The sequence below is a fragment of the Chthoniobacter flavus Ellin428 genome, from assembly GCF_000173075.1.
GTDB classification, from domain to species: Bacteria; Verrucomicrobiota; Verrucomicrobiia; order Chthoniobacterales; family Chthoniobacteraceae; genus Chthoniobacter; species Chthoniobacter flavus.
This window is the reverse complement of record NZ_ABVL01000009.1, coordinates 94,978-152,648: the sequence shown is the minus strand read 5'-3', so window position 1 is coordinate 152,648 and position 57,671 is coordinate 94,978. Positions and strand designations below refer to the sequence as shown.

Below are 57,671 nucleotides of genomic sequence, written 5' to 3'. Positions count from 1 at the left end.
GGTATCGCGCATGGCGTGGATCGCATAGTAGCCATCCGCGGGCGTGCCGATGGCGAGCGACTTGACGATCGTCTCCGGCTTCGGCACGGGCTTAACGATGTCGGTGCCGCGCTTCATGGCGTGGGAGATGGGGGCGCAACCGGTGGCCTGAGCGCCATGCACGGAGAACGGCGTGGAGTCCACGATGCCGACTTTGATCAGCTCGTTGTAAGACTTGTGGATCTTGGTGAGCAGCGAACCGCTGGCCATCGGCACCACGGTGTGGCGCGGGATGCGCCAGTCGAGCTGGTCGCAAATCTCAAAGCCCATCGTCTTCGAGCCTTCGGCGTAATAGGGACGCAGGTTCACGTTCACGAAACCCCAGCCGTATTTGCCGGCGATTTCGGAGCAGAGGCGGTTGACTTGATCGTAAGCGCCGTGAATGCCGATGACATTCGTGCCGTAGACCAGCGAGCCGAGCACCTTGCCCTGCTCGAGATCGGCGGGGATGAGCACGTAGCTCTTCAGACCGGCGCTGGCGGCGTTGGCGGCCACGCTGTTCGCGAGGTTGCCGGTCGAGGCGCAGGCTACGGTGGTAAAGCCGAGTTCCTTGGCGCGATTGAGGGCCACGGAGACGACGCGATCCTTAAAGGAAAGGGTGGGGTAGTTGACGGTGTCGTTCTTGATCCAGAGGGTGCGGACACCGAGCTTTTTCGCCAGGCGATCGGCGCGGACGAGCGGGGTGAAGCCGACCTGCGTGCCGATGGTCGGCTCGCCGTCGATGGGCAGCAGCTCCCGGTAACGCCACATGCGGCGCTTGCGCGAACGCAGGATGTCACGGCTGATGGCGGCTTTGATGGCGTCGTAGTCGTAAGCGGCCTCGAGCGGGCCGAAATCGAAGTCGCACACGTGAATGGCCTGCTTGGGATAAAGGCGGCCGCACTCGCGGACATTTTAAATTGGAGAAGAAGGGCGATGGTTTGTCCATAAGCTGCTGTCCTTCACCAAGGATCAAGTGGCGATGAGACGAAGACTCCGGCGAGGGATTGAAGTGCTGGAATCTGATCTCATCTTTTCCGTTGGCCCTTTAGCGTCGATACGGCATCGCTGCTGGCAGGCTTTCGGCTGGATTTGGCACCTGGTCCCCGCAGCTTGCGCCGCGAGCGGTTGCCGTGACTTCATAGGGCCAGTCCCTCTGTCACTCTTGATGAAAGTGGCGGGAACCTAGGGGCCGCAATGGCGACCGTCAACGGAAATCTGAGTGTCCGGTGACGTATGACGTTGAGCAGGGGATAGGCGAATGATGAATGCAGAATGCCAAATTCGTCATTCATCATTCGTCATTCTTCCACTGGGTACGCGCCCTTGGCACTAGTTGTTGACTCACCCGGCGTTCGCTCCTATTTACCCCTCGCTCCGTTCCACGGGAGCGCTATTCCGCAAACATGAAGATATTTTAACGCTGCCTTCACCGGGTTCTCAAGCTTGGCGGACAGCTTTGCCCTATGAAATCCCGGTTTCGTGGAAAGACCGCGAGAGATTTGTAGACGCTATACCAGAAATGACGACCATCAACCAACCCGTGCGCCCAGCCAGTGGGGGCGGATCGGATCGAGCCGCGACCTCGGCGGGCGCCGCGCGTGTCCCGGCCATCCTGTTCCCGCAAGCTGCCAGCGTCCCGGCGATCCCGAACGCGGAGCCCGAGTTTTTCCGTGACCTGAATCTCGACCAGATCGTCGACGCGATCACCAAGGGCCGCGAGTCCTACGATCTCAAGCCGTTCTTCTACGCGCCGCTGGCGAACCTCGATCAGATCGCCTTCCGCCACGAGATCATGCACGACCTCGAGAACGAGGCGCTCTTTGCGGCGCTGAAGGCGTTCTCCGACGGGATGGCGGCGATGCGGTTCGCTTTGGATCGCGAAGAGGAGTTCAACTACCAGTATCAAAAGGAACGCGCCCAGCTCGGCGCTGCCGTCTACTACTGCGACGCGGTGGCCAACCTGCGGCGCGATCTCGATGCGACCGGCGCCCGCTCGCGCGGTCTGCTCGCCACTCGCGATTTTCTCGCTCAATACGTCGAGACCCCTGGCTTCAAGACGCTCTCCCAGCAGGCCCATGCGGCGAAGGACGCGCTGGATGCGGTGCGCTATTGCGTGCTGATCAACGACTCGAACATCACCGTGCGCAATTACGACGGCGAGGCCGACTACAGCGCCGAGGTGGAGGATACGTTCAATATCTTCAAGCAGGGCGATGTGAAGGACTATCGCGTGAGCTTCAACGAGACCGTGGGCATCAACCACGTCGAGGCGATGATCCTCGATTTCGTCGCCAAGCTGAATCCGCAGCCCTTCGCGGCGCTGGATGACTTCTACGCGAAGCACCAAGGCTTCAGCGACCGCACCGTGCTGGAGTTCGATCGCGGCATCCAGTTCTACCTCGCTTACGCGGAATACATGGCGAGCTTCCGCACCGCCGGCCTCAGCTTCTGCTTTCCGCAAATGTCGGATAGCTCGAAGACCGTGCTCAGCCGCAGTGGCTTCGACCTCTCACTGGCCAGCAAGCTCATCGCCACGAACACGGCGCCGATCTGCAACGACTTCGAGCTCAACGGCGGCGAGCGCATGCTGGTCATCAGCGGCCCGAACCAGGGCGGTAAGACGACCTTCGCGCGCGCCTTCGGGCAGTTGCACTATTTTGGCGCGCTCGGGTTTCCCGTGCAGGGTGCTGAGGCGAAGCTCTTCCTTGCCGATCGTTTCTTCACCCACTTCGATACCGAGGAAGATCTCAAGAATCTCCAGGGAAAGTTGAAGGACGATCTCATTCGCATGCACCGGATCTTCGACCACGCCACGTCGAAGAGCCTCGTGATCATGAACGAGATCTTTGCTTCCACGAGTTTGGAGGACGCTACCTTCCTCGGTAGAAAGGTCCTCACGCGCTTCACCGAGCTCGATACGCTCAGCGTGTGCGTCACCTTCATCGACGAGCTTTCGAGACTGAATGACAAGATCGTGAGCATGATGGCCAGCATCGTGCCGGATAATCCGTCGCAACGGACCTTCCGCATCATCCGCCGGCCGGCCGATGGCCTCTCCTACGCCATCGCCCTCGCGCAAAAACATCATCTCACCTACGAGAACTTGAAAGGACGACTCACTCGATGAAAACGCATTTGCTTTACCGCGGCCGGGATTTTGATTGGGACCAGGCGCTGCCGCCGAATCACGAAGCCCTCGTCCAGGATCTCGAACTCGAAACGCTGTTCCAGGCAATGGGTGGCTCGGACGAATACCTCCTCGAGGTGGCGCGCCGTGTCATCCTGCTGGGCGTCGGCGACGACCTCGAGACGATTCAGTACCGCCAGGCGGTGCTCAAGGATTGCCTGCAGAACGCGGCCATCATTCGCCAGATCTACGAGCTCGGCGTCGAGGCCGTGGAGCGCAAGCGCAAGCAGTGGTTTGGCGTGATGGGCAAGTCGCCGATGGGCATTCTTTCCGGCTCCGTCGATCTGCTCGGGTCGCTCGTCGATTTGCTCGGCAAGCTGCGGCTCATCGGCCGCGAGCACGCGCGCAAGTTCCAGGCGGAAGGTTTTGTGAACTTGTTCAAGATGGTCGAGGCGGAACTGCCCGATGCTTACTTCGACAAGATCAAGGTCTACCTCCGCGAGTTGCGTTTCCCCGAGGGCATCCTCGTGAGCGCGGAACTCGGTGATGGCGCGGAAAGCGCGCGGCACACCCTGCGCCGCGGGGAGAAGGCCAAGGCGGGATTCCTGCAGCGCGTCTTCAAGGATGCCCCGCAGTCGTTCACCTTCAAGATCAACGAGAAGGACGACGCCGCCGGCAAGGCCATCTCGTCGTTGCGCGATCGCGGCCTCAATCCGGTTTCCAATGCGCTCGCGCAATCCGCCGAGCACATCATGAGCTTCTTCGCCTCGCTGCGTGGGGAGCTTGGCTTTTACCTCGGCGCGGCCGCGCTGCAGCAGAAGCTCACGCAGTATGGCGTGTCGACCTGCTTCCCGGTGCCGGCGCCCGCGGGCAGTAACAAGCACACCTGCACGGACCTGAAAGACCTCTCGCTGATCCTGACTGTCGGCAAGCAGGTGACCGGCAACGACATCCAGGCTGACGGCAAGACGTTGTTCATGATCACCGGCGCCAACCAGGGCGGTAAATCCACCTTCCTGCGCGCCACGGGCATTGCCCAGATGATGATGCAGAGCGGCATGTTCGTCACTGCCGATGCGTTCTCCGCCGCGATCTGCAGCCGCGTCTACACCCACTTCACCCGCGAGGAAGATGTGACGATGAAGAGCGGTAAGTTCGACGAGGAACTGCGCCGGATGGGCCTGATCATCGATGCATTTGTCCCGAACTCGCTCATCCTCTTCAACGAATCCTTCTCCTCGACCAACGAGCGCGAAGGCTCGGAGATCGCGGGGCAGATCGTCCACGCGTTGCTCGAGACGAAGGTGAAGATTTTCTTCGTCACGCATCTCTACGAATTCGCCCATACCTTCTATAAGGAGAACATGGATCACGCCCTGTTCCTGCGCGCCGAGCGTCAGGAAGACGGCAAGCGCACCTTCAAGCTGAAGCCCGGCGAGCCGCTGGAAACCAGCTTCGGCGCGGACCTTTACAAGGAGATCTTCGCCGGCGCGGCGTAATCGGGAGACACGAATCAACTCAGGAAACAACGAAGGGCGGACAGTGATGTCCGCCCTTTGTTGCTTAGAGCTACTCCCAGCAAGACTCCACTTGCTTGAGCACACTCCGAAACGGCACTGCCGCCCACCGGCCAAATTCCGGGCGCTTGGTCAATTTCGCGCGCGTTGTTGCCGGGCTGGTGAGGCCGCAGAGGTAGCGCGTGAGAGAGCGGGGGCTGGCCAGCGGGGCATGCTCCTCGAAGATGAGCGAGCGAATGTTCTCCTCGTCCTCTTCGCTGAAAGATGGGATTGGCGAAGCGGGAAGCGCGGTGTGGCTGGCTGGCTCTCCGGTCCGGCAGAAATGACAATGGCCGCAGTTCTCATCGGCCATTTCTTCGCCGAAGTGCGCGAGCAGGCGGCGGGTGATGCAACCCGAGGCACTGGCGAATTCCAATAGGCCAGTCATGCGCTGAAGATCGCGCTCCTCACGGCGGGCAAAGAGTTGGGCCAGTCGCGCGGCGACTTCCGCGGGAGAGGCGGTCACGCCGGCCTCGCAAAGCCGGAAACCGTGGCGAATGTTTGCCGGCTTTTGCGAAATGGCGCCGGTCTCTTCCAGCCAGGACAACGCCTTGACGATCCGCTCGCGCGATTCGCCGAGCTTTTGCACGGAGGCTTCGAGTTCCAATGTCAGATACTTTCGCCCGCGCCGGCCGGAGGCAAAAAGCTGGGTGAGGAATCGCCGGCGTTCATCGGTGTGCCCCTCGAGGACGGCGCTTTCCGCCCGGAGAAATTGCACCTGGGTGCTTTCGTAGAAGACACGCGTGGGTTGCAGCAGGCCCTCGAGTTCCAGGTAGGTAATCACCGTTTCGACGACGAGCGGGCGGATATCGGTCTCGTGGCTGATGTCGTAGCGGCTGATGTGAAACTCTTCACCGGAGCCGAGCATCCGCTGTACGAGCGCTTCGACGGCGGAGGATTCCGGGGTGTCACCGAGGGTGAAGTTCTCCAGCGGCACCGCGTCGTCGGCGCAGGCCAGCAACTCGCATAGCGCGGGCTGGCCGTCGCGCCCGGCCCGTCCGATTTCCTGCTGATAGTTTTCGAGCGTTTTCGGCAGGTTGAAATGAATGACGCTGCGGATATCCGCTTTGTCGATGCCCATGCCGAAGGCGATGGTCGCGACGATCACTTCGCACTCGCCGCGCATGAAAGCCTCCTGCGCCGCCGTGCGCTCTTCGGCATCCATCCCGGCGTGATAGGCCCGCGCGCGGAGTCCAGCCGCGGAGAGATGTCCGGCGACGTCCTCGGCAGTCTTTTGGAAAGTGACGTAGACCACGGCCGGCCGCACCTTGGCGCTGGCCAACCGTTTGGTGAGCGTGGCCAGCCTCTCCTGCGCGGCGCAAGGCGTGAGGCGCAGGTGCAGATTGGGCCGGCGGAATGAGGTCTGGACGTGGCGTTCCCGCGCGATCCGAAAGGCGCGGCAAATGTCGGCTGCGACCTCCGGCGTGGCAGTGGCGGTAAGAGCGAGGACGGGGTGCAATCCGAGTTCCTCGACCACCCGGGCCAGTCGTAGATATTCCGGGCGAAAGTTGTGTCCCCATTCCGAGATGCAATGCGCCTCGTCGATGGCCATAAGCGAAATGCGCGTTCGCCGGAGCCGATCGAGAAAGGCCTCACCCGAGAGTCGCTCTGGTGCGACGTAGAGCAGCTTCAGGGTTCCGTTGCGGAGATCCGCATAGACCTGCTGCGTCTCCGTGGCGGAGAGACTGGAGTCGAGTCGTGCGGCAGCGATGCCGCGGGCTCGCAGCGCGTCGACCTGATCTTTCATCAGCGCGATGAGGGGGGAAACCACCAGCGCAGTGCCCTCCAGCAACACCGCCGGCAATTGATAGCAGAGCGATTTCCCAGCACCGGTCGGGAAGAGAGCCAGTGCCGATTCCCCCGCGAGCAAGGCGCGGACAACCGCCTCCTGCCCTTCCCGAAATCCTTCATGGCCAAAACGCGAACGGAGCTCAGCGAGTAAATCCATATTCAAATGAACATATTTAGCCTCGGCTCGTAGAACAACATTTTTTCGTAGGCGGCGAGAAAAACGTCTCCTCCCCGCGGTCATTCTGAGCGGAGCGCCCCGGTGGAAAGGCGGCGGGGCGCGCAGTCGAAGAACCCCGCCGCTTTACGAACGATGCTCGCTGGTTCTTCGGCTGGATCTGCCCCACTTACTCGATGATCACCGTCATACCCTTGGTGATCAGCTTGCTGATCCGCACGACGTCCCAATTGGCCACGCGCATGCAGCCGTGGCTTTGGGCGCGGCCGATGGTTTGCGGGTTGCTCGTGCCGTGGATGCCGATGCCCGGTTTGTTCAGGCCGATCCAGAGCACGCCCACCGGATTCCGCGGCCCGGCCGGGAGGTTGTAGAAATTCTCCGTGCGCTTGCCTTCCTCCAGCACGCCCTTGTCCCAACGGAAGGTCGGGGAGGTGGCGATGCCGAGGATTTTCCAACTGCCGGCCGGCGTTTCCTTCGCGCCGCCGCCCATGATGCCCGGGGTGATTGGCACGGTGGCGAGCAGGGCGTCGCCATCCATGACATCGAGCAGCTTCTCGTTGCGATGAATCTGGATGACGCGGTTTTTGTATTCCGGCTTTTCCGGCAGGAAGCCTTGCTTGGGCAGGTCTTCGATGACGAACGGTTCGACATTCGGCACGCGGATCTGGTCGCCCGGCTTGAGCGCCTCTAGGTTTACGCCCTTGTTGATCTTGGCGAGAAACTCCGGCGCGCAGTGGTAACGCTCGGTCGCGAAATCAAGCAGCGAAGCGTAGGGAAGATACTTGAGCTTGCACTGCTCCTCGGGCTTGGTCGGGCTCGGGCCGACGAATTTCAGGTCTTCGTCCTTGAAGGTATAGAAGGTGTAAACCGGGTAGACGGAGTCGATCGGGATATTGGCATCGAGCACGCCGGTCTCCGGCAGGCCGTGGGCGCGCTGGTAGCGCTTCAACGCCTTGCCGACGAATTCGCCGGGGCGGCCATCGATCTTGCCCGGACCGAAAAGCTGCTGGTCGAGGAAGATTTCGAGCTGGGTGGTGATGTCGCGGGTTGTGACCGGCACGGCCTTGGCAACTTCAGGTTCCTGGGCGAGGCAGGCGGTGGTGGTGGCCAGGAGGAGGGCAATGGAAAGGAATTTCATCAGCGCGGAGCGAAGGGAATTGGCGAAAGCGGTCTGCCAGCTAACATCGTCTTCCCTCGCACGCAAGTATCTGATGAAAAACCTTCGCATTGCCCAAGTTGCTCCCCTCTGGACACGCATCCCTCCGGCGACCTACGGCGGCATTGAATTGCTGATGAAGCTGCACATCGACGAGTTGGTGGCGCGCGGTCACGACGTGACGCTTTTTGCCTCGGGCGATTGTTTGACCGCGGCCAAGCTGCATCCAGTCTGCGAGTTGAATCTGACCGAGATGTGCGAGCGTGGGGAGGCTTACTGCTTTGAATACTACGCGAGCTCGGCGATGGCGGAAGTGCAACAGCGTGCGGCCGATTTCGACGTGATCCATTATCACCTGAGCACGGCGTGGCTGCCGCTGGCGGCGACAATTCCCACGCCGGGGTTGTTCACGACGCATACTTGCCCGCACGTCGATGATGAGTTCGTCTTTCGTCGCTGGCCGCAGGTGGCGGTGAATGGGATCAGCCGTTCCCAGATGCATGCCGCGGGTGTGCGGCTCGGGCGGCAATTTCCGGTGGTCTACAATGGCTGCGACTTCGGTGCTTACGAGCCGTGCTACGAGCCCGGGGAATATCTGGCTTTCCTCGGCCGAATGTCGCCGGAGAAGAATCCGCTGGACGCCATTCGCGTGGCGCAGGCAGTGGATATGCCGATCATCCTCGCCGGGCAGCCGCAGAACGCGAAGGAGCAGGCCTATTTTGCCGAGCAGATCCAGCCATTGGTCGATGGCGAAAAGGTGCGCTGGATTGGGCCGGTGAACCATCCCCAAAAGCATGAGCTGCTGCGTCACGCGGCCGCGTTCATTTTCCCGATTCAATGGGATGAGCCGTTCGGCCTGGTGATGATCGAGGCGATGGCCTGTGGCACGCCGGTGGTGGCGCATCGGCGCGGTTCCGTGGAGGAAGTGGTGGACGATGGCGTGACCGGGTTCCATTCCGGGGTGATCGATGGGCTGGCGGATCTGATTCCCAGCGCATTGAAGCTCGACCGCAGGCAGGTCCGCGCCCAGGCCGAGATGCGCTTCAGCTATCAGGCGATGGTGGATGGGTATCTGGAGCTCTATCGCAGCCTGCTGCGCTGAGCGACGGCCGCGAGACTCATTCTCGAGGCATCACCCTAAAAAACAGACAGGGTGGACCGGAGCCCACCCTGTCTGGAAAGAGGTTGTTGCTGGACTGCGAGCTTACGGCTCGACGATGTACATGTAGGTCTTGGTGTCGACTTCGCGAAACGCGCCCGTGGCCAGGATGCCATTGTCGAAGCGGGTATCGATGTCGGTCATGCGCACTTCATCCATATCGTGCGGGAATGTGATGACGACGGCTGCGGTGGTAATCGATCCGTTGGCGCCGTGATACTGCGTTTGCCACAGCCAGGAACCGCCAACGGAGTTCGTATCCGTCCAAGGGAAGCCGCGCAGGTAGACGTTCATCCCAGCCGGAACCTGGCCGGCCGAGGTGGATGCCGGGTATTTGTTGTTTTCGGCGGCATACATTTCAAACGCACCGGCGCAGGTGCGCAGATCGCTGGCGAACCTGGTATTTTGAGCCATATTTCGCGAGCGGATGAAGGCGGGGAGCGCGATGACCGCCAGGTCGACCAGAATGGCGACGACGATCATGATCTCGACCAGCGTAAACGCGGAGCGGGAGCGGGTGGATTTCTTCATAATGGATAATGCAGGAATAATAGATTTCTCTACGTAGCATTACCCGGGCCATCCAGCGCCGCAATTTTGCGTTATTTGCCTACTTTGCGGTGTGGTCGGCCTGAATATGCTCTTTCAGAAGGTCGAGACCGAAGTCGTGATCGAAGTCCCGCCACACGCTGTGGACGTGGTTGGCGTCGTTCTGAGTGTTATCGTATTCCAAAACAAAATGGCCGCCTTGCACTCTGTAATAATGGGGTTGACCGCGTTCGAGGCCACCCGCCCAGGCAAAGTGCAATTTGTCCAAGCCGGCCTTCTCGATCTTGGCCCAATCATCGGCCGCAACATCGGGCCGGCAGCGAAAGATATATTCTTTTATCAATTTCACCAAAGTGGCGGTTTGCTCCGGGGTCAGTTGACTCTGGGAAATGCCTTCCGGATTCGTGGGATCGATGCGCTTCGGGTCATTCAGGATGTCCTTGGGTGCGGCTACCTGAAGGACGGCCACCTTGCGCTGCTCGTCAGTGAGCGATTTGACCAAGGCGCGCCCGAGGTCTTCCTCAGCGGCCAGAATACGGGTGCCGGCGCGGGGGCCAGTCTTTACTTCCCCAGGGTTGCTGCCAAAGAAGGAAGGGGTCATCGCGGGATCGCCATCGCCCACTTCAGTGTAGTTCAGAGAGAGATGGTGCCCCTCGAAGCGCCAGCCCCACGGGTCTTTGCCGCCGGGCGTGCCGAAGATGGAAAAATAATAATTATCGGGATCGCGAACCGGGCCGGTTTTGCCCTTTTCCAGCTCCTTGAGGACCGCATCGAGGCTCATAATCGAGACTGCTTTCTCATATCCGCGAGAGCTAAGACCGCTGGCGAGCAACGCCTGAGCCAGGAGCCGCTGCTCCGGAGCCATGTCTTTAATAGGAAGACCCTTCCGTTCCCGGGGGATGTAGTGCCAGTTCTTCCGCTCATCGTTGGGGAAGTCGAAGGTCACCCGCGCCTTCTGTTCCGGGGTGAGTGAGGAGAGGAAATTGATCGCGGCCGCGGTCATTTCGGCGTCGGCATCGTGGGCGTGGAGAGGGGCGGCGAAGAGACCGCAAAGGGCGAGTGGGAGGAGGTGGCGGAGTTTCATGTGGGTGAGGGGTGTCTGGAAGATTCGATCTGATGGGAGTTTTGAGCGGTAATCAGTAATCAGTGTGGGGTCGGACGCGCTCTACTGATTACTGTTTACTGAATACTGATTACTTTTCCCGCCACTTCCAGTGTTCATCGAACCAGCCGGCGTTCACGACCTTACCCGGCCACAATTCATCCGGCGGGGTGTTGAGGTCGATGAGCGCCCAGTCGGGGAGCTTCGGTGTCTGGAGTGAATTCGAAACGCGCGCGCCCATGCGGAAGGTGAAGCCACTATTCACGACCACGTAACGCTTGGGATTCGCGGGATTCGGGAAGATGAAGATCGGGGCATGATCGCCCGCGCCGGCGCTGGCGCCCCCCATGGTCAGCTTGTCCTTCGTCCATTGCACCGGCAGTTGCGGCAGGAGCTTGGCGAGGACCTTGTTGCTGCCGGGATCGCCCCAGAGCACGAGGTTGGCATTGGCGATGTCTTCGGCGGTGATGGCGGTGTCATCCTTGATCCGCGCGTCGCCCCGGAAGACCCGGCGCCAACCGGCGATGGCGAGATCGAGTTCGTTCTTCGCCCAGGTGCCGACTTTGTCGTTGAGCGCCTTGCCCGTGGGCCGCACGAAGATGAACGAGTCCACGAAGGCGTCGTCGATCGGGCCTTGCAGGCCGTGCTGTTTTGCGAGACCGGAGGCGGCTGCATGCGGAGTGACCGTCCACTTGCCATTCGCCTTGAGGAAATGAGCTGTCCACCGCTCTTTGACCGCGGGTCCGACCAATTCCTGATCGTCGACTACCACCCGCGGCGGATGCGTCTTGTCGAGCGGCGCCGGCCCCGGCGGCAACTCGATGGTGAATGCGGAAACATTCCTGGTTTTGACCTGGAAAGTTCCTTCGTCCACCAAAGTGGCGTCGACCTCGGCCTTTTCCCAATGCTGATCGAGCCCGTCGATGGTTAGCCACTTGCAGTTGTTGTAGCGTAGCGAATAGGTCTCATACCGAATGTGCGTCGGCATCGGGTCGCGGCCCTTCGCGACGTAGGCGTTGATGCGCTTGGAGAGTTCCTTCTTCGTTTCCGGCTCATACTTGTGGCCGACGCCCGGGCCGATCAGCCATTCCATTTTGATGCCGGCATCGGCCATCGCCTTGTTCATGAGATCGCCGGACTGCTTCTGCGGATCGATCTCGCCGCTGTAGGCGATGAAGGGCAGGTTGCCGTAGTTGGCCGCGATCTTGTCGCAGTCGTAGAGGCTGAACATCTTCCGCTCCCACGGAGCGGGCGGTACTTTGCCGGGCGCATCGACCTTCGCGTAAATCTCCGTCTCGGCGAACCCGGCGCCGCACGAGCCCACGGCCCACCAGCCCGGATAATGCGCCGCCATATGCCAGCCGGTCGCGCCGCCCATGGAGAAGCCCATTTCCACGATGCGATTCGGGTCGATGGAATAGCGCCGCTGCACATCGGCCATGGCCTCAAAGCAATCCGTCTCACCGGCAAATTTGCTGGCGTTGCAATAGCGGCCGTAGAGGTGCAGCTCGAAGGCATTCGGCGTGGAGAAGTCGTGTTTCCCCTTGAGCCGGCCATTGATGAAATTCACCTCGCTGAGCGTGTCGCCTCGACCGTGGAACCACAGGTAAAGCGGACGCGGCGTCTTGTCGCCGGGCTTCCAGTCATCGGGCACGATGAGGCCGTAGGGCTGCGCCGAGCCGTCGATCTTCGAGATGTAGCCGAGCACCAGCGGGCCGGTGGCGGAAGACCACGAGGCCTTGTTCTCCAGCAATTCCTTCGCGCGTTCCTGGCCAAGCTTGAGCTCCGCCTTGGCTGCGCCGATTTCCCCCGCCTTGAAGAATTCGTGGTATTGCAACGCATAGCGCACCGCCTTGTGGAAGACCTCCACGTCGGCGAGTTCGGCGGTGCTGGCATTCCGCGTCACGAACCGCTTCTGCAAGCTCTCGATGTCCTTGCCCAGCGCATCGAGTCCGGACTTCAATTCCGTGGCATCGGCTATGGGTACTTCGATGCCGGGCGGCGGCGCCTGCTTCGAAGTCGGGGTGGATTGGGCAAAAAGGAGCGCGGGGGCGAGCGCGAGCGGGAGGAGGATCGGGAGGGTTTTCATTGGGGGAGAGATTTCTGGGCGAAGGCGGCCCGCTCTTAATCTTAATCGTAATCTTAATCGTAATCCCCTCGGCCGACGCGCCGCTGAAGAGTAAGATTATGATTGAGAGTAAGATTAAGAAGCGGCAGCCGCTTCAACGGTGGGTGACAGAGTCGTAAAGCAGCGGCAATTACTTAGCCGGCACCTTCCAGTGCTCGTCGAAGAAACCGGCGGCTTTGACTTCGCCGGGCCACTTCGCGTCGGGTGCGGTGTTCAGGTCGACGATCGCCCAATCGGGCAGCTTCGGCGTCTGATCGGCATTGTTCAGCAGCGCCTGCTCGCGGAAGGTCACGCCGCTGTTCAGCACCACATACTTCCGCGGGTTGAGCGGATTCGGGAAAATCATCACCGGCGCGGTATGTGCGGCATCGTAATTCTTGCCGCCGAAAGCGAGTTCCGTCCCCGACCATTTCACCGGCAGCGCGCCGATGATCTTCGCCAGCAGCTTGTTGCTCGACGGATCGCCCCACAACACGAGGTTCGAGTTCTTGATGTCCTCATCGGAAATCGCCGTGTCATCCTTCACCGGCGCATCGCCACGATACGTCTTGCGCCAGAAACCGATGGCGTGCTCGAACTCGCTCTTCGCCCACGCGCCGACCTTGTCATTCAGTGGCTGGCCCGTCGGCTTCACGAAGACAAACGAAGACATGAAAGCATGATCGATCGGACCACACACCTGGGGCGTTTTGACGAGATCGTTCGAATCATTCGTCCCGCGACCGATGAGGGGCCCTTTGACCCAGTGTCCATTGACCTTGTGCGCCGTCGGCCTGACGTAGATCACCGTTGCGTTCGGGATGTTGGGGTAATCCACCGGCACCTTCTCCCCATCGATGGTCAAGGTGCAGCCCGGCTTGACGATCCGCGAGCTGAGACTCAATTCCAAGGCGTTCACATTTTTCGTTTCCACGGTGATCGCCTTTTCCCCCGCGCTGGCCTTCACATCGGCTCGCTCCCATTCCTTGTCCATTCCCTCGATCGTGACCCAATCCATCGTTGGGTAGATGAGGGTATAAGTGGTGAAATGCACTTCCGCGGGGTAAGGGTGGATGCGGCTTGTTCACCGCGGCATCCACCAGACTCTCCACTTCCGGCTTCGCCTCGGCCTTGATCTTGTGCGGCACCTGCAGGCCGATGACGTGATACATCTCCACATCCCGGCGCGGTACCGGTGACGTGCGCTTCGGCCGCTTTCGACGAGCCGTCACCGGGCGCCACCACTTTGAGTTCGCCCATCTTCGGGTTCGGCGTGCCGGCTTCCTTTCGCGCCGAGTAAATCATCAGGTCCGCGGCTTCCTTCTGCCCGTCGATCTCGCCAGAGTAAGCGACCGTCGTCGTGTTGGCCAGGTTGCTCACATAATCCTTGGAATCGTACCACTTCCACAGCGTCTGCTCCCAGTCGGGCGGCAGCGGTTTGTCCGGCGTGGTGCCGAGCTTCATGAATTCCTTCGTATCGCCGAAGCCGGCGCCAGGGTTGATCGCCGCCCACTTGCCGGCGAAGTGCGTGCCAAATTGCCAGACGCTCGCGCCGCCCATGGAAAAGCCGCGCACGACCAGCTTGCTCCGGTCGATGTTGTAGTGCTCCTCCGCGTTTCGCAGCGCCTCGAAGAGATCGACCTCGCCGGCAAATTTGTTGGCGCAGCAATAGCGACCGTAGAGATGCAGCACGAACGCGCCGGGCGGCGTGTATTCGCCTTTGCTCGTCAGCCGTTGGTTGAGGAAATCCAGTTCGCTCAGCTTTTCGCCGCGGCCATGGCACCAGAAATCCAGGCGCCGCGCCTTGGTTAAGCCGGGCTGCGTAATATCTTTGCTGGGCACGAAATCATCCGGAACGACCATGCCGTAGGGCTGCACCGAGCCGTCGATCTTCGAAATGTAACCGCGCGGCACCAACCCCGTCGCGCCGTTCCACGAAGGCTTGCCGGCCTTCAGTTCGCTTAGCCGCTGATTGCCCATCTCGAGCAATTTCTTGGCGGTGGCCACCTGCTTGACATCGAAGAATTCGTCATACTTCAGCGCCCAATCGACCGCCTTGTGGAAGATGATCACGTCGGGCAAGAGCGCGAACATGTCGGGCTTCGAGGCGAGGTTGTGCTTGGCGACGGTGATGTCTTTGCCGAGTGCGATCACGCCGGCTTCCAGTTCCGCACGATCCCCGGCGGGAATCTGCACGCCGGGCGGGGGCACCGCGCGCACCGGCGCGGGTGCAGTGGGAGTTTGGGCGAAAGCCTGGGTGCCGAGAACGGCGGCAACAGCGAGAACGAGACGAAGCGGACGCGAGGTCAGGACGGTGGGGGTCATGGGAGTTGCGAGTTGTATCAGTCCCCAACCGCCGGGCACGCTTTTTCCTTAGCTCCGGCGGCAGCCGGAGATTCTTAATCTTAATCGTAATCTTAATCTTACTCCTCTGCCGCGCTGGGCCTTTGCCGTTTTAAAAACACCCTTCACGAGATCACGCGGAGGAGGGGATTAAGATTAAGATCAAAATTAAGATTAAGAGATAATCGGACCGCCTTTCCGATCAGTGGTTTCGGATAGGGCATCGACGAAACTTCGGGCGCGGCTATCTTGAAGGACAGACGACCCTCCCTTGGATAAACTCGCGAACATCAAAATCGGGACCTGCGCCTGGAGTTATGAAGACTGGCGCGGGGTGTTTTATCCCGAGCATTTGCCGGCGACGGAACGGCTGGAGTTTTATGCTCGGCATCTGCCGGCGGTGGAGGTGGACTCCACTTTCTATGCCGCGCCGGCGCCGCAGGTGGCTGCGCATTGGGCGGAGGAGACACCGCCGGACTTTGTCTTTGCGTGCAAATTGACGCGAGAGATCACGCACGAACGCAAGCTGCGCGATTGCGCGGAACCGCTGCGCGAGTTTGTCGAATCGCTCAAGCCACTCGATGAAAAGCTCTGGTGTGTGCTCGTGCAATTACCGCCGTTTTTTCAGCCGAAGCGCGATGAAGTGGCGTTGCGGGAGTTCGTGCGGCATCTGCCGGCGGAGGTGCGGTTCGCGATCGAGTTCCGCCATGCGGACTGGCATCACCCACGTATCGCGCATTTGCTTTCGGAGTACGGCGTAGCCTGGGCCTGGAACGATCTCACTTCGCTCGATCATCAGCAGGAAGGGGCTTTTGAATTCCTGCCGGATACGACGGACTTTCTTTATGTGCGCTTGATGGGGGACCTGGAGAGGAAATACGCGGCGAATGGCCAGCGGATTCATCATTACCGGGAGCTGATGTGGCCACGCGATGCGTCGCTGGAGAGTTGGGCCGTGCGCGTGCGACAAGCCGCCGCGGAGCATCGCCGGATCTTTGTGGCGGTGAGCAATCACTACGAAGGCTTCGCCCCACATAGCGCACGGCGTTTGGGTGCGCGATTGGGCTTCGATTTTCCGTCGCCGCAGTTGGAGTCGGCGTCTGAATCTGGACCGGGCGAACAGCAGATGGACCTGCTGTAGGTTTTAAAGACGCAGAGGGAGAAAAGGCGGAAGGATGAAGCGAAGTGCGCTGCGCGTTTTTTTTCAACGAGGCCTTCGTTGTCACCAGCAATACACATCTCTTCATCCTTTCCCTTTTACGGGATCTCGATCTCCCACCAGAGCGTCTGTTGATTGGGGGAAATCTCGATCTCCGTTTTGCCTGTCCCTCGCTTCACAGGGATCTCGGTTTGGCGCTGCCCGCGCGCGTCGAGAGACCACGCCTGAGCGCCTTTCTGGAAAGGCACGCCGATCTTGGCGGAGATCCCCTCGACGAGCGAAGGCTCGTGGCCCCAGTCGGCGCCTACGCTCGACTTCTGCGCATCCTTCCACTTCATGCCGGTGTTTTCGGCCAGACCCGTGGCCGTGATGAGAATGCGCTTCGCGTGTTCAAAATCCGGGCCGGCGATGACCGTGGCATTGATCGTCGCCCAGTTCTGCCGCGTGGGACCCGGGATGATTCGCACACTGCCGAGGTCGATCGTTTCGCCCTCTTTGAGCGAGCCGATCACGCCCGCTGAACGCGGACTCGCGAGGAGCATGCGGTGCGAAACGGTGTCCCAGGTGAACTGGCCGTTGTCACTGCGAATCACCGACGAATCTCCGGATGGCGGCGGCACGTTGACTTTGGTGGCCTGGCCGATGCGCATGCCGATGGCGCGCCGAAACGCTTCCTCTTTCGGAATGCCGTAGGTATTGGCATCGACCCACGATCCTCCTTTGCGGACCGATTCAAGCGCGTCGTTCCAGGTGGTGTCCGCGATGACGGGTTCGCCCGGGGGTTTGATATCGCCCCGCATAAAGAGCGCGAGCGCCGCGGGTAGCGTGGCCATCTTCGTCGGGTGCTGGTCGATATCGAAAAAGCCCATGATGTGCTCGGTGTTCCAATCGTTTTCGCGGTGGCTGTAGGCAAAAGCAAAGACCCCGTCCCAGTCCTGCAAGCCCGCGATGGCGCAGAGTTCGAGGAAAGCCTCACTCGAATAGGTGTTCGGTGCGGAGGCGTTATATTCGGTGACGATGAAAGGCTTGCCGGCCACGCGCCGTAGTGCGAGGCCCGGGAGTGTGCCTCCGTCGGGCGCGCCGGCCATCGAGACGTTTTGCACCGTCCAGTCGCCCGGGTCCCATGGTTTGTGGGGAAAATGCGGATGCTGCCAATAGCTGTGCGCATCGACGACATCGAGCTTCGCCTGCGCCAGCCATGGGCTGAAGCCGGTGGCCGAGCCGACGACCTGGCTGTGCGCATGCAACTCTTCGCGGACGAAATGGCGCATGCCCGTCCAATAGTTCACCTCGGTGTCGACGAGGAAAGCGTTCCAATCGCGTTGTGCGGTGAGGGTGCGCATGCCGATTTCTTTCTTGCGGAAGAAAGGAATGTTCCCGACCGATTCACCCGCTTGCAGCGCGATGACCCCGCCAGGACGCAGCGACGCGTCGGAAAACCAGTAGTCACCGACCGCGCTGCCGAGACTGGTGAAGGAGAAGCGGGCATTTTCCTCGGTATTCGCGACCGGTATGGAGAAATGGACGTCCTGCCACTCCGTGGTGAGCCGGACACTCTGGCTGCCAAGTGTCTTCCACGGTTCATGAGCCTGGCTCAGCCCGATGCTAATCCGCCGGGGAGCGTCCGCCTTGGCGCGCAAGTGCAGCGTGTAGGTCTTGCCGGCGGCCAGCTTTAGCCCCGCCTGTCCCAACTGCACATGCCAGCTTTCCTGGCCCGGTTGGGTTACGTGGACGTGCAGGGTTTCCCCCGCGGACCCTTCGCCGGGTTCGGAACTCAACTCCGACTTGGCCTCGCCGTGTTGCTCGAGATGCCAGGCGGTATGCGTGGGCTTGAGCATCTCCTGACCGAGCGGCTCCGCGCCTTTTCCCCATGCCCCGGCGAGCTTGGCCGGGGTGTCGTATTTCTTTTTCAACCAGTCGTTCCACTGCTTTCGCAACTCGGCGGCGAAAGGATCGGGCATGGCATCGAGCGTCCCGTTGTTCCATTCCATGATCAGCCCATTCTCATTGTTGATCTCGATGAAGGCGACGGCCGATTCATCGGTATAAGGCTTGTGGGTATAAGCATTGACGTGCGTGAGCAGCATGCGCGCGTACTCGCGCTGCTGCTCGATGAACGGTGGAAAAAAATTGTCCACGCCCTTGAAGAAGTTCGAAGCGCCTTCCCATTTCTTGAAGCCGGGATATTCGAGGCCGACGTGGAGATTCAGGTCGGCATAGATCCCGTTCTTTTTGAGCTGGGCAATGAAGTAATCGAGCCGGTCGAGCGAGTCCTCGTCGAAGGTCTTCTTGTCCTTCTTCAGCAATCCGGCCGGCGCAAAGCCCGTATCCATGTGGTGAAAGCGGACACAGTTGATGCCAAATTTTGCCATGCGAGCCGCCACGGGGTCGGCATCGTTGTGATTGGGGAAATTTCCGGCGAAGGCGAGGTTGACCCCAAAGAAACGGATGCGCTTCTTGCCGGCGAAAAGATGTCCATCGTGCGTGTAGACGAAGCCGTCTTTCCCGGCCGGCTTGTCCAGCCAGGAGCTGACGTTGGTGATGGAAGGGCTGGCATCGTCCCACGGCAGGACGAAAGGGAACAAATCGGCAGCGCGAACGACTGGCGCCGTAAGTAAGGCGGCCGCAACGGAGAGGACGGGGAGAGTTTGGCGAAGATTCATGATAAAGGGGGGAGAGTAAGGTGGCAGCGGATTCCTGCTGCTGACGGATAGCGGGTCAAGTGGGCAGGAGCCTGCTTCCACTATCATTCCGATGGGCCGCCGATCTTAGATCGTGTCCGGCGTCGGATGAGTCCACGGCGTGCGATACGGTCGCGCGAGTAGACGATTGGCTTCATCGTCGTTGGCGACTTTTCCGGCGGCGGCATCCCACGTGAGCGTGCGGCCCAGCTTGAGCGAGAGATTCGCAAGGAGGCAGGAGATGGTGGAGGTCACGCCTTGCTCGATGTCGGCCACCGGCTTCGAACGCTGCGCGATGGCGTTGAGAAAATCCTTCATGTGTCCGCGAATCGCGGGTGCGCAATGTTTCTCGAGATCCTTCTCCGTCTTGTCCTCCGGATATTGCTCCAGTTCGTAAGTCACATCGCGGTGCACGGCTTCGCCCTTTCCGCCGGTCGGCGTGAAGTCGTAGCCCATGACGCTCGCTTTGAGCGTTCCCTTGTCGCCGTAGAAAGTGGCTGCCCACGGATATTTCGGATCGGGCGCATCGCCCCACGAACGATGCGTCCAGACGACGCGCAGATCGTTGAAATCGAACGAAGCGGTCTGCGTGTCGGTGATGTTGGCCTTGCTTTCCTTGTCGATGAAGATGCCGCCGGTGGAGTTCACGCGAGTAGGCCAGCCGAGGTCGAGCATCCAGCGCGTCATGTCGAGCATGTGCACGCACATGTCGCCGACAATGCCGTTGCCGTATTCCATGAACGCCCGCCAGGTTCGGGGGTGAACGAGTGGATTGTAAGGGCGCATCGGAGCCGGTCCGGTCCACATTTCGTAGTCGAGATTTTCCGGTGGCGGGCAATCGGGCGGATTGCCCTTGGCGCGCATGTGATAGTAGCAGCAGATTTCCACCATGCCGATTTTGCCGAGCTTGCCTTGCTTGATGATCTGCTCGCGCGCCTCGATGAGGTGCGGGGTGGAACGGCGCTGGGTGCCGATCTGGACGACGCGTCCGTATTTGCGCGCCGCGGCCAGCATGGCCTGGCTCTCGACGACGTCGACGCTGGTCGGTTTCTGGCAATAGACATCGACGCCGGATTTCACCGCTTCGATCATCGGCAGCGCGTGCCAATGATCCGGCGTGGCGATGAGCACGACATCGAGATCTTTTTCCGCGAGCATCTTGCGGTAGTTGCCATAGGTGCGCGGTTTTTTCTTCGAGACCTGCCGTGTGGCGACCATGTCGGCGGCATCGGAGAGCATTGTTTTGTCCACATCGCAGAGCGAGACGACATCCACCGGGGCGACCTGGATGAGGCGGAAGAGATCGGTCTTGCCGTACCAGCCACAACCGATGAGGCCGACGCGTTTTTTCTGGTCGGCGAAATCGACGGCGAAACTGGGGAGGGAGGAAGCCGCGAAAAGCGCGGCGCTGCTGCGGAGGAACTGGCGGCGATTCATGGAAGTGATTTCGCAGAATCGGCGCGGGATGTCGACTCGATGGTCGATGTCATTTTTGAAATCCAAGGCGTGCGTTCCCTACCCATGGCGCCTACTGCGCGCTTGCTGAAAATGCCCGCGGATCGAGACCGTTCGCTTCGCCATCGGCAGCGTGGGCGATGGGGGTGTTGCCGTCCGACATGAAGTCCGCGAAATCCAACGGGGCGAATTGTTTGCCATCCCAATGGAGCTCCACTTTTTGCCACTCCATCTGCGCAGCATTAGCGGCGAGTAATTCCGGCGCGACGCGGATGCCTGGGTTGCCGAAGCGGGAATTTTTTTCCTGCTCGGCCAGTTTCTGGACATCGGCCAGCATGAGGTTTTCGCCATAGTATTGGCCCTGGCCCTGGTGACCGACGGTCTTGCCGTGAATGTCGTTGGTCTCGACCAGATGGCGATCGGCGGCCTTCAGGCGGGCGAAGTAAACGTTGTCGTCCGAATGCAGAGAGGCGAGGGGGCTCACGCGCAGGAGCGAGTTGTTGTACTTTTGCGGAAGGTTGTCGCAGAACAAATTGTGCGAGAGGTTGAGCGCCCGTTTTGGCGTGTATTGCAGGACGGTGAGGGCGCGGATGAAGTTGTTGTAGAAGACGCAATGACGCACGGTGAGATCCGGGCAGCGGAATGCGGTGAGGCCTTCGCCCATGCCGTTGATCATCACGTCATTTTCCAGCGTCAGGTTTTCCGTTTCCACGGCGATGACGAATGCTGGAACGTAGCCGGAGATTTCACGCCCATCGTGGAAGCAGCGCCGGATGGTGAGATGCGAGCCACCATTGATTTGAATGATGGGCGAGAGATCCGGCGCATAGCGGAAATGATGGAAATGCAGCCCGTCGATCGTGATGTAGTGCTTGTCTGCCATGCGGAATGCGGTGGAGCGGAAACGGTTGCTGCCATCCATCCAGACGGTTTCGCCCGGGGCGGAGCGGAAGGTGATCGGCGCGACTTCGCTGCCGGAGGAACGGATGACGACCGTTTCCTCGTAGGTGCCGGCGTGGATGAGCACGGTATCGCCGGCGCGCGCCAGTTCAGCGGCGTGGGCAACCGTCCGGAAAGCGTCCGCTTCCGAGAGGCCGCTGTGGTGGTCATCGCCCGTGGTGGCGACGTGGAAGGTGCGCGGCGCCGCGGGTTGCGCGGCGGTTTGGAAGGATTGGGGCGGGGGAGCCGCCGCCGCTGCCGCTGCGGAAGAACTGACGGCGTAAGAAGCGAAGACGAGCTCGCCTTCCGGCTTGGGCGAACTCACGCGGTAATAATACTTCGTGCCGGGGTGAAGATTTGTGAGGCTGACGGTGTGAAAGACAGTGGCTGACGAGGTGACCTTGTTCGGGCAAGTCGGATCCTCGCCCCACTCCAGCGTGCTCTCGGCGCGGCGCGTGGGTGTGGACCATTCGACCGTGGCCGTCGCGGCGCCGGTGTCGTGAAGCGTGAGGTCTTCGACGGGCAGGGGGCGATCGACGTGCAGGCGGAGGAACGGGCCGATGGCTGAAGCGTCCGGCGCGCGCCCGATCAATGGGGAGTCCGTGCGCAACGCAAAATCCGCCGGCTCAGCGCTCGCATCGCGATATTTTTCGGCCGCTGTGATGGAGCCCGGGTCCTGTGCTGTCGCCTTTTGCCAGGCGGAAAGGGAGGCGTAGCTTTTTCCCGCCGCGACGACCAGTGGCGAAGAGCCGCTCGCGGGCGGAAAGGCATTCGCATCCGACCAAAGCTCCGTCAAAGACGCGGCGTCGCATTGGAGCCGCGCTTCTTTTCCCGCTTCGAAGATATTGGCGGTGACTGTGGCCAGGGGGCAATTGGCGAGCCGTAGATCGGCGCCCCGGCAGTGGCGAATCAGGTTGTGCGTGAAGATCGCTTCCCTGGTCAAGGCGAGCGACACGCCATCCCCAGCCGAGCCGGTGACGATCATGTTTTCCATGCGCACCGCTTCGCCGCCCTGCGCCTCGATGGATGCCCGGGCAAAATTCCGAACGACGAAACCAGTTACGGTCACGTGCGAGCGTTCTTTCAAATCCACTCCCACGGGCAACTTCCCGCCGCCATCGAGAATGACGCAATCGTGTCCTCGCCGCGCGAAACGGATCGGCTTCTCCGCGGTGCCCGACTGCGCCGGCGCCAGCGTCTCGTGATATTCCCCCGCGGTGACATAGATCGTGTCGCCGGCTTGCGCCGTTTTGGCGGCATGAGCGAGCGTGCGCCACGCGGTCTTCAAGGCATTGCCCGCAGCGGCGTCGTCACCCGTGGGCGAGACGAAAAAGACATTCGCCGCGCCGCTGGCCGGCGCATCCGCTTGCAGACGGAAGTCGTGGTTCAGCGGATCGGCGTAGGTCTGCTGTGCTTGCGCGTTTTCGAAATCGCGCAGCAGCACGTTCGTCGTGTCGGGCTTTTGATAATAGTAAGCGATGGCGCCCACGGAGGCGTTGCGATGCTGCTCGGATCCCTCTGCGCTGCCTTTGATCATGATACCGGCGTTGATGGCCACGTTGTCCTCCATCGTCCCGAGAGGAGAGATGTCCTTGCGAGCGGGGCCGCCGTAAAAAGTGATGTCGCCCGCACTGGCGCCTGCGCCCCAGATCGCTTCGACGACATTGCGCCGGAAAGTCGTCTCCGACACGCCCCAACCGATGATGTTATTTCCCACCACCTGGAAACGCGAAATATTGGCGAAGGCGTGGCAATCCTCCACGAGGCAATGAATGGGCGCGAGGAGGTAAATGCCGCCGCTATTGAGAAAAGAACTGCAGCGTCGCACGGTCACGCGCTCGCCGTTCACCACCGCCAATCCCCAGCGATTGCGCGAGCCGGGCTCGGTCGGAAATTCACGCGACTGGTAGCCGGTGAAAGAGAGGCCATCGACGACCACGTCGTGGACCGTTTTCGTGCCGGTCGGGGCCACGAGGAGGATGCCAAAGCCATTCGTCACGGAAAGGGCGAGCGCGCGCCCATCCGGTGGCGCGGAGTCCGAGGTGTGGACATACACGCGGCCGGCGGCATCGTCCTGATAGTAAGTGGCATTGGTCCGCTCCACCTCCGCCGCGGAGGACAACGGTTCGTAGAGCCGGAGGGCACTGCGTTCGGCGATGCCTTCGACGCGTGGTTTGAAATCCGCGACATAGGTCCGCTTCATTCCTTCCACCAGCCGGAAGGCGGGGGCATCGACATCGCCGCGCAGCAGCACGGTGCCGGGACGCTGTGCGCGAATGGTGATCGGCGCCTCCGGTGTCCCGGAGATTTTGGCGGTCACGGTCTCGAAATAGGTGCCGGGGAGGACGGTCAGCGTGTCACCGGGTTGCAGGGTCGAGACGCCCTTGGAGACGGTTGCGAAGGCGGTTTTCTCCGACCGCCCATCGGCGGCGTCGTTACCGTTCCGGGCGGTGAAGTATTCGGCGGCTTGCAGACTGGCGCCCAGGGTGAAGAGCAAGAGAAGTGCTTTCATGGATTGTGGTGGGGTGGAACGCGGAGGCATCCTGCAAGCCTCCCGCACTGGGATTAACCCCCCGGGGCGTGGCCGCCAAAGGAACTCTTTCCGGCAAGCTGCCAGGGGCGCCACAAGCGCCCATCAGGGAGCTATTTGCCCTCTCTCTTTCGTCTTTCGCCTTTCTCAATCCCATGTATCGTCTCTGACCAGTCCGTCATGGCCCAGTACTCGACCTACCAATCCAACGCCGCGGAAATTCCGATCATGCGGAAGTGGCTGTTCCGTGCGCTGATCCTTTCGTTGCTCGTTCACGCGGTCCTGCTTGTTTTCTTTAACTTCAAGAAGCTGGAGAATTTCGGCTATACGACCGTGGACCGGCCGGCGATCACGCCGATCAAGATGGTGCGCGTGAATATTACCGAGCCCCCCGCGGCGGAATCGAAGACCGAGACCACGCCGAAGACGCCGGTGAAGCCGATCAAAATCGAAGAAACCAAGCCGTTTGCCGACGAGGTGGACCTCAAGCCGTCCGCGCCCGATGTCTCGCCGCTCGTGCCGGCCAAGCCGAAGAACCTGGACTTGAGTGGTTTTGAGACGCCGGCCAGTTCGGTGGCGGCGCTGGAGAAGCAGCTGAGCGCGAAACCGGGAGCGATCCTGGATCAGAGTCTTGCCGTGGGAAGACAACCGAAAATCAAACTGCCTGCCGGCCCGAAAGGCGGCGAAGGCGGGGTCGGGTCGGATGGGAGCATCCCGGGACGCGCGTCGCTGAACGATGCTCTGGGTAACGTGGGTGCGTTCAATAACAAGCCGATCGCCATGCAGGGCGGCGCGCTCTTCGAGTGGGGCAAGGCGGAACTGCTGCCCCAGGCGATCCAGAATCTGCAGAAGCTGGCCCAGCTCATCCGGCTGAATCCGAAAGCGACTTTCATCATCAGCGGCCACACGGATCATACTGGCACGCATGAGGGCAATCTCATCCTGAGCCAGCAGCGTGCGGACTCGGTGCGCGATTGGCTGGTGGCCAATCTCGGCATCGATCCGATGCGCATCACCACGGTCGGCAAGGCGGATGACGAAGCTTTCCCGAATCTCGGTCCCGACAAGAGCATTGAGGAACAGGCGCCGAATCGGCGCGTGGAAATCGTGATCAAGACGCGCGGGAAGTGATCTCTTCCCGGAAGGAAATCCGTGGAGTCGACATCGCGTCGCACTACGACGAACTGGACCGTTTCTATCGCGACATTTGGGGCGAGCACGTGCACCACGGTCTGTGGCTGCGCGGCGACGAAAGCCGCCCGCAGGCCCTGCGGCAACTGGCGGAGATGGTGGCTCGCGAAGCGGGAGTGACCCGGGATACGCGGGTGATCGATATCGGTTGCGGTTACGGCGCGACCTCGCAACTCATCGCGGATGAATTTGGCGCCGAGGTGACGGGCATCACGATTTCCGAGGCCCAGCACGCCATCGCTGAGGCCCGTGCCGCGGCGGCTCGGGAGGCCGCAGGGGCGACGAGCAATGGAAGTAAAACGAATCCCAGATACGTCTGCGGCGATTGGTTGACGAACACGCTACCCGCGGACTCCTTCGATGCCGGCATCGCTATCGAAAGCTCCGAGCACATGGACAAGCAGGGCTTTTTCGCCCAGGCGCGCCGGGTGCTCCGGCCCGGTGGCCGACTGGTGGTGAACTCGTGGCTCTCGCGCGAAAAGCCCACGGCCAATCAAGTCCGCTGGTTGATCGAGCCGATCGCCCGGGAAGGCCGCATGCCGCATCTCGGCACGGAAAGCGATTATCGACGCTGGGCGGCGGATGCGGGATTCACGGTGACGAAATTCCAGGACGTCACCAGGCAGATCGCCCGCACGTGGCCGATGATCGTGCGGACGTTCGTTTGGAATCTCCTGCGCAAGCCGGCTTACCTCCGTTTCGTCCTCGATCCGAGATCGAAAAACGCCGTCTTCGGCCTGACCATTGTGCGTCTCTGGATCGCCTTCCGCACCGGGGCGATGCGTTACGGAGTCTTCACGCTGACCAAGGATTGACCCTGGAGCGAAGGCCCGCGCGTGACAAGTGGCCGCCTCCTTCGCAAGATTCCCAGATGCTATTTTCGTCCCCGACCTGCTGGAACCTTTCGCGACATGAGTGAGGTCGTGCGCTCGGAGGAGCAGGAGCGGCCGCCGATCGGGGCTCTCATCAGTTGGTCGCTGATTCTTTTCATCGCGGCGTTTTTGCTCAACACGCGGCACAACACCTTCCCGTATTTTTACCATCCGGATGAAGCGGTAAAGGTCGAGCAGGTGCGCACCGGCAACTGGAACTTTCACCATCCGATGCTGCTCCTTTCCGCCACGAAAGCCGCAGTAACGCTCGGCAAGGTCCCGCTCGAGGAACAGCGGATCGTGGAGACGGGGCGGGCTGTTTCCGCCGCGTTTACCGCTCTGGCGATCGTGGCGCTTTCGTTGCTGGGCTATGCCTGGCGAGGTTGGGCAGCGGCGCTGGGTGTGGGAGCGACGCTGTTGCTGCATCACCAGTTTTTCGAATTGGCTCACTATTTGAAAGAAGACACGGCGCTGGTTTTCGGTATGGCGCTGACGTTTCTGCTGACATTCCTTTTTGCGCAGAAGCCGAACGCGGTACGCGCCGCAATGCTCGGTGCGGCGGTGGGCTGTGCGATCTCCGGCAAATATATTGGCCTGGCGGTGTTGGTCGTCGTCGTGCCGGTTTTCTGGCACCTGCCGAAGGAAGGGCGGGCCGCGCGGATCGCCGCGTTCTCCGCTGCGCTGCTCGCGATCCTGCTGCTCATCAATCTTCCGCTCATTCTCAATCCCGACGCCTTCGCGCACAGCTTCGATCGCGAAATGCAACTCGTCGTCCACGGCCAGCAGGGCGCGACTCGACGTATACCGCACTCGCTCTATCTCAATATCTTCCGCGATAACACCACGCCCGTGATGTGGGTGCTGCTGATCGTCTTTCTCGCGGAGCGCTGGCGCGCTCGCCGGGTCTTGCCGCGCGTCGAGTGGCTGCTCATCGCGTTCCCGTTCGCTTTCACGCTGGCGCTGTCTTTCTCGCCGAAAACCAACGATCGCTACTTCCTGCCGGCGACCGCGTTGTTTACGCTCTTCGCCGGCATCGGGGCGCTCGATGCCGCGCGTTTGTTGAGCCGCTGGCTGCCGCTGCGCTGGGCGACATGGGCCGTGATGGTCGTCCTGGTTGCGGCGCAACTGCCGAGTTGGTGGCGCTACGAGACCGCCTTCCAGCACGATGACAATCGCGAACTGATCGATTGGGTAAAGGAACACCTGCCTCCGACCGCGGTCATCGCCAAAGACAGCCGGATTCTGCTCCCGGACCCAAACAATTCGCGCGACGCCACGCGCTTCGAGCCGATGCCGCAGAAGATCCTCGCGAAGCGGTATGCGGCGGATCTCGGCACGATCGCTGACCTGCGTCGAATGGGCGTCACCCACGTGGCGATCTCAGAGACGGACTACGGCGGGTTTTTTCTCGATAGCGTGCACCCGCGGAAAAGCGATGTCGCCGATTTCGAGCGCCGCAAAGATTTCTACTCGGAGTTGCTGCGCAACGGCGACCTGCTCTTCCAGCGTGATCGGGGGACGGTGTTGTATTTGCATCCCGGCATTCGGCTCTATGCCATGCCGCCGGAGTAGGGGGAGAAGTGCCTAGTGCTCACTTCCGCTTCGCCTCGTCGAGGATCGATTTGAACAACTGGTTCTGCTCGTCCGGAAACCAGCAACGGAAGAGCAGCGTATCGCCGCGGCGCTGGCCGGCGACGAGCTCCGCGCGCCGTTCCTTGGCCGGGCCATCGATGGGATTGATGACGCTGAACGCGCGCGGGTAAAATTCCAGCACGCGCGGATCGGTCGCTGCGTGATTGCCGAAAAAGTGCGGCCTTAGCTCCTGGTAGGGCGCGGTGCAACTCCAGTATTCGAGCCGCGGGATTTCGGGGATGAGCAGGATATCCGGATGCGCGTCGGCCAGCTTCTTGAACGCCGCGCCTTCGAGTAGGCGGGAGTCGACCTTGCCATCGGGTGTATTGAAGTAGCGCACATTCGTGTCCACGTAGAAGAGCAGGCAGCCCAGGCGCTTCCTGGCGTAGATGATCTTCTGGTTCATCTCCTCCACTACGTCGAAGCCCATGTGGCTGTGCTGCCATTTCGATTTGCCGTCCCAACCCGGCACGATGCGCGAAGGGCGGATGCACACGCCGGTGCGCAAGCCGGCTTTGTGAAAACGCTCGAAGAGTTCCGGCGCCACCGCCTCCATCTCCGGGGCGAGCGTGGCGGTCATGCGCGGGTCGCCGACGAAATTGATGTTCGAGTATTCCTCGCCCTCCATGTCCCAGAAAATCATGCCTTGCGCGCCCATGCTCTTGAGGATGCCGATGGCGCGATCCGCGACTTCGAAGACCTTTTCGCGGAAATGCTTGATGCCATTCTTGCCGACGAAATCGTCCTTCGGCTCACCGAACCAGCCGCGCGGATTGGTCGGCGAACTGTGCGCACCGCTGGCCAGCGAGAACATCCCGATTGGCCGGCGATCCGGCCACTTGAGTTGGAATGGGTGAGCGGCGACGAATTTATCGATAATGTCGCCGGCGATTTCCTTGAGGGGCACACCCGGTTCGGTGAAGCGGATCGAAAAGTGGAAAGTCTTCGTGCCGCGCGGTTCGACGAAGACGGGCGGCTTGGGGCCCGTCCGTTCCTGCGATGTCACCCGGAGCAGCCACGTTTCCGCCGGTGGTGCGGCGCCCGGCGAAAAACCGGCGCGAATGGCGCTCGTCGGATCGTCGTTGCAGAAGGTCAGCACCCCGGTTTTGTAATCGGCGACCTGGGCGGTGATGTCGCCGTCGTTGTCGCTAATCATTTGGAACCGCTTCTCCCACGGCGTCCCGGCGGGTCGGCGGGGGAACTGCAACTCCATCAAATCGAGTTCGACGCCGCTCATGGGACCAGCGGTGTCGTTCTCGAGAGTGAGCTCGACATTCAGGCGGTTGCCCGCGAGTTGATAGCGGCAACGCACCGCGCCCCACGGCAGGGAATAGGAGTAGCGCTGGGCGACACGGTCGAAAGAGATGGTCGGGCTGGTCTTGTCGGCCGAAACCTCGCCGCCCTTGTCATCGGAAAAGAGCACGTTGCTTACGCGCGGCGCACCACTCTTGATGAACTGGACATCGCCGTAGCTGAGGCTGGCCAGTCCGTTGTCATCGAAGGTGCACGTCACCTTGGGCGCCGCCGTGGCAGCACAGCAGACGAAAAAAAGTGCGACGACCAACAGAGAGCGGAGCGAGGTCACGGCGAGAAGATGAATGAGGAAAGCCCAACTCAAAAGGAAATCCTCCTATAAGTCCCATAACTCCTATTCCTCCTATCTCTCGCTAAGAAACGCCCCCTCCCGTCCGTCTCTCAAGTATCACCCAATGATCATTGCACCGGCGAGGGGATGGGATCACGATTTGGCCCGCGACCTCGTTCAACCCCTGTTTGGCCTTATGAAAACACGCCTGGCTCTCGTCTGCGCTGTCTCCGTGCTGCTCGCTCCCTTTTTCGCCCGCGCGGAAAATGAAATCGGCTTTGTCGAAAAATTCGCCCTCGCGCCAGACCGCGAGGCCGTCCTCGACCAACTCGTTCCCGGCACCGAGGACTATTATTTCTACCACGCGTTGCAGGATCAAAACACCGGGCAGGCGGCCAAACTCACCGCCATTCTCGCGCAATGGGCGAAGCGTTACCCGCACTCCTCACGTCGCACCATCATCGAAAACCGCGCCGCGCTGCTCGCCTACGACGCCGACCCGAAGGCGACGCTCAAGTTCCTCACCGACCACCTCAACCTTCAGTTCAATCACGAGCAACAGGCGCGCGATCAAAAGCCCGACCTGCCCACCAAGCTCGACCAGACGCTCATCAGCCATGCCGCGTTCCAGCGGGAAGCGCTCGCGGACATCGATAACACCAGCAACGTGAATGATGAGGCGCTCGGGCAACTGATCGGCGACAAGGCGCCGCTTTCCGAATCGCAACGCCGCGATCTGCTCAAGCGCTTGAAGCGTCCCGATGTGCCCGGGTTGGTGGATGTGATCGAGACCGATTTGAAGAGCAAGGAAAGCCACGGCTTCGGCGAATTCGAAATCCATCGGGCCCTTCTGCCGGAACAACTCGACGAACTCGCCCGGCGCATTCCCGCGCTCTATAAAAACCAGGCTTTCGTTTCCGCACGCCTGCGCAAGCTGGCTCCCAGCGCCGATGCCGATGTGGAGTTCGATCCGGTCGAGCGCGAGGCCTATCTCGACCGCCTGTGGGCCTATGCGAAAAATCTCGGCGCGACTTTCAACTCGCTGAAGGCGCAGATTCTCCTCCGGCGGCTGCAACATGACCGCGCGCGGGGTATCTACGACAAAGCGCGCTTGCAGGAATATCTCAAGCTCCCGCGCCGCACGAACTATGCGAATGCCGAGTATCTGCGGAAGGCCGAGCTCGCTGGCCAGGCCGCGGACCTGAATGCCAATTTCAACGAAGCCATTGTTGGATTGCCGCCGATTCACTCGGACGAAAGTCTCGTGCGCGATTACCTGCTGCACATTCTCAAGGACGAGCCGAGTTGGGAGCCGTGGGCGGCATGGCTGCGTGACACCTGGCTGAAGCCCGTCTTCGCCGAGGCGAAGATCGTCAACGGTGTCGGCGACCCAGAGCAATGGGCCTCGCTACTTTCGCCAAATGCCTTCCAGGCGTTGAAGGAACGCGTGGACGTCGACTTTGCGCCGAATGATCCGCCCTCTCTCTTGCCGGCCGACGACGTCAGCCTTGATCTCTTCCTCAAGAATACGCCCAAGCTCATCGTGAAGATTTATGAGATCAATACGCTCTCCTACTTCCTCACCAATAAGCGCCAGCTCAATACCGACCTCGCCCTCGACGGTCTCGTGGCAAATCGCGAGACGACCCACGATTTCTCGGCGGATGAAGCAGGGCGCAATCCGTTTCGTCGCACGCTGCGGACCTTCAAGTTTCCCGAGCTGAAAGGGCAGCGCGGTGCCTGGGTCATCGAATTCATCGGGGGCGGAAAATCGAGCCGCGCGCTGGTCCGCAAGGGCCAGTGGTCGCTCCTCCAGCGAACCGGCCCGGCGGGCGACATGCTCACCGTGGTGGACGAAGCCCGGCAGCCGGTGAAAGACGCGGTGGTCTGGCTCGATGGGCGCAAATACACACCCGACGAAAAGACCGGCTACATCGTGGTGCCCTTCACCGCCCAGGAGGCTCCGAAGCCGATCGTGCTCGCCGATGCGGCCGGCTCTTTCGCCACGCTGACCAACTTCGAGCACGACGCCGAGCAGTACAAGCTCGATGCGCAGATTCACGTGGAACGGGAACAATTGCTCGCGCGCCGCGAAGCGACGATCGCCGTGCGTGCGGCGCTGCTGCTGGGCGACTCGCAGGTCTCGCTCGATCTGCTGCAAAATCCGAAGCTCACCATCGCCTCCACCACGCTCGACGGTGTGGAGACAACGAGCGAAGTGAAGATCGACAAGCTCGATCCGACGAAGGTTTTCACGCACACAATCAAAGTGCCGGAGCGACTGGCCGCGCTCTATATCACGCTCTCCGCGCAAGTCGAGCGGATGAGCGCCGGCGGCATCAAACGGGATCTTACCGCTTCGCAGAATTTCGACCTCAACGGCATCGATCGCACGAAGCTGGTCACCTATTCCCATCTGAGCCGTTTCGAAGGGGCGTACATCTACGAGTTGCTCGGCAAGAATGGCGAGCCGGTAGCGGATCGACAGGTGGTATTTGAATTCACGCATCGCGACTTCGGCAAGACGATCGAGATCCCGTTGCGGACGGATGAAAAGGGGCGCATTGCGTGCGGCGCGTTGGCGGATATCGAGGAGGTAGGGGTTACGATTCCTGATGGTGAATGGCAAAACGAGCCGCCGGTGAGCTGGCGGTTGACCCGCGCCGGACGTGTTTGGCCGAAGTCGATCCATGCCGCGGCGGGTGACGTCCTGGAGGTGCCATGGACGAGTGGAGATGCGCCGGCGCACGTCTCCCTTTTGGAACAGCGCGGGGAGACTTTCGTCGCCGATCGGGGCAATGCCATCACGCTGGTCAGCAATGCCGAAGCGGCCCCGGGTAAACCGGCGAAGGACAGCATCAGCGCCCTCGCGCTGAAAGGACTCGCTCCGGGCGATTACCTGCTGACGATTCCCGGCGAGTGCGAGATCACCATTCGCATTACCGACGGCAAGCCGGTGCAAAACTGGCTGCTTTCACCCAATCGCGAACTCGAAGTGCGCGACGCCGCGCCGTTGAACATCGCGCAAGTGCGGCGCGAGCCCGGCGCGCTGGTCGTGCAACTGGCCAATGCGGGGCGCTTCGCGCGCCTGCATGTGGTCGCGACCCGCTTTTTGCCAACGCGCGATTTGCTGGCCGGGCTCGGTAATTTCACTGTCTTCGACCCAGCCATGGCAACACCGGGGCGTTTGCCAAATCTGTTCGCGGCCGGCCGTGCCATCGGCGACGAATATCGCTACATTCTAGAGCGGCGTTACGCGAAGCTGTTCCCAGGCAACATGCTGCCCCGGCCCGGGCTGCTGCTGAATCCGTGGGAAGTGCGTTCGACGGATCTGCAAGCGCAGCATATGGAGGGAATGGAGCGGGCGGCAGCGACGGCCGGCGGACGCGGGGCCGTGGCCAGGAAAGCGCTGCCGCAGCAGGAGAGCAAGGAGGTAAAGGAGGCGGTCGCACAGGCGTTGAATCCGGATCTCGACTTTCTCGCGACGGCAGCTCCGGCACTCTACAATCTCGTGCCGGACGAAAGAGGTGTGGTGCGCATCGATCTCAAGGCGCTGGGGGACCGGCAGTATGTGCAGATCTATGCGGAGGATTTGCACAGCGCGGCGTGGCGTACCGTGGCGCTACCGGAGGTGCCGACCAAGTTTCAGGATTTGCGGTTGGTCCGAAACCTCGATCCGGCAAAACCTTTCGCGGAAAAGAAGGAGGCCACGGTGCTGATGACGGGACAGACGCTGACGCTGGCCGATGTGCGGACTGCGGAACTGGAGACCTACGATTCGTTGCCCGGCATCTTTTCGCTGCTCACCTCGTTGCACGAGGATGCGACGCTCGCGAAGTTTGTCTGGATCATGCAGTGGCCGAAACTGAGCGACGACGAAAAGCGCGCGAAGTATTCGGAATTTGCCTGCCACGAGTTGAATTTCTTCCTCTCACGAAAAGATCCGGCTTTTTTCCAAAAGGTCGTGCTGCCGTATCTGCGGAACAAAAAGGACCGCACCTTCATGGATGACTTTCTCGTCGGCAGCGATCTGCGTCCTTATCTCGAGCCGTGGGCTTTTTCGCAATTGAATGCGGCCGAACGCTGCCTGCTGGGTCAGCATCTGCCCGCCGAGGCGGCTGCGATGGTGCGGCATGAGCGCGAATTGTGGGAATTGCTGGCACCGAACCTGGATCAGGAAGACAAACTCTTTGAGACGGCATTGCGAGGACGCGCGCTTACCGCGGGTGAAACGGCGGCCTTGGAGCAGGCGAAACAAGTGGCTGCTGAGATGCTGTTGCCGCAAACGCCCGGTGCGGCGGGGAACCCGGAAGGGGCGGCGGCTTTAGCCGCACCGGCCGTGAGCGCCCCGGCGCCGGCCGCGGACGTCACAAGAGGCGGGAGCGGGTCTGGGAGGGTGACGATGGATGGAGCGAATACCTATTCTGGCTCGGTGACCGTCACTCAAGGGCAACTGGAACTCCGGGAACAGGCTGCGGACAAAGAAATGGCCGCTCCCGCCAAGAAAGCCAAGGACGTGGCTCTGGCGGCAAATGCAGTCGACGCCTTGCTGTTTCCGGTAGCACCGGAAGAATTGAAGCGTCAGCGCAGTGCAGTGAGGCAATTTTTCCGCGCGCTCGGGCCGACGAAAGAATGGGCGGAGAATAACTATTACCAACTCCCCATCGCCCAGCAGAACGCCGATCTCATCACGATCAATGCGTTCTGGCGCGACTATGCGGCGTGGGACGGCAAGTCGCCGTTTGTCTCGGCGAAGATCGTCGAGGCGGCGAAAAATTTTCCGGAGATGATGCTCGCTCTGGCGGTCACCGATCTGCCGTTCGCATCGCCGAAGCACAACACGCGGGCGGAGAATGGGCAGTTCACGCTCACCGCCGTTGGACCGCTCATCGCCTTTCACAAGGAGATCAAGCCTGCCGCGCCGGCGCCGGATCAGGCGCCATTGCTCGTCTCCCAGAATTTCTTCCGCCTCGATGATCGCTATCGCGAGGAGGGCAACGAGAAGTTCGACAAGTATGTGACCGATGAATTCCTCGCCGGGGTGGTCTACGGAGCGAATGTCGTGGTGACCAATCCCACCAGCGCGCGGCAAAAGCTCTCCGTGCTCCTGCAAATTCCGCGCGGTGCGTTGCCGGCGAATGGCAGTAAAGCGACCGATAGCCGACGGCTGGCGCTCGAGCCCTACAGCACGCAGACGGTGGAATACTATTTCTACTTTCCCGAGCCCGCCGCGCAGCCGCTACCGCACTATCCGGTGCACGTCGCGCACGAGGAGCAAATCGTCGGCGAGGCGAAGCCATTTGCCTTCAAGGTCGTGCAGCAGCTTTCCCAAGTGGACAAAACCTCGTGGGACTATGTCTCGCAGTATGGCTCGGAGGCGGATGTCTTTGCCTTCCTCGACAAGGCGAACATCGAGCGCATCGATCTCGAGCGCGTGGCCTGGCGCGCGCGCCAGAGCAAGGACTTCTTTGGGAAGCTCATCGCGCTCATGGAGAAGCGGCATGTCTACAGCGAGCCGATTTATCGGTATGCCGTGCTGCACAATGTCGCGGCGCCCCTCGCAGTCTGGCTCCGGGAGCGTGGTGATTTCATTCAGCAGTGCGGGTCGTATCTCGACTCCAAACTGTTAAAGATCGATCCGATCGAGCGGCGCACTTACGAGCACCTCGAGTATTCGCCGCTGGTCAACCAGCGGGCGCATCGCCTGGGCGCGGAGAATCGGATTCCGAATCCGGTGTTGCGCGCGCAATATCAGCACCTGCTCGATATCCTCGCGCACAAGCCCACGCTCGATGCCATGGATGAGATGAGCGTGGTCTACTACCTCTTCCTGCAGGATCGGGTCGAGGAAGCGCTCGCCCGTTTCCACGCCATCGTTCCCGAGAAGCTGCCCACGCGTTTGCAATACGATTATTTCCGCTGCTATGCGGCGTTTTACGAGGAGCAACCGGCGGTGGCGCGTGGTCTCGTGCAGCAGTACGTGGATTACCCGGTGGATCGTTGGCGCAAGGTTTTCGCCGAGGTCGGCGCGCAACTCGATGAGATCGAAGGCAAACAACCCATGCGTCCGGGTGACGACCAGCCGAACCGCGAAAAACAGCAGGGCGAGCTCGCCAGCAGCGAGCCGTCATTCGACTTCAAGGTCGAGAGCCGGCAGATCGCGCTCACGTGGAAGAATCTGCGCGAGGTGACGGTGCATTATTATCTGATGGATCCGGAGTTCCTGTTCAGCGCAAGTCCGTTTGTCACGGAAGATTCGGGCCGATTCTCGATCATCAAACCCACACGCACCGACACGCAGCCGCTGCCTGAAGGGAAAGATCAGCTCACCATTCCGCTGCCGCCGGAGTTTACGAAGGCCAACGTGCTCGTCGAGATTCTCGGCGCCGGACAACGTAAGGCACAGACGTATCACGCGAATACGCTGAAGCTGAAAATCGCGGAGAACTATGGCCGACTCGAAGCGCGCGACGAGGCGCAGGACAAGCCGGTGAGCAAAGCTTACGTCAAAGTCTACGCGCGGCTGAACAACGGCACCGTGCGATTCTTCAAGGATGGATATACCGATCTGCGCGGGAGGTTTGACTATGCGAGCTTGAATTCCGGTGATGAAGGGAAGGGATCCCCAATGCCGGATTTTCCGGCTGTGTCTTCCACCTCATCCACGACCGGTGGGCATGCGGCCCCCGGCGGGGAAGGGATGCATTACCAGATGATCAGCCCTGCGGAGCTGGGGCAGGTCGCGCGCTTTGCCATTCTCCTGATGAGCGATTCGCACGGGGCCGACGTGCGGGAAGCCGCGCCGCCGGCGCAGTAGGAGCGGGAAGGTGGCGAGCCCCAAAAATCCTGTCATCCTGAGACGAAGTGTCCCGGGGGCGAAGGTGGGGGACACGGAGTCGAAGGACCTCCAACATCCCGGGCGAAGGTGGTGAAAAAAAATGCCGTGGACACAGTGTCGCGCGCGAGGCTCCGCTCAAGAACCCACGGAAATTGGAGGTCCTTCGCTCCGCCCATGATTCCCCGCTTCGCTCAGGATGACGGGTTTTTTGGAACCGCTGGCGCTGGATTCGGAGCTCCAGCTCCGGGCTGTCTGGCAGATCCTACCGCGCCACGCCGCCCGACTGACGCCACAAATCCACCATCGCAAAAAGCGGATTATGCCCGAGGTAATCCACACACGGGATCTTCCGGCCCTTGGCTTTGCGGGCGAGCGTTTTCTGTTCACCACCGTCGGCGTCGTAGAATTCCCACACCGTGCCGCTACGATCGAATTCCGCGGCCGTGGCGTCGAGAGCTTTCTCCAAAAGAGCCCGAGCCGCGTCAGCGCGTCCGTAGCGCAGGCAACCGCGGGCCGCCCAATAGGTCATGCAATTCCACGCCGGGCCGCGCCACATGCGGCGTTCGTATTTCGAGTCGGAGCGAGCGACGGTGGCGATGGGGTGCGCGGTGAAGAATTCCTTGGAATTGAGCAGGTGCTCGTCGATCACGCGTTTCGCCTGCGCAGGAGTGGCGGCGCCGACCACCATGGGCCACATGCCTTCGAATGCGAGGTGACGTAACTCGGGATGATGCGCGCTCCAGCTATCGTAGAAGAAGCCGGTCTGGTCATCCCAGAGCAGGGTGGTGATCAGCTTCTGTAGTTTGGGGGCCTTGTCGGTCCAAGCCGGATCGGGCTTGCCCAGGGCGCCGCTCCAACGAGCAGCATGATCGTAGAGCATGTAGACGTGCGCGGTAGCGTCGACGCTTGCGGCGGGACCAGGAGGACGCTCATCGCAACGGATACCTTCGTCCATGCCGCTTTCCCAAGTCTTCTGGATAACGTCGAGATAGTAGAAGCCGCCATCCGACGCCATGCGCTTCGCCTCAAACCATCCGATCTGTTTGCGCAACGCCTCGTAGCATTCGGCGAGCAAAGTCTTGTCCGGTGACGCCTGCACACATGCTTCCGCGGACACCACCCACAGCGGCGGAAAACCTTTGTCCGGTTTCCACGTGGCTTTGCCGGCCTTGTCAAAACTAATCACGCCCGGAATGAAGCCGTCGGGTTGTTGCCCGGCGAGTTCGTTGCGCAGTTGATTGCGCGCGTGCTCGGGCAGCGCGCGGACGGTGTCGAGGCGCTGGTGGGTGAGATCGAAGTGGCCGAAAATTTTCCCGCCTTGATAACCCGGCCCGATGTCTTCGAAGGGAAAGCGAAAGTAATCCAGCGGGGGATGCACGCTTTGTCCGTGTAACTCCGCGAGATAAAGTAACATCGGCTTCCATGCCGGATTTCCCGGCAACGCCGCTTCACGGGCCAGCGCGTCGCGCAAGGGCGTGCCCTCGGGAGTAGCGGCTTTAGTCGTGAGATATCGACCGCCGATGAGTTGGGCCGCGGCGATGCTAGTAATTCCACGAAGGAAGCGTCGACGACCACAGTAAGTATACGCAGAAGATGGAATGCTCATGGGGAATGAGCCATTAGAGTAGCCTGATTATTTTCCCCTTGGCCGCTAAAAAGTTTTATCGGAAACGGCAACGATGGCTCGCCAGTTGCTCCGAATGATAAACGCGAATTGAAGAGATTGTAAGGAAACCCAACCCTCTTCGTTTTCGATATGTTATGACACCGACATTCGATTGTCCTCATTGTGGGAAGAGCGTCCCGGCTACCATTCAGCAAATGGGGCTGAAAATGCTCTGCCCGCATTGTCACGCAGAAGTCAGCATCCCGGCAGACGAGGTGGCGATGGCCGAGTCACCGTCTTCCTCAAGGTCATCCATGATGCCGCGATTTGAAACGGATGGCGTCGACGTCCTCGAGGAGCAGGGATTCTTCGATGCATGGCTCAGTCCGAATATGAGAGTCCGGGACAATGTCCTGCAGGGACTTTTCACCTTGCTCTGCGTGTTCGTCCTTAGCGTGTGGGGATTCTTTTTTGAGAACCACACGTTCGAAGGTTTCTTGCACGGAACCATCGCCGGTCTCGTGGTCGGCTTTCTCGTCAGCGGATTCTTTCTGATGCTCTACCGCGTCTTCCGACAAGAATGATCGTGACGCTGCGCTGACGTCAGGCAGCAAAATATTGTAGGGCGGCCATCCTGGCCGCCGCTGGACTTCGCACGGCCAATCTGCTTGGCCATGCAGCCGGGATAACATAGCGTCTCGCGAGTGAAATGGCGCGTAACCCTTCCCCCTGGCTAATCATCCGAATCCCCGCGCGACCGCTTGAGATGATGACTTCGTTGCTTCGTGTCCTGTTTCTCTCCCTGGTGAGTAGTGCCGCTTTGGCGGCCGAGCCCGCGTTGGATTACCGTATTCAACTCGAGACCATTCATCACGGTTACGATGGGCAGACCTGCTGGGTGCATGCGCGCGCGGGGACGATTCCTGGCCGCACACCCAGCGTCGTCCTCACGATGCAAAAGCTCCTCCTGACGGGCTCGGATGTCTTCTTCGCGCTGAATGAAATGCGCACGGACGATCTCGGGAAAACGTGGTCTGGCCCGACCGAGCACGCGGCGACCCTCGGACGTCGCGAGGAACCGGACGGAGTGACCGCGGCGATTTGCGACTTTACTCCCAAGTGGCATGCGAAGACCGGCAAACTCCTCGGCACCGGTCACACCGTGCGCTACCGCGATGGCAAGGTGATTCCCAACGTCGACCGGCAAACCGCTTATTCAGTCTACAACGCGGACACGCACACGTGGTCTCCCTGGGCGACGATGGCCATGCCGGACACGGCGAAGTTTCAAAGCGCCGGCGCGGGTTGCACGCAACGCCTCGATCTGCCGAATGGCGACATCCTGCTGCCCATCTATTTCAAAAACAAAGAGCAGAAGCAGGATCGGGTCACCGTGCTGCGCTGTAGTTTCGATGGCACCACGCTGCGGTATGTGGAGCAGGGGAATGACCTCGTCGTCCCGATCGAACGGGGACTGGCCGAGCCGTCGCTCACCCGGTTTCACGATCGCTACTTTCTCACCCTGCGCAACGACCGCGCCGGCTATGTCTGCACCAGCACGGACGGGTTGCATTTTACCGAGCCGCAGGTCTGGCGTTGGGACGACGGAACAGAACTCGGCAATTACAATACCCAGCAGCACTGGGTGACGCATAGCGACGGGCTCTTTCTCGTCTATACGCGCACGGGAGCGAATAACGATCACGTCTTCCGGCATCGCGCCCCACTCTTCATCGGTCAGGTCGATCCGGAAAAGTTGTGCGTCCTACGCAGCACCGAGCGTGTGCTCGTACCGGAACGTGGCGCGCGGCTGGGCAACTTCGGCGTCACCAATGTGAACGAAAACGAAACATGGGTGACGGTGACCGAATGGATGCAGACGTGGGGGCCAAACTACATCATGCGCCCCGACAATCCCTACGGCTCGGACAACAGCGTCTACGCGGCGCGTATTTTGTGGAATACGCCCAATCGCGATTGGGATAAACAATAGGCTGTCACGGCCTGCTTTCGCATCACGGAAAGCGCTGGAGGGAAGCGCTCCGTCACTTCCGGGTGAGCTTATTCTCAGACGTCTAAATCTCCCAGCCGTGGCGATAGGCGCGCCGGACGTATTGGTTGGCTTCCGCGACGTTGGTGAATTTCAGCGCGGCGGCATTCCAGGCGAGCGTCTGGTTCGGGAAGCGCGAGGCGACGCTGCCGAGCAACACCGCTTCGGTGAGCGGTCCGGCGTAGTCGAAATTCGCACTCGTCTTGCCCTGGCCGCGAGCGGCGTCGATGAATTGATGCCAGTGATTCGCCCCCTCGACTTCCGCGATGGGGTGGCCTTTCGCCTCGCCGAGGAGCTTCGGCATACCGACGTGCGGCAGGACCATCACACCGTGCGTGCCGCGGAAGATGCTGCCTTGATCGGGCAGCTTGTCATTGCCGGGCGTGCCATCGAGCGCGAGTGCCTGGATATCCGCCGGCGGACGTTGCACGCCATCATACCACGTCACCTCCACAGTCTCGCCCGCGGTGTACGGCGTGCCGGGAAAGACATAACGGCAGAGCGCATTCGTCGCCCAGGAGTGATCATTCGGCGCGGCCCCTTCGCTGCGCACGCTGAGCGGTGCGGTCAGGGCGAGCGCGTTGAAGACCGGGTCGTAGATATGGCAGCCCATGTCGCCGAAAGTGCCGGTGCCGAAGTCGAGCCGTTTGCGCCAGTTGGCCGGGTGATACCAGCCCTGGCCAATGAAGCGCCGCTCCGGGCACACGCCCAGCCACAGATCCCAATTGAATCCTTCCGGAATCGGGTCGGTGCGCTGCGGTTCCGTGCCGAGATCGCCCCAGGTCTTGCTGCTCCAGGTGTGGACCTCACGGACCTTCCCGATCGCGCCGTCCTGCACCAGCTTCACCGCGGTGCGGTATTCCTTGTTGCTGTGAATCTGGATGCCCATCTGCGTCACCGCCTTTTTCGCGCGGGCCAGTTCGGTGATGCGGCGGGTCTCGGCGAGATCGTGGGTGAGGGGCTTCTGGCCGTAGACGTTCAGGCCACGATTGAGCGCCGCGATGCCGATGCGGGCATGCATGTGGTCGGGCGTGGAAACGTTCACCGTCTGCAGGTCGCGCTCCTTCTCGAGCAGTTCGCGGAAGTCCTGATAGACCCGCGCGTTGGGGAACATCTTGCGAAATTGCGCGGCGCGATTCAGGTCCACATCCGCGGCCGCAACGATCTCGACCGCGGGATGTTTCGAGATGTTCGTGAGGTCGCTCATGGCCATGCCGTTGGCTCCAAAAGTGGCGTGATGGATCTTGCCGTTGGGCGATTGGGCGCGCAGCCCAGTGGTGACGAAAGGCGCGACGGCGAGGCCGGCGGCGAGCTGCTGGAGGAAGGTGCGACGTTTGATGAGATGGGGGTGGCGCATGGCGAACTCGTAAATAGCGCACCGAATCTTGACAAGAGCGATGATGCGAAAAACGACTTGCACGTCGCGCCTTACGCCGCAAATGTCCGCCCCCATGTCTCTTACCGCCATGCCCGCCGTCTTTCTCGATCGTGACGGCACCCTCATGGAGGAAGCGCACTACTGCAGTCATCCCGATCAGGTGAAGATCATTCCCGGGGTGCCGGAAGCGTTGCGCGCGCTGAAAGACGCCGGCTACCGGCTGGTGGTCATCACGAATCAGAGCGGCATTGGCCGCGGCTACTATACGCTGGCCGATTACGAAGCCGTCTCCGCTCATTTCCTCAACCTGCTCGGCGGGGGGCTCATCGACGCCACGTATTTCTGCCTAGAAGCGCCAGAGAAAAACTCGCCGCGGCGCAAACCGGCGACTGGGATGCTCGTGGAGGCGCAGCGCGATCTCGGGCTCGATTTTGCGCGCTCATGGTTCATCGGAGACAAGGCCGTGGACGTGCAATGCGGGCGCGCGGCCGGGGTGCGGCCCATCCTCGTGCTCACCGGACACGGCGCGAAAGAAGACGCCTCCGGCGCGGAGTTTGTGGCGAAAGACTTTGCCAGCGCGGCAGCATTTATCTTAAAGACTTCGGATGCCTAAGGTTGCCGTCGTCATCCCCTCGCGTTACGCCTCGACCCGACTGCCTGCCAAGCCGCTGCACCCCATCGCCGGGAAGCCGCTCGTGCAGCACGTCTGGGAACGTTGCGCCCGCGCCAAAGGCATCGACAAAGTGATCGTCGCCACCGACGACATGCGCATCGCCGAGGCAGCCTTTGCTTTCGGCGCCGAGGTGGCGATGACTTCGGACAAGCACCGCAGCGGGACTGATCGCGTCGCCGAGGTCGCGAAAAAGCTGAAAGGCTACACGCACATCATCAACGTGCAGGGCGACGAACCGCTGGTCGACCCGACCGTCGTCTCCAAGCTCGCCGCTGCCATGGCCAAGGATCGCAAGATCGAGATGATCACCTCGGCGAGCATCTTCACCCCGGACGACGATCTCACCAACCCGAACATGGTGAAGGTGGTGCTCGATCGCGAGAGCAACGGCCTCTACTTCTCCCGCTCCCTCATTCCCTACGTGCGCAATGACGGCGTGCGCCCGCAATTCTACCGCCACCAGGGCATCTACGGCTACACCACGAAATTCCTCCTGCAGTTCGTGAAGTGGAAGCCGGGCATCCTCGAACAGGCCGAATCTCTGGAACAACTGCGCGCCCTCGAAAATGGGGCGAAGATCCGGGTCGTCCTGGCGAAGCACGCCGCCGTGAGCGTCGATACACCCGAAGATGTCACCGCTGTCGAACGCATCCTCGCGCGGAAATAGCTTTCTCTCTATTGTCACCACGGCACCGCTGACTTCTCACTTCGTTCGAATCTCAATCCTCAACTCTCCATCTCCTATTCAGTGAAATACATCTTCGTTACTGGCGGCGTGGTTTCCTCGCTGGGCAAAGGCCTGGCCGCGGCATCGCTCGGCACCCTGCTCGAACACCGTGGGCTCAAGATCGTAATGCAGAAATTCGATCCGTATCTCAACGTCGACCCGGGCACGATGAGCCCCTTCCAGCACGGCGAAGTCTACGTGCTCGACGACGGAGCGGAGACGGACCTCGACCTCGGCCACTACGAACGCTTCACCCACTCGGTGCTCTCGCGCTCGAACAACACCACCAGCGGCCAGGTCTACCAGACGGTGCTCGATAAGGAGCGCCGCGGCGATTACCTCGGCAAGACCGTGCAGGTCATCCCGCACGTCACCGATGAGATCAAGGCACGCCTGCGCAAGCTCAGCACCGAGCAGCCGTGCGACGTGGTTATCACCGAAATCGGCGGCACCACCGGCGACATCGAGGGGCTGCCCTTCCTCGAGGCCATCCGCCAATTCATCCAGGAAGTCGGCCCGCAGAATGCCATGGTCATGCACGTGACCCTCGTGCCCTACATCAAGGCCGCGGGCGAGCTGAAGACCAAGCCCTCTCAGCAGTCCATCGCCAAGCTGCGCGAGATCGGTCTGCATCCGCAGGTGCTCATCTGCCGCACCGAGCATCCGCTCGGCGAGGACGTGCGCTACAAGCTTTCCGTCTTTTGTAACGTGCCGCTCGAGGCCGTGGTCGAGGCGCGCGATGTCGATCACACCATTTACGAAATGCCGCTCATGCTCCAGCACGAGCGTCTCGATGACACCGTATGCCGCATCCTCGGCATCACCGCCCCGCCGGCGGACATGACCGAGTGGAAGAAATTTGTCTCCCGCGTGATCAAGCCGAAGAAGCGGGTGAAGGTCGCGGTCGTCGGCAAATACATCGAGCTGCAGGACGCCTACAAATCCATCTACGAATCGCTCACCCACGCCGGCGCCAGCGCGGATTGCGGGATCGATCTCGTGCAGGTGGATGCGGAAGAGCTCGAGGAAAAGCATGCCTCGGAATTCCTCCGCGATGCTGCTGGCATCCTCGTGCCCGGCGGCTTCGGCGATCGCGGCATCGAAGGCAAGATCCGCGCGGCCCAGTATGCGCGCGAGCAGCAGACCCCTTTCCTCGGCCTCTGCCTCGGCATGCAGGTGGCGACCATCGAATTCGCCCGGAATGTCTGTGGGATGACCGACGCGAACAGCACCGAGTTTGACGCCGCGGCCCAGTATCCGGTCATCGACCTGCTGGAAGAGCAAAAGGACGTGACCGACAAGGGCGCTTCCATGCGCCTCGGTTCGTGGATCACCAAGATCGTCGAGGGCTCCCGCGCGCACAAAGTCTACGGCAGCACCGAGATCCGCGAGCGGCACCGCCATCGCTACGAATTCAACATGAAGTATCGCGAGCAGATGACCGCGAAGGGGTTCGTCATCAGCGGCACTTCGCCCAATGGCTCGCTCGTCGAGATGATCGAGCTCAACGACCATCCCTACTACCTGGCCTGCCAGTTCCATCCGGAATTCCAATCCAAGCCGAACCAGCCGCACCCGCTCTTCAAGGGCTTCGTGACCGCCTGCCTCGGCCATGGGGGCTAGAGGGTTCATTCATCCAGGCCTGACAACCGCCAGCGCATTTCCGATGATATTGACGGTCATGAAAACGCGTCTTCTTCTCCCCGCACTTTTCATCTTCACCGCGACCGCGCTCTTCGCCGCTGAACCAGACAACGGATTCACCGTTCACGAATGGGGTACCTTCACCTCCGTGCAAGGGGCCGATGGGGTGCAGATGGATTGGAACCCGCTCGTCGCGCCGGAGTTGCCTCGCTTTGTTTACGACCGCGCTCATGCCGGCAGTGCCCGAATCGGTGGCATCGTCGTCGCCGGCAAAAGCAGTCTCGTCACCCGGCAACGAATGGAGACGCCGGTGATGTATTTCTACAGCGATCGCCCGCGGGTGCTGGATGTCGCGGTCCGTTTTCCGATGGGCACCATTACCGAATGGTATCCGCAGGAGAGTGCCGCCGTCCCCACGGTGGTCTCTGCGCCAGGCAAGAACCCTCCCGCATTGCATTGGCCGAAAGTGGAGATCCTGACGAAGGAAGAAGCCGCGCAAGTGACCCTGCCGTTCGACGCTTCAGGCAGCCACTACTATGCGGCGCGCGAGACCGACGCTTCCCTGCTCCGCGTCAGGGAGGAAAAGAAGCCCGCCGAACAGGAAAAGTTCCTCTTCTACCGCGGCGTCGCGTCGTTTGAAACACCGTTGGCGGTGCGCCTCGGCAGCAGCGATCCGAAGCAAGTGTCGCTCGCCAATTCCGGCAGCGAAGACCTGCGCAATCTCTTCCTCTACGAAGTGCGGGCCGATGGTAGCCTGTCGTGGCTGACCCTGGATCGCCTGGGCGCCGGCGAGACCTTCGGCATGGATCTGGCCAAACCGACCGGCACCGGCGCGGATTCGTTGGCCGAAGCCCTGCGCAAGGCGTTGGTCGGGCAGGGGCTTTATGAAAAGGAAGCTGCCGCTATGGTGAAGACATGGGAGAGCGCCTGGTTCGCGGAGCGGGGGATGCGCGTGCTTTATCTGCTGCCACGGGCCTGGACCGATCGCACGCTGCCGCTCACGGTCGCACCCGCACCGCAGAAGATCGAACGGGTCATGGTGGCCCGGGCGGAAATCATCACGCCCGCCATGGAAGCCGCGCTTCAAGGTGAGATCGAGCGTTACATGGCCGCCCAACCGGAGAAGCGGCCGAAGATCATCGAGGAAACCCGCGCCCTTGGCTTCGGACGGTTTGCCAACTCCGTATTGCGCCGCGTCTGTAGCACCAGCGAGCGCAGCATCCAGTTCCAGACGCTCGCACGGGAGCTACTCCAGGCAGCCTCGGCGCCGGAGCTCAAGAGCGCCGCGACTAACTGAGAGAGCAGAAGGAAGAGAGAGCAGAAAAAACATACAATTGGAAGAAGCGCCGCCGCGCACTTGCGCCATTGGATGTTGGGCGTTGGATGTTGAGCCGAGGCTTTGCGAGACGCCCTGGTGCCGGGGGGCAATGTTGGCCATTTGCCAATCCTTTGCCACCCTCTCTCCTCCTTTCCCCGACCCACCGCGCCCTTGACTCCCCCTCGGTCGCTAATATCATCACCGAAAACCAGCAGGGGAGCCGTTTAGGCTGAGAGGTTTGCGAAAGCAAACGACCCTTTGAACCTGACGCGGGTCATGCCGCCGCAGGGAGCCGCGCCGTCGCAAAGGGCGCGTTTCAAAGCTCAGCCGTGCTGCACCCTCCTGCCGCACGGCTTTTTCATTTCCCGACACCGCATCCCGAATTCCCCAAAAGCCACTGACTTCAGAGAACGCGGCTATCAACTATTACCCATCCACTATCCACTTTCCTCACCCCATGATCGCCCCGAAAGACTCCCTCGAACCCCACAGCAGCGACCAGCTTCCCGCCAGCACCCGCGTCTACGTGCAAGGCGAGCTCTTTCCCGACCTCCGCGTCCCCATGCGCGAAATCGCCCTCACGCCCACCAAGTCCATGAGCGGCGCCACCGAGGAAAATGCTCCCGTCCGCGTTTACGATTGCTCCGGCCCCTGGGGTGACCCCGCCTTCACCGGCACGTCCGACGAAGGCCTGCCCGCCTTGCGCGCCGACTGGATCGCCAAGCGTGCCGACGTCGAACCCTACGACGGCCGCGAAGTGAAGCCGCAGGACAACGGTTACCTCTCCGGCAAACACGCCGAATACGCCAGCAAAGCCGAGCGCAACCGCCTCGTCGAATTCCCCGGATTGAAGGGCCAGCGCCGCCGCCCCTTGCGCGCCAGCGCCGGCCATCCGGTGACCCAGCTCTGGTACGCAAAGCAGGGGATCATCACCCCCGAGATGGAATTCATCGCCATCCGGGAAAACATGCGGAGGAATGCGGAATGCGGAATGCGGATTGCGGAATTGTCGGAGGATATCGTGCGGAACGATCTCTCGAAGCAGCACGCCGGTAGCGCTCAACTCTCTTCCGCTGCGGCGGAGCGGCCACTTCCGGGGGAAAATGGGGGACTCTCAACTCTCAACCATCAACTATCAACTTCCCCCGCCTACACCCCCAGCGTCTTCACCCGCTTCCCGCAACGCATCCCGAACGAGATCACGCCGGAATTTGTGCGCAACGAAGTGGCCATGGGCCGCGCCATCATCCCGGCGAACATCAATCACCCCGAGCTCGAGCCGATGATCATCGGACGCAACTTCCTCGTGAAGATCAACGCCAACATCGGCAACAGCGCCGTCGCGTCGAGCATCGAGGAGGAAGTCGAGAAAATGCGTTGGGCCACCAAGTGGGGCGCCGACACCGTTATGGACCTCAGCACCGGCAAGAACATCCACGCCACCCGCGAATGGATCCTGCGCAATTCGCCCGTCCCCATCGGCACCGTCCCCATCTACCAGGCCCTGGAGAAAGTCGGCGGTAAAGCCGAGGACCTCACCTGGGAGCTCTTCCGTGACACCCTCATCGAACAGGCTGAGCAGGGCGTCGATTACTTCACCATCCACGCCGGCGTCCTCCTGCGCTTCATTCCGCTCACCGCCCGGCGCATGACCGGCATCGTCAGCCGCGGCGGCAGCATTATGGCCAAGTGGTGCCTTTCTCATCACAAAGAGAATTTTCTCTACACCCATTGGGACGACATCTGCGACATCATGGCCGCGTATGACGTCAGCTTCTCCATCGGCGATGGTCTTCGACCAGGTTCGATTGCTGACGCAAATGATCGAGCGCAATTCGGAGAATTGGAAGTCCAAGGCGAGCTCACCCGCCGTGCCTGGGCCAAGGGCGTGCAAGTCATGAACGAAGGCCCCGGCCACGTCCCCATGCACCTCATCGAGGAAAACATGGCCAAGCAACTCGAATGGTGCGGCGAAGCCCCCTTTTACACCCTAGGGCCATTAACCACCGACATCGCCCCCGGCTACGACCACATTACCAGCGGCATCGGCGCTGCCATGATCGGCTGGTACGGCTGCGCCATGCTCTGCTACGTCACGCCCAAGGAACACCTCGGCCTGCCCAATAAGAAGGACGTCAAAGACGGCGTCATCACCTACAAGATCGCCGCCCACGCCGCCGACCTGGCAAAAGGCCACCCCGGCGCCCAATACCGCGACAACGCCCTGAGCAAGGCCCGCTTCGAATTCCGCTGGGAAGACCAGTTCAACCTCGCCCTCGACCCCGAAACCGCTCGCGAATTCCACGACGAAACGCTCCCCCAAGAAGGCGCCAAAACCGCCCACTTCTGCAGCATGTGCGGCCCGCATTTCTGCAGCATGAAGATAACAGAGGATGTGCGGAAATATGCGGCGGAGCAGGGGATCGCTGAAGAGGCCGCCCTAGCCGCTGGCATGGAGGAGAAGTCGAAGGAGTTTGTGGAGAAGGGGGCGGAGGTTTACGCGAAGGCGTGATTCCGTTATAGTCATCCTCATGACTGCGCATGATCTCATCACGGTCGACCCCGAGATTCTCGGTGGGACCCCTGTCTTCAAGGGCACCCGCGTTCCGGTGAAGACCTTGTTTGATTATCTCTCCGACAGTCTCTCCCTGGATTACTTCCTCGAATCGTTTCCTTCCGTCCCCCGAGAGCTCGCGGTGGCAGTGTTGCGCTACAGCCAGCAGGATATCGAACATCAGGCGGCAGCGTGAAGGTTCTGCTCGACGAGTGCGTTCCGGCGCAGGTGCGTCACGCCTTGGCCGGTCACGACGTCGCCACCGTCCAGCAGCAGGGTTGGACGGGATTCAAAAATGGCGACCTGCTCGCGGTGGCAGACAGCGCCGGATTCGATGTCTTCATCCTGGCCGACAAAAATCTTCGTTATCAGCAGAATCTCACCGGACGTCGGTTGGCCATTTTGGAACTATGGACCAATCACCGCCCAACCTTGGAAAAGCATTTCCCGTTGATCCGAGCTGCCGTAGAGGCGGTGGCCCTTGGCGAATATCGGGTTTTGGAAAATCCTCAGCCGGGCGACGAGCCGTAAAGGACGAAATCTCGGCTTTTCGTCGTCGCTCGATGCTGCTAATAAGTATCCCATGATCTACGAAGAGCTTTCCGACGAATGGAAAGAGTGGCTCGCCCTTTCGCCGATCGAGCGCTTTCATGAGAGCGAGAAGATCTTCGCCAATTATCTAGCCATGGGAGGCAGCCTTGATCCCGACCCCGATCCGACAAGTCCTTTCTACATTCCGGAAGAATCAGGTTCAGGCCCTGCTTATGGGCGGCCAGGCCTGCGTGTTCTACGGCGCAGCGCAGTTTAGCAAGGACATCGATTTCACCCTCCTGGCGGACGAGGAAAACTACGTGCGGTTGCACGCCGCGCTCGGGGAGTTGCAAGCGGTCCGCGCCGCGGTTCCTCCTTTCGATCCTGCGGCGCTCGATCGCGGCCACGTCGTCCATTTCCGTTGCCAGGCGCCGGAAGTCGCTGGATTGCGAGTGGATCTCATGACCCGGTTGCGCGGTGTTGCTGATTTTGCGACGCTTCTGGGCGCGTCGCACGACGATCCAGGATGCGGACGGGACTTGTTATGACCTGCTCTCCGTCGAAGATCTTGTGCAGGCCAAGAAAACGCAGCGAGCGAAAGATTGGCCGATGATCGGTGCACTGGTTGAAGCTCACTATCGCGCTATGCACGGCACAGCCGACTCCCGGAGCGGATCGCCTTTTGGCTGCGGGAATGCCGCACCCCGGAGCGTTTGGTCAACTCACCCGGATTTTTCCGGCCGAGACCAGCGAGATGGCCGACCGACGGCCGCTCCTGCGGATTGCGGTCTCCGGTAACCTCGACGAACTCGCCGCCGCTCTCGACGCTGAGGTCCGCGCGGAAATGGCAAAGGACCGTGTCTACTGGGAACCGCTGAAACGCGAATTCGAAGCCATGCGCTTCGCTGAAGCGCGGGGAAATCGTGCCGCCCCATGATTCCGCGGGCCGGCCAATTCTCGAGCCGAGGCGCAAATTGGCCTGCGCTCAAGCAGGCTCCACCAGCCACAGCCCGGAGGGCTGATCGGACCGTAGCCCCGGATCTCATCCGGGGATCACGGCCAATGCCTCCCATCCACCCCGAAGGCGGTGGCGGAAACCCTCCGTCCGGCGTCCATCACTGCGGGTCAATGGTCCGCACAAACTCGGGTTCGATTCCCAAAGTCTCCAGCCAGTTCCGCGCATGCTTCTTCAGCGCCTGCTGCTGAAAAGCGAACCATTGATCGCGCAACTGGAGATCCGAGTGCACCGCGTCCTTGAATCGCCGAAATGGCTTGTTGCCCGAGAGCGCATCGATCAGCCGGGATTTCCAGGAGGACTCCGGCAACGACTCCGCGAACCCCTCCATGATCCGGAAACTCTCGTGCGAATCGAGTGCATTGATCTCGTAATACCGGTCCGGATCTCCTTCGATGCGCTCGCTCAACTCTTCGTAATCCTCCCACTCCGAAAGGAGCTCCAGAATCTCCCCCGTCTCGGAATCGAGATAAACGGGAATCGGTGCGCCGTCATAAGTCTTGGCCTGTTCGATCGCGTCCGTCAGCTCATATTCGACAATCTTCAGCTTCCGGAGTGGCCCCGCCTCCGCCGCCAGTACTTCGTCGTCTTCCTCTACCGGCGCCTTCTCCTCCTCCGCCAGGGTTTCGCCCTCCGCCTCGAACTCCGGGCAACCCTGATGCTCAAAGGTCAGCAAACCCGCCCGCGGACTTTTCCGATTCGCGCACACTCCCCAATCCATCCCCAACTCACCGTCCAGCGGCAGGAAATGAATGCAACCGCTCGAGCAATCCGCGGGAGACTCGGCCGTTGCCCGATCACGCTCACCGTACGGACGGAAGTCCGACGGCAATTTCTGGCACAGGGACCAAAGAATCTCATGCAATTCGCTCATGCTTACGAAGCTAGCGCGGGCGGGGTGATGTATCCAAACGATTTGCGCCACCTACCGGGATTCGCCCAACCGCTTTAGAGCGCACACGGGGTCTTGAGGCAAAGCGGCAGGCTGTCCCGGAGGGACACAAGGACGTTAGCCGGACGTAACCGCGCCGGCCCGCGCGCTTCGCAATATCTCATTCTTGGCGCCAAGGAGCTTGCGAGCGCCACCCCGGCCGGGGGGGCAAAGCCCGTGATCCTGCTGGAAACCACGTAAAACTGAGCTTGAGTCTCGCCGCCACCGGCGGCACACTGCGCAGAGGAATGAGTGCCCGTTTCGAACCAAGCACGTGCAGCCCGGACTTCTGCTCGATGAGCCGAGGCGCGCGAGTGGGCGCGCCGAGACAAACAATGCGTAGCGTTGCCCGAAGGGCGATGCCGCGGGGCGCAGCTTCGTTAACATCACCGAAGACGCCTCCCTCACACAGAGGATCGAGGAGAAGTCGAAGGAGTTTGTGGAGAACGGGGTAGGAATTTCCGCGAAGGCGTGAATACTATGCCGTCAACCATACCTGCAGGCGGTGCTTCGGCGTCACCGCCACTCGGTCCGATCAGAATTGCAATCGGCGGACAGAATTCACAGCCTTTTAAATCGATTGATAACTTGCTGTGGGAAGATGTCCCGCCGTTTGCTGTTTTAACGGGGCTCAATGGCTCTGGTAAGACACAGTTATTGGAGTTACTCGCGTATAGACTAACTCAAACACGTCACCCGCAGTTGGGGGATCTTGGTAAGGTACTCGTTAATATCACGGGAGATACATTTAGCCCCGACTCGGTCGCATTTATACCGAGTCAATGGGAAATTGGCGGGGCCCCTGTCTTGGGGCTTGCTCAATTGCAAGACGCGAAAAGAAATCTCTATTCTCAACTTCAACGGCACCAAATTGAGCATGACATGGTTAGGCGGGCCATGCGTGGAAAGTTGGAACGACTTCTCGGTGTTCAGAATCTTGAGCAACTCGGTGCGGAGGCGTTCGCCAAACGGCTTCCGGACGATTTTGCGTTCATGCTTAATGAAGTCAGCCTCACGGCCGGTCTTACCCATGTATTCCTCGCATATAGAGTCCGCACTGCAGAAGCCCTGGAAAAAGGGCAGTCTCGAGAAGAGACCGCTCAAAAACTTGGACCAGCTCCTTGGGATGTACTAAACCAAATGTTTCAAGCTGCAGAATTTACATATCGAGTAGTGTCGCCGCTCGAAACAGGGTTGCTTGATACTTACGAGATATTGCTCGAAGATCCATCTACCGGTCATCGAATACAGCCGACGGACTTGTCTTCCGGTGAAAAGACACTTCTCGCGTTAGTTTTGTGGTTGTATAACTCGCAACACCACGGCCAGTTTCCCCGATTGTTTTTATTGGACGAGCCGGACGCGCATCTGCACCCGTCGATGACGCGGCACCTGCTTAATGTCATTAAAAATGTTCTTGTTGAACGACATGACGTCCGGACGATTTTAACGACGCATTCCCCATCAACTGTCGCGCTTGCGCCGGCAGACGCATTGTTCGAAATGTCGAAGCAGCAACCGCGAGTGGTGCGGTCTCGTTCGCAGGCTGCAACGATCGGACTACTGACTGCGGGATTGATCACAGTTTCTCCAAATACCCGATATGTATTGGTCGAAGATGAAGATGACGTAAAATTCTATAGCGCAGTAAGAGACCTACTGCTCGATTACGGCCCAAGCCGTGATCCACGTGCGATTAAACCGGCGCCGAGTATTGTATTTCTGCCTGCTTCAAATGGGGCGGGTAAAGCAAAGATTGGCGGCGGAAAAACAGTTGTAATTCCGTGGGTCGAAAAATTTGATCAAGCGCCACTGAATGAACTTGTTCGCGGAATCATCGATCGGGATATTTCCAATAGTGGAACAGCGCGAGTCTATCCGGTGGGGCGCTACAGCATAGAAAACTATCTTCTCGACCCGTTGGTTGTCTTTGGAGCTCTCCTAGACGCTGGTCGGGCACCCGTCATCCCGAATGTGGCAATTTCGGTCGGGGATGAATATCTCCTGCGTTCGATGTCTGTCATGCAATTGCAATCAATTGTTAATACGATCCGCGGGACGGTTGAATCTAGATTGGTCAATTTGACCTCTTTCGAAGTGATGACGACTGCTGTGGTTTTTACGAACACGAAAGTCCTTCAATACCCTCTGTGGATGATCGATCGCCGAGGTCATGATTTGCTCCCACTTTATCAGGCGGCTTTTGGCGGACCAACTGTGCTGACTCCACCTAAGTTAGAGCGAAGTTTTCGTAGGATTCGCCTGATACCCAAGGAACTTGCGGACATCATGGACAAACTTCAGTCGTAATTCGTTGCCGAGAGAATGAGGCGCATGCAACAAATCGCGACGGACGCCCCTTCGAGCGAGGGTGTGGTACGGCAATCCTGCTCAGTTTTGGGCGCTGATTCGATTTGGCCATCGACAAAGCGCGGAAAATTTCGCCTGTCTTTGGGAACGCCCACTGCCAGTTGGAAACTCCGTTTCCAATTTACCGCCATAGAGCACGGGGGAGACGCAGGTTATAGCGCTTTTTGGAGAGCGGCAGGCGTCTCCTCTTTCTCCGGCGGCAACTCCGCATAGCCGACGTAGCCGATGAACATCTCATCCCAGGATTGCTGCCCCCAATGCACCGTCTTCGTGGCATCCGGGTTGGAGGGGTTTTTGTCCGAGTTATCGAAGGCGCCGCTGCAGACGATTTTCGTTCCCGCGGGGACGCGGAGGGGTTGGGCGAGGCGGTAACTCGTCTGCCAGTTGAAATCGAAACGGGGCACGGAGAGGAGCGTCTCGGTGCGGCCGTCCGGAAAAACGGCGTCGAATTTCATGCACGAACCTCGCCGATGCATGTGCGGCGTGAGGACGTAAACGAGCGAGTCCTTGGCGAAACGGAAGGTGGCGGAACTGGACGCTTCGGGGGCATGGGGCGGGATGGTGAAATCCAGCTTGATGGCCATGCCGGTCTTGTAGACCAGCTTGGGTTTCTCATGCAGCAGATAGAGGCCGATCTCGGTGTCGTCGGTCTGCGGAGTGCCGTTGGTGGTGTAGTGCAGCTCGAACTCCAGTTCGGCGTTGTGACCGAGGAAAATGCCGGTGCCTTCCGGCAGCCGTCCGGGCATGCGGCCCGGCGCCCAGCCGGCGATCTTCACGCCCGGTGCGCCCCAATCGTTGCCGGAGCCTTCAAACCGCGCGTAGAGGATGGCGTGATGCAGGACCTGGCGGTTGCCCGGTTTCACCACGGCCGCGGCCAGCCACGCGTCCCCCGGCACAGGGGACGGGACTTTGATGTGCCGATAGTCGAGCACGCCCGTGGCCGGGATTTGCTCCGGGTGCGGCAGCTTCACGATGTAGTCGGGCTTTCCCAACGGCCATTCGGCCGCTTCCGGCGCAGGCTGGGCGAGGGGATCGGCGTCTGATCCCTGCGGTGCGCCCTGGTGGATCCAGCGGAGGAGCGTTAGCGTTTCGGCGGCGCTCAATTGCGCCGCATTGGAAAACTGGCCGAAATGCGGGTCGGCATGCCAGGGCGGCATCCGTTGTGTGAGGATGACTTCCTCGATCATGCGGGCCTTGCGTTTCGCCGCCTGGTAGCTGGAGAAGGCGAACGGCCCGATGTCGCCGGTCCGATGACACGCGACGCAATGTTGCTCCAGGATCGGCGCGACGTCGCGGGCATAATCCACCGGCTCCTCCGCGTGATTGCTTTCCGCGAAAGTTAGCAGGCAGCCTTTCGCCGGGGTTTGCGCGGTAGGAATCGCTTCGCCTTTGAGGAGCGCGGTGAGGGCCTGTTGCGCATAGCACACGCTCGGGGCCGGCTTTTCCGCGCCTTCTGTCAACTGATCGTCCAGCGCTCCGCGATAGACGATCGACCAGGTCTTCGTGTCGAGGACGATGGTTTCCGCGGTGCGCTCCACGGCAAAGCTGCGGGCCAGTGCTTGCTTGGGATCGAGCAAAACGGGCAGGCTCTCGACACCGAGCTCGGCGGCTTCCTTGGTCACGGCGGCTGGCTCGACGTCGAGTTCGGAATCGACCAGCCAGACGGTGACGTCGTCCTGGAACTGGCGCTTCAGTTCGAGCAACTTCCCCGCGTTCTTCCGCGCGACCGGACACCCGATGCCCGTAAAAAAGAGCACCACCGCGCGGCCCTCCGCCCGGTGCAATTCATGGCTCTTCCCGTGGTCGTCGAGCAGCGCGAAATTCGGCACCTCGGCCGCGCAGAGCATTTCGCTCCGCGCCATCAGCAGGCAGATTCCAAGGGGGATGCCAGCGCGGAGGAGCGACGAGGTGAATTTCATGGCCGGTGCCGAGCATGCCCTTCACCTGCCGTTTTTTCAACTTCGCCGATGGACGTGGCCTGCCTTTACGGGTTGACAGCGCGAGCCGCATCCGGTTTCCCATCTGCATGAACCTCCGCCTTTTCTCCCCGATCCTTCTCGTCGCCGCGTCCGCTTTTGCCGCCGATGCGCCGAAGCTTCCTTCGATTCCAACGGAGCCCATCGCGAAGAAGAAAGAACTTCTCTTCTCCGATGACTTCAACCGGACCGAATTGGGAAAACCCTGGGCGATCGTAGTGCCGACCTTTTCCATCGAGAACGGCACGCTGAAGGGCACGCAGATGCGCTTCGATGCACCGGCCGTGGAAGCAACCGCGGGCGCCCCGGCGAAGCCGGCGGTGAAGGGACATCAGGCCGTGATCGGCAATGACATCCCGACTAAGGACAGCGTGATCGAGTTCCGCTTCAAGCTCGGCGGCGCACAGTCGGTCACCGCGGAGTATGACGACCGGAAGTTCAACGGCTCGCACTACGGGCACATTTGCATGGCGCGCATCGCGGCAGACAAGATCACCCTCGTGGACCAGAAAGGTCTCGCGGTCGCCCGGCCCGAAGGCGCCACCGGCGAACCGCCCGCCCCGGCCGGCCGGAAAAACGCCGCGTTCCCCATTACCCTCGATCCCGCGACCTGGCACACGTTCATGCTGGAGACGGTGAACGACACCATGCGCGTCACGATCGACGGCAAGCCCGTGGCCTTCCTGCAATCCCCCGGCATCGCGCACCCGACGAAATCGAAGGTCGAGTTCGGCTGCATGGGCAAGGACGGCTTCTTCGACGATCTCAAGATCTGGAACGCCGAGCCGGTGAAGTAGGGACGCCCGAGCCCCGCTTTGCCTCTCGTTCCCAAAGTTAGCGAAGCGCTTTGGGAACGCGCCCTCCGGTCCGGAAACTCCGTTTCCAGCTCACCGCCACAAATCGCAGCGCAGCACTGGCTGACCGCCAGGTAACCATTCGTGGGCTGAACTGTAGCGCCAGTGCTCGGGCGAAGCGACCCAGCCGCGGCGGACGGGATTGGCGTGGATATACTCAATCTTCTGCAGCCTTGTCTGGTCGGAATAGATGGCCTGCGGGTGATATCCTTCCTGCCAGAGTTGCCAGGTGCTGCGCGTTTTGTGGTCGGCTTTGCCTGCGGCGAGCAGGTCGAGTAACCATGTGCGGCGCTCCACTTCGAGTTGTGCGAGGAGCTTTCCGGCGGTGAATTTCTTCAGGTCGGCCATCACGCGCGGTAGATTGTCGCAATGCACGACGGCGTGGAAGTGATTCTCCAAGATCACCCACGCGTAGAGTCGGAGGCCTTTCTCGCGACGGCAGAAATCCAGGGAGCCCGCGAGGATGTCGCAGCAGGCCGCGGTATGGAAGACGGGGAGCCAGTCCACGATGGTGGAGGTGACGAAATGGGCACGCTCCGGTTCGTGGACATAATAGCGGCTGCGCATGGCGGCAGAGTGGTGAGAGGGAAACGGAGTTTCAAGGCGGGCGTTGGCGTTCCCAAAGCGCTTCGCTAACTTCGGGAACGAGATGGGGTGGGGGGAACGAGACAGAACCTCGGATAGGCTGCTGCTATATCGCTACCCTCGTTCTTCGCCCTCGCAAAGCGCCCGCTTTGCGTGAAGAGTCTTTCCGATGCACAAACCTCGCACCGTCGATCAACCGGCGGAGCTTCTCTCTTACCTCTTCGCGAATTGGCCGACGGCCAAAAAGAAACAAGTCCGCACCTGGCTGAAACATCAGGCCGTGGTGGTTAACGGCCGCGTCGTGACCCAATTCAACCACCCCTTGAAACCTGGGGACATCGTCGCCATCCGCTCCGATCGCTTTGCCGTGCCCGGCACCGTCGTCGGTGACGACATCCGCATCTGTTTTGAAGACGCGGCGCTGCTGGTCATCGACAAACCACCGGACCTCCTGACCATCGCCAGCGAGGCGGAGCAGGAAAAAACCGTCTACTTTCAGCTCACCGAATACTTGCGGGGCAATGATGTTCACTCGCGGGAGCGCGTCTGGATCGTCCATCGGCTCGACCGCGAGACCAGCGGCATCATGGTTTTTGCCAAGACGCCCCAAGCCAAGGGCCTTCTGCAAACGGGCTGGGACAAAGCGGAAAAGCGCTATCAAGCCGTGATTGAAGGCAGCCTGCCCAACGACAAAGGAACCTTCCGCTCCTACCTCGACGAGACCGATCCCTTTCGAGTCATCAGCGTCCCCCGTACTCCCACCACCCGGCACGCCGTCACCCATTACCGGGTGCTCAAGCGGGGCAAGGGCCGCACGCTGGTCGAACTCACCTTGGAGACGGGGCGTCGCCATCAAATTCGCGTCCACCTCGCGGATGCCGGTTGCCCGATTGTCGGCGACAAAAAATACGGGGCCAAGACCAACCCCGCCAAACGCCTTGGCCTGCATTCCTGGTCGCTCCTTCTTCTCCATCCGATCAGCGGTGAGGAGCACCGTTTCGAATCCGAACTGCCCACGGATCTGGCCCGGCTTGTCTGATATCCGAGGCGATTTTCGAGGGCAGGTAGAATTCGGCTGCGGCTCACTGGGAGGGGCGACTTTCCAGTCGCCCTGCGTCGCGGAGCGACGCCCCAAAGGTGGCGCTCCGCGCATTTGTTTCGGTCAGCGACTGGAAAGTCGCCGCTCGTGTGCCCGGCATGGGCCTGAACTAATCAGATGAAACGAACTGATCGAAACTGATGGAAGTAATCGTAGCCGAACGACAAGGCAGCGACCGCGAGGTCGTGGCTGAAAGAAGTCGCAGGCAAAACTCCGACCGCAGGAAAACGAACTGGCAGCGAGGCCGGGCGTGGGCGACGAGCGTGCGAGCAACCGCGAAGTCCGAAGTCCATCCAGACACGTCAGGTAGAGCCAGGCGGCGCGGAGGGAGAGTTCAGGTTCTTACCCGGGGAGAACTCTGCGGTGAGAGCCGCGGAGTAGTCAGCCGAAGC

General features: G+C 60.9%; 40 protein-coding genes and 2 riboswitches (1 of these 42 running past the window's edge). Of the genes, 23 read left to right on the top strand and 17 right to left on the bottom strand.

The window, feature by feature from the left end:
* Nucleotides 1–888, bottom strand: partial view of a threonine synthase gene (gene thrC / locus CFE428DRAFT_RS16090; RefSeq protein WP_006980654.1) — the 5' portion only. It extends 294 nt beyond the left edge of the window; 888 of the gene's 1,182 nt are visible here — the first part of the coding sequence; its start codon is at nt 886–888; its stop codon lies beyond the left edge, outside the window.
* Between the two features lie 155 nt (nt 889–1,043).
* Nucleotides 1,044–1,193, bottom strand: a riboswitch (SAM riboswitch).
* 347 nt (nt 1,194–1,540) lie between these two features.
* On the opposite strand from thrC, the gene CFE428DRAFT_RS16085 reads away from it, so the two are divergent.
* On the top strand, nt 1,541–3,148 hold the full coding sequence (locus CFE428DRAFT_RS16085) for a MutS-related protein (protein WP_006980653.1): 1,608 nt from the start codon (nt 1,541–1,543) through the stop codon (nt 3,146–3,148).
* A complete protein-coding gene (locus CFE428DRAFT_RS16080; RefSeq protein ID WP_006980652.1) occupies nt 3,145–4,647 on the top strand; it encodes a MutS-related protein in 1,503 nt (500 codons plus the stop codon). Before CFE428DRAFT_RS16085 ends, CFE428DRAFT_RS16080 begins: the two co-directional genes overlap by 4 nt.
* Before the next feature lie 70 nt (nt 4,648–4,717).
* On the opposite strand, the gene CFE428DRAFT_RS16075 is transcribed toward CFE428DRAFT_RS16080, so the two are convergent.
* Both CFE428DRAFT_RS16075 and CFE428DRAFT_RS16070 read right to left on the bottom strand, forming a co-directional pair.
* Complete coding sequence (locus CFE428DRAFT_RS16075; protein ID WP_006980651.1) at nt 4,718–6,652, bottom strand: RecQ family ATP-dependent DNA helicase; 1,935 nt, start codon at nt 6,650–6,652, stop codon at nt 4,718–4,720.
* Between the two features lie 187 nt (nt 6,653–6,839).
* Nucleotides 6,840–7,808: a L,D-transpeptidase family protein gene (locus tag CFE428DRAFT_RS16070; protein WP_006980650.1), complete on the bottom strand. Its 969-nt coding sequence runs from the start codon at nt 7,806–7,808 to the stop codon at nt 6,840–6,842.
* Between the two features lie 73 nt (nt 7,809–7,881).
* On the opposite strand from CFE428DRAFT_RS16070, the gene CFE428DRAFT_RS16065 reads away from it, so the two are divergent.
* Nucleotides 7,882–8,928 carry a glycosyltransferase family 4 protein gene (locus tag CFE428DRAFT_RS16065; protein ID WP_006980649.1) on the top strand — a complete coding sequence of 349 codons (1,047 nt, stop codon included), beginning with the start codon at nt 7,882–7,884 and terminating at the stop codon, nt 8,926–8,928.
* Nucleotides 8,929–9,030: 102 nt separating this feature from the next.
* Here CFE428DRAFT_RS16065 and CFE428DRAFT_RS33820 read toward each other — a convergent pair whose 3' ends face one another.
* The 5 genes from CFE428DRAFT_RS33820 to CFE428DRAFT_RS16040 form a co-directional block, all read right to left on the bottom strand.
* Nucleotides 9,031–9,516, bottom strand: coding sequence for a type II secretion system protein (locus CFE428DRAFT_RS33820; RefSeq protein WP_006980648.1), 486 nt, complete (start codon nt 9,514–9,516; stop codon nt 9,031–9,033).
* 79 nt (nt 9,517–9,595) lie between these two features.
* Nucleotides 9,596–10,618, bottom strand: a complete 1,023-nt coding sequence (locus CFE428DRAFT_RS16055) for a DUF3500 domain-containing protein (RefSeq protein WP_006980647.1) — start codon at nt 10,616–10,618, stop codon at nt 9,596–9,598.
* A gap of 109 nt (nt 10,619–10,727) precedes the next feature.
* A complete protein-coding gene (locus CFE428DRAFT_RS16050; RefSeq protein ID WP_006980646.1) occupies nt 10,728–12,725 on the bottom strand; it encodes a prolyl oligopeptidase family serine peptidase in 1,998 nt (665 codons plus the stop codon).
* Between the two features lie 169 nt (nt 12,726–12,894).
* Nucleotides 12,895–13,761 (bottom strand): hypothetical protein, encoded by an 867-nt coding sequence (locus CFE428DRAFT_RS16045; RefSeq protein ID WP_006980645.1) that lies wholly within the window; start codon nt 13,759–13,761, stop codon nt 12,895–12,897.
* On the bottom strand, nt 13,707–15,068 hold the full coding sequence (locus CFE428DRAFT_RS16040) for a prolyl oligopeptidase family serine peptidase (protein WP_006980644.1): 1,362 nt from the start codon (nt 15,066–15,068) through the stop codon (nt 13,707–13,709). Before CFE428DRAFT_RS16040 ends, CFE428DRAFT_RS16045 begins: the two co-directional genes overlap by 55 nt.
* Before the next feature lie 289 nt (nt 15,069–15,357).
* On the opposite strand from CFE428DRAFT_RS16040, the gene CFE428DRAFT_RS33815 reads away from it, so the two are divergent.
* Nucleotides 15,358–16,227, top strand: a complete 870-nt coding sequence (locus CFE428DRAFT_RS33815) for a DUF72 domain-containing protein (RefSeq protein WP_006980643.1) — start codon at nt 15,358–15,360, stop codon at nt 16,225–16,227.
* A gap of 116 nt (nt 16,228–16,343) precedes the next feature.
* Here the strand turns inward: CFE428DRAFT_RS33815 and CFE428DRAFT_RS16030 are convergent, their stop codons facing one another.
* The 3 genes from CFE428DRAFT_RS16030 to CFE428DRAFT_RS16020 all read right to left on the bottom strand — a co-directional run bounded on the left by CFE428DRAFT_RS16030 (nt 16,344) and on the right by CFE428DRAFT_RS16020 (nt 23,832).
* On the bottom strand, nt 16,344–18,908 hold the full coding sequence (locus CFE428DRAFT_RS16030; RefSeq protein ID WP_006980642.1) for a carbohydrate binding domain-containing protein: 2,565 nt from the start codon (nt 18,906–18,908) through the stop codon (nt 16,344–16,346).
* A 105-nt stretch (nt 18,909–19,013) separates the two neighbouring features.
* The gene (locus CFE428DRAFT_RS16025; RefSeq protein WP_006980641.1) at nt 19,014–20,363 is read right to left on the bottom strand and encodes a Gfo/Idh/MocA family protein; all 1,350 of its coding nucleotides are present in this window, start codon (nt 20,361–20,363) and stop codon (nt 19,014–19,016) included.
* Between the two features lie 91 nt (nt 20,364–20,454).
* A complete protein-coding gene (locus CFE428DRAFT_RS16020; RefSeq protein WP_006980640.1) occupies nt 20,455–23,832 on the bottom strand; it encodes a right-handed parallel beta-helix repeat-containing protein in 3,378 nt (1,125 codons plus the stop codon).
* 198 nt (nt 23,833–24,030) lie between these two features.
* Between CFE428DRAFT_RS16020 and CFE428DRAFT_RS33810 the strand changes: the two genes are divergently transcribed.
* From CFE428DRAFT_RS33810 to CFE428DRAFT_RS16005, 3 genes are all read left to right on the top strand, one after another.
* Nucleotides 24,031–24,981 carry an OmpA family protein gene (locus tag CFE428DRAFT_RS33810; protein ID WP_006980639.1) on the top strand — a complete coding sequence of 317 codons (951 nt, stop codon included), beginning with the start codon at nt 24,031–24,033 and terminating at the stop codon, nt 24,979–24,981.
* Nucleotides 24,978–25,856, top strand: a complete 879-nt coding sequence (locus CFE428DRAFT_RS16010) for a class I SAM-dependent methyltransferase (protein ID WP_006980638.1) — start codon at nt 24,978–24,980, stop codon at nt 25,854–25,856. The genes CFE428DRAFT_RS33810 and CFE428DRAFT_RS16010 overlap by 4 nt, the downstream gene beginning before the upstream one ends.
* A gap of 96 nt (nt 25,857–25,952) precedes the next feature.
* Entirely contained in the window at nt 25,953–27,485 is a 1,533-nt protein-coding gene (locus CFE428DRAFT_RS16005) for a phospholipid carrier-dependent glycosyltransferase (protein WP_006980637.1), read from the top strand.
* 19 nt (nt 27,486–27,504) lie between these two features.
* On the opposite strand, the gene CFE428DRAFT_RS16000 is transcribed toward CFE428DRAFT_RS16005, so the two are convergent.
* Complete coding sequence (locus tag CFE428DRAFT_RS16000) at nt 27,505–29,130, bottom strand: hypothetical protein (protein ID WP_006980636.1); 1,626 nt, start codon at nt 29,128–29,130, stop codon at nt 27,505–27,507.
* A gap of 196 nt (nt 29,131–29,326) precedes the next feature.
* Between CFE428DRAFT_RS16000 and CFE428DRAFT_RS15995 the strand changes: the two genes are divergently transcribed.
* The gene (locus tag CFE428DRAFT_RS15995) at nt 29,327–35,947 is read left to right on the top strand and encodes a hypothetical protein (RefSeq protein ID WP_042725119.1); all 6,621 of its coding nucleotides are present in this window, start codon (nt 29,327–29,329) and stop codon (nt 35,945–35,947) included.
* A 283-nt stretch (nt 35,948–36,230) separates the two neighbouring features.
* Here the strand turns inward: CFE428DRAFT_RS15995 and CFE428DRAFT_RS15990 are convergent, their stop codons facing one another.
* The gene (locus CFE428DRAFT_RS15990) at nt 36,231–37,574 is read right to left on the bottom strand and encodes an amylo-alpha-1,6-glucosidase (RefSeq protein WP_006980634.1); all 1,344 of its coding nucleotides are present in this window, start codon (nt 37,572–37,574) and stop codon (nt 36,231–36,233) included.
* Between the two features lie 314 nt (nt 37,575–37,888).
* On the opposite strand from CFE428DRAFT_RS15990, the gene CFE428DRAFT_RS15985 reads away from it, so the two are divergent.
* Nucleotides 37,889–38,158 (top strand): hypothetical protein, encoded by a 270-nt coding sequence (locus tag CFE428DRAFT_RS15985; protein ID WP_006980633.1) that lies wholly within the window; start codon nt 37,889–37,891, stop codon nt 38,156–38,158.
* 182 nt (nt 38,159–38,340) lie between these two features.
* Nucleotides 38,341–39,567: a sialidase family protein gene (locus CFE428DRAFT_RS15980; protein WP_006980632.1), complete on the top strand. Its 1,227-nt coding sequence runs from the start codon at nt 38,341–38,343 to the stop codon at nt 39,565–39,567.
* A gap of 82 nt (nt 39,568–39,649) precedes the next feature.
* Here the strand turns inward: CFE428DRAFT_RS15980 and CFE428DRAFT_RS15975 are convergent, their stop codons facing one another.
* Complete coding sequence (locus CFE428DRAFT_RS15975) at nt 39,650–40,981, bottom strand: Gfo/Idh/MocA family protein (RefSeq protein WP_042725160.1); 1,332 nt, start codon at nt 40,979–40,981, stop codon at nt 39,650–39,652.
* Between the two features lie 94 nt (nt 40,982–41,075).
* Between CFE428DRAFT_RS15975 and CFE428DRAFT_RS15970 the strand changes: the two genes are divergently transcribed.
* The 10 genes from CFE428DRAFT_RS15970 (at nt 41,076) to CFE428DRAFT_RS15930 (ending at nt 49,386) form a co-directional block, all read left to right on the top strand.
* Complete coding sequence (locus CFE428DRAFT_RS15970; RefSeq protein ID WP_042725117.1) at nt 41,076–41,615, top strand: D-glycero-alpha-D-manno-heptose-1,7-bisphosphate 7-phosphatase; 540 nt, start codon at nt 41,076–41,078, stop codon at nt 41,613–41,615.
* Nucleotides 41,608–42,342: a 3-deoxy-manno-octulosonate cytidylyltransferase gene (gene kdsB / locus CFE428DRAFT_RS15965; RefSeq protein WP_006980629.1), complete on the top strand. Its 735-nt coding sequence runs from the start codon at nt 41,608–41,610 to the stop codon at nt 42,340–42,342. Before CFE428DRAFT_RS15970 ends, kdsB begins: the two co-directional genes overlap by 8 nt.
* Nucleotides 42,343–42,423: 81 nt before the next feature.
* Nucleotides 42,424–44,025 carry a CTP synthase gene (locus CFE428DRAFT_RS15960; protein WP_006980628.1) on the top strand — a complete coding sequence of 534 codons (1,602 nt, stop codon included), beginning with the start codon at nt 42,424–42,426 and terminating at the stop codon, nt 44,023–44,025.
* Between the two features lie 58 nt (nt 44,026–44,083).
* On the top strand, nt 44,084–45,343 hold the full coding sequence (locus CFE428DRAFT_RS15955; RefSeq protein WP_042725116.1) for a hypothetical protein: 1,260 nt from the start codon (nt 44,084–44,086) through the stop codon (nt 45,341–45,343).
* Between the two features lie 224 nt (nt 45,344–45,567).
* Nucleotides 45,568–45,672, top strand: a riboswitch (TPP riboswitch).
* Nucleotides 45,673–45,821: 149 nt separating this feature from the next.
* Nucleotides 45,822–47,876, top strand: a complete 2,055-nt coding sequence (thiC, locus tag CFE428DRAFT_RS15950) for a phosphomethylpyrimidine synthase ThiC (protein ID WP_006980626.1) — start codon at nt 45,822–45,824, stop codon at nt 47,874–47,876.
* Between the two features lie 19 nt (nt 47,877–47,895).
* Nucleotides 47,896–48,114, top strand: a complete 219-nt coding sequence (locus CFE428DRAFT_RS15945; protein ID WP_006980625.1) for a DUF433 domain-containing protein — start codon at nt 47,896–47,898, stop codon at nt 48,112–48,114.
* Entirely contained in the window at nt 48,111–48,449 is a 339-nt protein-coding gene (locus CFE428DRAFT_RS15940) for a DUF5615 family PIN-like protein (RefSeq protein ID WP_006980624.1), read from the top strand. The genes CFE428DRAFT_RS15945 and CFE428DRAFT_RS15940 overlap by 4 nt, the downstream gene beginning before the upstream one ends.
* A 52-nt stretch (nt 48,450–48,501) precedes the next feature.
* Nucleotides 48,502–48,726 (top strand): hypothetical protein, encoded by a 225-nt coding sequence (locus CFE428DRAFT_RS37410; RefSeq protein ID WP_006980623.1) that lies wholly within the window; start codon nt 48,502–48,504, stop codon nt 48,724–48,726.
* Nucleotides 48,701–48,997, top strand: a complete 297-nt coding sequence (locus tag CFE428DRAFT_RS15935; RefSeq protein ID WP_162145274.1) for a hypothetical protein — start codon at nt 48,701–48,703, stop codon at nt 48,995–48,997. Before CFE428DRAFT_RS37410 ends, CFE428DRAFT_RS15935 begins: the two co-directional genes overlap by 26 nt.
* Before the next feature lie 146 nt (nt 48,998–49,143).
* Entirely contained in the window at nt 49,144–49,386 is a 243-nt protein-coding gene (locus CFE428DRAFT_RS15930; RefSeq protein ID WP_006980621.1) for a hypothetical protein, read from the top strand.
* Between the two features lie 178 nt (nt 49,387–49,564).
* On the opposite strand, the gene CFE428DRAFT_RS33805 is transcribed toward CFE428DRAFT_RS15930, so the two are convergent.
* Nucleotides 49,565–50,338 carry a UPF0158 family protein gene (locus CFE428DRAFT_RS33805; RefSeq protein WP_006980620.1) on the bottom strand — a complete coding sequence of 258 codons (774 nt, stop codon included), beginning with the start codon at nt 50,336–50,338 and terminating at the stop codon, nt 49,565–49,567.
* A gap of 537 nt (nt 50,339–50,875) precedes the next feature.
* Between CFE428DRAFT_RS33805 and CFE428DRAFT_RS15920 the strand changes: the two genes are divergently transcribed.
* Nucleotides 50,876–52,705: an AAA family ATPase gene (locus tag CFE428DRAFT_RS15920; RefSeq protein ID WP_006980619.1), complete on the top strand. Its 1,830-nt coding sequence runs from the start codon at nt 50,876–50,878 to the stop codon at nt 52,703–52,705.
* A 212-nt stretch (nt 52,706–52,917) separates the two neighbouring features.
* Here CFE428DRAFT_RS15920 and CFE428DRAFT_RS15915 read toward each other — a convergent pair whose 3' ends face one another.
* Nucleotides 52,918–54,684, bottom strand: coding sequence for a redoxin domain-containing protein (locus CFE428DRAFT_RS15915; RefSeq protein WP_006980618.1), 1,767 nt, complete (start codon nt 54,682–54,684; stop codon nt 52,918–52,920).
* Between the two features lie 107 nt (nt 54,685–54,791).
* Here CFE428DRAFT_RS15915 and CFE428DRAFT_RS15910 point away from each other — a divergent pair, with 107 nt between their 5' ends.
* Nucleotides 54,792–55,538 (top strand): hypothetical protein, encoded by a 747-nt coding sequence (locus CFE428DRAFT_RS15910; RefSeq protein WP_042725157.1) that lies wholly within the window; start codon nt 54,792–54,794, stop codon nt 55,536–55,538.
* 90 nt (nt 55,539–55,628) lie between these two features.
* Here CFE428DRAFT_RS15910 and CFE428DRAFT_RS15905 read toward each other — a convergent pair whose 3' ends face one another.
* On the bottom strand, nt 55,629–56,162 hold the full coding sequence (locus tag CFE428DRAFT_RS15905; protein ID WP_006980616.1) for an REP-associated tyrosine transposase: 534 nt from the start codon (nt 56,160–56,162) through the stop codon (nt 55,629–55,631).
* A 187-nt stretch (nt 56,163–56,349) separates the two neighbouring features.
* Between CFE428DRAFT_RS15905 and CFE428DRAFT_RS15900 the strand changes: the two genes are divergently transcribed.
* On the top strand, nt 56,350–57,219 hold the full coding sequence (locus CFE428DRAFT_RS15900) for an RluA family pseudouridine synthase (RefSeq protein ID WP_006980615.1): 870 nt from the start codon (nt 56,350–56,352) through the stop codon (nt 57,217–57,219).
* Nucleotides 57,220–57,671: the final 452 nt, after the last annotated feature.

Coding starts and splice junctions, on each gene's coding strand:
- CFE428DRAFT_RS16085 (WP_006980653.1), top strand. CDS start 1,541: ATGACGACCATCAACCAACCCGTGCGCCCAGCCAGTGGGGGCGGATCG.
- CFE428DRAFT_RS16080 (WP_006980652.1), top strand. CDS start 3,145: ATGAAAACGCATTTGCTTTACCGCGGCCGGGATTTTGATTGGGACCAG.
- CFE428DRAFT_RS16075 (WP_006980651.1), bottom strand. CDS start 6,652: ATGGATTTACTCGCTGAGCTCCGTTCGCGTTTTGGCCATGAAGGATTT.
- CFE428DRAFT_RS16070 (WP_006980650.1), bottom strand. CDS start 7,808: ATGAAATTCCTTTCCATTGCCCTCCTCCTGGCCACCACCACCGCCTGC.
- CFE428DRAFT_RS16065 (WP_006980649.1), top strand. CDS start 7,882: ATGAAAAACCTTCGCATTGCCCAAGTTGCTCCCCTCTGGACACGCATC.
- CFE428DRAFT_RS33820 (WP_006980648.1), bottom strand. CDS start 9,516: ATGAAGAAATCCACCCGCTCCCGCTCCGCGTTTACGCTGGTCGAGATC.
- CFE428DRAFT_RS16055 (WP_006980647.1), bottom strand. CDS start 10,618: ATGAAACTCCGCCACCTCCTCCCACTCGCCCTTTGCGGTCTCTTCGCC.
- CFE428DRAFT_RS16050 (WP_006980646.1), bottom strand. CDS start 12,725: ATGAAAACCCTCCCGATCCTCCTCCCGCTCGCGCTCGCCCCCGCGCTC.
- CFE428DRAFT_RS16045 (WP_006980645.1), bottom strand. CDS start 13,761: ATGGATTGGGTCACGATCGAGGGAATGGACAAGGAATGGGAGCGAGCC.
- CFE428DRAFT_RS16040 (WP_006980644.1), bottom strand. CDS start 15,068: ATGACCCCCACCGTCCTGACCTCGCGTCCGCTTCGTCTCGTTCTCGCT.
- CFE428DRAFT_RS16030 (WP_006980642.1), bottom strand. CDS start 18,908: ATGAATCTTCGCCAAACTCTCCCCGTCCTCTCCGTTGCGGCCGCCTTA.
- CFE428DRAFT_RS16025 (WP_006980641.1), bottom strand. CDS start 20,363: ATGAATCGCCGCCAGTTCCTCCGCAGCAGCGCCGCGCTTTTCGCGGCT.
- CFE428DRAFT_RS16020 (WP_006980640.1), bottom strand. CDS start 23,832: ATGAAAGCACTTCTCTTGCTCTTCACCCTGGGCGCCAGTCTGCAAGCC.
- CFE428DRAFT_RS33810 (WP_006980639.1), top strand. CDS start 24,031: ATGGCCCAGTACTCGACCTACCAATCCAACGCCGCGGAAATTCCGATC.
- CFE428DRAFT_RS16005 (WP_006980637.1), top strand. CDS start 25,953: ATGAGTGAGGTCGTGCGCTCGGAGGAGCAGGAGCGGCCGCCGATCGGG.
- CFE428DRAFT_RS15995 (WP_042725119.1), top strand. CDS start 29,327: ATGAAAACACGCCTGGCTCTCGTCTGCGCTGTCTCCGTGCTGCTCGCT.
- CFE428DRAFT_RS15990 (WP_006980634.1), bottom strand. CDS start 37,574: ATGAGCATTCCATCTTCTGCGTATACTTACTGTGGTCGTCGACGCTTC.
- CFE428DRAFT_RS15985 (WP_006980633.1), top strand. CDS start 37,889: ATGATGCCGCGATTTGAAACGGATGGCGTCGACGTCCTCGAGGAGCAG.
- CFE428DRAFT_RS15980 (WP_006980632.1), top strand. CDS start 38,341: ATGATGACTTCGTTGCTTCGTGTCCTGTTTCTCTCCCTGGTGAGTAGT.
- CFE428DRAFT_RS15975 (WP_042725160.1), bottom strand. CDS start 40,981: ATGCGCCACCCCCATCTCATCAAACGTCGCACCTTCCTCCAGCAGCTC.
- CFE428DRAFT_RS15970 (WP_042725117.1), top strand. CDS start 41,076: ATGTCTCTTACCGCCATGCCCGCCGTCTTTCTCGATCGTGACGGCACC.
- kdsB (WP_006980629.1), top strand. CDS start 41,608: ATGCCTAAGGTTGCCGTCGTCATCCCCTCGCGTTACGCCTCGACCCGA.
- CFE428DRAFT_RS15955 (WP_042725116.1), top strand. CDS start 44,084: ATGAAAACGCGTCTTCTTCTCCCCGCACTTTTCATCTTCACCGCGACC.
- thiC (WP_006980626.1), top strand. CDS start 45,822: ATGATCGCCCCGAAAGACTCCCTCGAACCCCACAGCAGCGACCAGCTT.
- CFE428DRAFT_RS15945 (WP_006980625.1), top strand. CDS start 47,896: ATGACTGCGCATGATCTCATCACGGTCGACCCCGAGATTCTCGGTGGG.
- CFE428DRAFT_RS37410 (WP_006980623.1), top strand. CDS start 48,502: ATGATCTACGAAGAGCTTTCCGACGAATGGAAAGAGTGGCTCGCCCTT.
- CFE428DRAFT_RS15930 (WP_006980621.1), top strand. CDS start 49,144: ATGCCGCACCCCGGAGCGTTTGGTCAACTCACCCGGATTTTTCCGGCC.
- CFE428DRAFT_RS33805 (WP_006980620.1), bottom strand. CDS start 50,338: ATGAGCGAATTGCATGAGATTCTTTGGTCCCTGTGCCAGAAATTGCCG.
- CFE428DRAFT_RS15920 (WP_006980619.1), top strand. CDS start 50,876: ATGCCGTCAACCATACCTGCAGGCGGTGCTTCGGCGTCACCGCCACTC.
- CFE428DRAFT_RS15915 (WP_006980618.1), bottom strand. CDS start 54,684: ATGAAATTCACCTCGTCGCTCCTCCGCGCTGGCATCCCCCTTGGAATC.
- CFE428DRAFT_RS15910 (WP_042725157.1), top strand. CDS start 54,792: ATGAACCTCCGCCTTTTCTCCCCGATCCTTCTCGTCGCCGCGTCCGCT.
- CFE428DRAFT_RS15905 (WP_006980616.1), bottom strand. CDS start 56,162: ATGCGCAGCCGCTATTATGTCCACGAACCGGAGCGTGCCCATTTCGTC.
- CFE428DRAFT_RS15900 (WP_006980615.1), top strand. CDS start 56,350: ATGCACAAACCTCGCACCGTCGATCAACCGGCGGAGCTTCTCTCTTAC.